Below are 57,671 nucleotides of genomic sequence, written 5' to 3'. Positions count from 1 at the left end.
CGTGCAGCAGTGCCTCGCCGGCTCCCAAGGGTTGGACGCCGGTGCCGGGAGCAAGGAATCTCTGGTCGACCGGCAGCGGCGCGCAACGCCAAGAGTACGCGTACAGCAGGCAGACGTTTGCGGGTCAACTCTCGGATCTCTCCTCGCGAGTGACGATCGACGTATTGCTGAAGACTCGCGGAGCGCGGCTGCGCAGCAGCAATCCACTGGCGCCCTGCCCCGGGGCGGCCGGCCTCGCGACCTTCACCTTGCCCGGCGAGCGCGTGCTGCAAGAGGGCTTCGCCGTCCACGACGGGCAGGCGGTGCGCGCCGCCTACACCCGCCCCGCGAGCGTTCCGGCCGACCCGAACGTCGCCGCCGCGATGCAATCGGCGCTCTGTTAGGCCGCGACGTGGCTCGCTTCGATCTCTCGCCCGTATCGACGGACCAAACCCACCATGGCGTCGACGATCCGCGCTTCGCCTACATTCTTCCCGACGACCAGATGGCGCAGGGAAGCACGATCGGAGCGCCGCGCTGCTGCATGGTCATCAAGCCGACCGGCGCAATTCAGAGGGTGTTCACTCCGGATGCCGGTCTCGATTTTTTCGGGGCCGTCCAAGTGCACTACTGGGATCGACGCAGCCGCATCCGTCTCACTCCGCTTCCCGGCGAGTTTCACATTCATCCCGAGCGGCAAGATCACGTGTATACGCTCGACAACGGCATTCACGTTCACGACGAGCTCTTCGCCTACAACGACCGCTGGCAGGGTGACGACATCCCGCCGCCGGCGGTCTACTTTCGCGTCCGTCTGCACAACCCGTCCAACCAGCCGGTGAGTCTGGATGCCTACGCCTTTGCGCAGCTGCGGGGAAACACACGCCACGATCTCGTCGCGGAGTACGACGCCGAACTCGGCGGAATCGTCGCGTGGAACGAGGAGGCGCCAAACCAGCTTCGGCTCTTTGCATCGCTGGGTGAGATCGCCGGGTGGGAGGTCAACGACGATCCGGGAAAGGCGCGGTCACAGCTCTCGCCGGGCGCGCTCTCGAACCAGGTACAGGCGCAGGACGATCCGATCGGCGCGCTCGCGGTCGCGGTGGATCTCGCCCCCGGAGCCAGCCGCTGGATCGAGTTCCTGTGCGTGCTTTCGACCAAATCGCGCGACGACTTGCGCGCGGCGCGCCGCCGATGCCCTTCGGGAGCGCAAGCGAAACAGCAAACGACGGACTACTACTGGAGTTACCTGCAGCGCTCGGTTTTGCGCACGCCGAATCGGAACGTCAACCACGGCGTTCTCTGGGCGAAGGCCAACATGCTTCGGGTCCAGACCTACGCCCCGACCGGCTGGTGCTTCACGAACGATCCGACTCGCAGCAACAACAGCGTCGGGCGGGATACGGCGTGGATGGCCTTCGGAGCGGATTACGTCAACCATCACTTCGCCCGCGAGTGCCTCGACGCGTATTTCCGGCTGCAGCAGCCCTGCGGGAAGATCGTCGAGTACTACGACGTGCGCAACGACGAAAGCGACGACTACGGGCTCAACGTCAACGACGACACTCCGCTTATCGTTATCGCCCTTTGGCATCACTACGCCGCGACCCGCAACGACGAATATCTCCGCCGGCGGTACCCCAACGCGGTGGCGGCGATGGAGTACATGCTTTCGCAACGCAACGACGACGGCCTGATCTGGTGTACGTCGACCAAGGAGATGGAGTGGGGCATCGTCGGCTGGCGCAACGTCATCCAGAATTACCGGATCAGCGGCGCGTCGACCGAGATCAACTCCGAGTGCTACGCCGCGCTGCTCTCCGTCGCGGAGATGGCTCGAGTTCTCGGAGAGTCCGCGGCCTGCGCGAAGTATCTCGCCGAGGCCCACGCGCTCCAGACGGCGATCAACACCCACCTCGTCAATCCCGAGAACGGGCTCTATCTGCTCGCGATCGACGTCGACGGAACCAAACGGACGGAGGTGACCGCCGATTTGGTCTTCCCGGTGCTCTTCGGCGTCGCGCCGCCGGACCGCGCTGCGCGGATCATCGGTGCGCTGCGCGACGCCGCGTTCTGGACCGACGCCGGGATCCGGACGGTCCCTCGCGACGCGCTCTCGTACGGGCCGGTCCACGGCTTCGGTTTGCTCGGCGGCGTCTGGGTAGCGGTCACCTACTGGTTTGCCTTCGCGGCGGCGAAGTACGAGCCGGGCTCGATGGCCGAGGCGCTCGCCAGCGCCTTCCGGCACTTTTCGATCGATCCGCGGCGCAATAATACCGTGCCGGGCCAGTTTGCCGAGTGGCTGCACGGCGAGATCCTCTCAAACGAAGGGATGATGCTCTCGCCCTGGGACGCGCCGCGCTATCTCTGGGCCGCGATCGAGGGCGCCGGCGGTCTCCATATCATCGGCGCCGAGGCGCGCATCGAGCCGTCGCTCGCCGACGAGTGGCGCTGGCTGGCCGCGGTCAGCGTCCCCTTTCGGGACGGCTTCATCGCCTGGATCGCCTGCCGGATGCCCGACGGCCTCCACCTCTTCACGACCTCAGAGCTCAACTCGAGCTACAAAACGACCAGGTACGCGAAGGACATCTCCAACTCGGCGCGGGTCGCGGAGCCTTCGGCGACGCTGGTTGCCTTCACCGGGGAGCAAGGCTCGATACTCTTTGTCGGCAACTCAACGACCCGTTCGCTGGTCACGTCCGCCTCGCTGGACTCGCTCGAGGGCGATGCCTACGACGTCCGCCTCTTTTCGACCGTTTCCAACGAGTGGGAGAAGCTTGGGCGGCTTAGCAAGCAGGCGATTTCCGATGGCATCGCCATCATCGTCAGCGCGGGCGGCTTCGCTCTGTTGGACATCTCGGCATAGGTCACGGAGGGGCCGAGCGTGAAGGTGGCCAGCAGTTGATCACGGGGCCGGGTTTGCTGTTCGTGGTGTCGGGGCCGTCTGGAGCCGGCAAAGACACCTTGGTAGAGGCGCTGCGCCGGCGGCGGCCCACGCTGAGGTATTCGGTCTCGGCGACGACCCGGGAACCGCGTGCCGACGAGCTCAACGGGGAGCACTACTTCTTCGTTGCGCAAGAAGAGTTCGAGCGGCTTCGTCTCGCGGGTCTCCTGCTGGAGTCGCGCGAGTACAACGGCAACCTTTATGGGACGCCGCGGGATTACATCGAGCAGAGCTTGACCGAGGGATACGACGTCATCATGAAGCCCGAGGTCAACGGCGCGCTCGCCGTGCAATCGGCTTTTCCGGATGCCGTGCTGATCTTTCTCGTTCCGGACCGTTTCTCGAACCTTCGCGAGCGTCTGCTTGCGCGGCGGACCGAGACGAACGAGGAGATTGCCCGGCGGCTCGAAATTGCGACTCGCGAGATGAAGTTCATCCGCAAGTTCGACTACATCGTGGTCAACGAACAGGATCGTTCCGAGCAAGCCGTACGCGACCTCGAGGCGATTTTGCAGGCGGAGCGCTTTCGCATCCACCGCTACCCCGACGACTCGCTGCAGCGCGTCGAGTCGTCATAAGTGTCATCGTTACGAAAGGAATTATGAGCAAAACCGTATTCGGGGATCTCGACGCGCTCTTGGAGCATGCCGATTCGAAGTTCAGCCTGGTCAACATCGTCACCAAACGAGCCCGCCAGTTGAACAACTGGATCCGCATTCAGCAGCTTCCCGCCACCGACCGGCGCGAGTACTTCGCCAGCGAGCCGCTGGTGGACCGCGAGACGATCAATCCCAACAAGCCGGTCTCGATCGCGCTCGACGAGATCGCCGATGGAAAGATCGACTACCGCCGCACGAGGGAAGGAATCAAGTAAACCGGCGTGTGCGGGATAGTCGGGTATATTGGTCAGCGCGATAGTGTCCCCATTATTCTGGACGCCTTGGGGCGTCTGGAGTACCGGGGTTACGACAGCGCTGGGATCGCCGTTATCGATGCCGAGGGGAATCTCTGCGGCTCCAAGGCCGAAGGCAAGCTTTCGCGCTTGGCAGAGCGCCTGCGTAACGGCGAGTCGCTTTCGGGCGCCGTAGGGATCGGCCACACCCGCTGGGCGACGCACGGGCCGCCCTCCGACGCCAACGCCCACCCGCACCTCGACTGCGGCGGAAAGATCGCCGTCGTTCACAACGGCATCATCGAAAACTATGCCGCGCTGCGCGCCCGTTTGATCGAGCTCGGCCACGCCTTCAAAAGCCAGACCGATACCGAAGTGCTGGCACACCTCATCGAGCTGCACTACGACGGCAACCTCGAAGAAGCGCTTCGCCGCACGCTGCGCGAGGTTCGCGGAGCCTACGCGCTCGGCGTTATCTCGAGCGACGATCCGGAGCATCTGGTCTTTGCGCGCAACGGAGCGAGCCCGTTGATTCTGGGGATCGGCGAGGGCGAGATGTACGTCGCGTCCGATACGCCGGCAATCCTGCCCTACACGCGGCGTGAGGTCGTGCTGCACGAAGGAGAGATCGCCGTGGTCGGCCGCGACGGGTTCGCGCTCTCCGATTACTCCGGCGCGCGGGTCTCGCGCGATCCCATCTCGATCACCTGGGACGCCGGGTCGGCGGAGAAGAGCGGCTTCAAACACTTCATGCTCAAGGAGATCTTCGAACAGCCGCAGGTCATCAAGGAGACAATGAGCGGACGGATCGACGGGCTCGCGGACGTCCATCTGGAAGCAGAGCTCGCGAAGCTTGCGCCCGAGCGCCTCCGGCACTTGAGCAAAATCGCGATCACCGGCTGCGGCACCGCGTACCACGCCGGCCTGGTCGGCATGTATCTGCTGCGGTCCTTGGTCCGGTTGCCGGTCGAGATGGAGCTCGCCAGCGAGTTTCGTTACGGCGACCCCGTGATCGACCCGACGACGCTCGTAATTGCAATGTCGCAGTCGGGCGAGACGGCCGACACAATCGAGGCGGTCAAGATCGCGCAGCAGTCGGGGAGCGGCGTGCTCGGGATCTGCAACGTCCTGGGTTCGCACCTCACGCGTCTCGCCGACGGGATGCTCTACACGCGAGGCGGTCCGGAGATCGGCGTGGCGGCGACGAAAACCTACGTGTCACAGGTGATCGTGCTGACGCTCTTCGCGCTCTACCTCGCGCGGCTGCGTGGCACTGCCGACCAGGCGCGCCTGCGGGAAATCGCCGACGGCACGAAACTCTTACCCGCGGCCGTCGACGTCGTGCTCAACACCTCGGATGAGATCCGGCGGGTCGCGCGCGAACTGCGTAAAGCGCAGAGCGTCCTCTTCCTGGGCCGGTTCGTCAACTTTCCGACGGCGCTCGAAGGTGCGCTCAAGCTCAAGGAGATCTCGTACATCCACGCCGAGGGCTACTCGGCCGGCGAGATGAAACACGGGCCGATCGCCCTGCTCGATTCGACCGTGCCCGTTGTCGGAATCGTCACCGAGGATCGCGTCCGTGAGAAGATGCTCTCGAATTTGATGGAATCGAAGGCGCGCGAAGCGCCGGTCGTCGCGGTCGCCAACTACGGAGACGAAGAGGTCCGCAATATCGCCGATCACGTGTTTTGGGTGCCGCGCGTCGACGAGCTCCTCTCCCCGATCGTCAACGTCATTCCGCTGCAGCTGCTGGCGTACCACATCGCCGACATCGAAGGCAAAGACGTCGACCAGCCGCGCAACCTGGCGAAGACCGTCACCGTCGAGTAATGCTTCGCGCCGACCGGCGACGGTCCGACGAACTGCGACCGGTCTCGATCGAGCCCGGCTTCCTAAAGTACGCGGAGGGAAGCGCGCTGATTAGCCTTGGCAACACGCGGGTGCTCTGCGCTGCGTCGGTCGAAGATCGCGTGCCGATGTGGATGAAGGGCCGCGGCGTCGGCTGGGTGACGGCGGAGTACGCAATGCTTCCCCGCGCGACCCAAGAGCGCAACCAGCGCGAGGTCGCCAAGGGCCGCCTCGGCGGGCGAACGCACGAGATCCAGCGGATCATCGGCCGCGCGCTGCGCGCGGTCACCGACACCGCAAAGCTCGGCGAGCGCACGCTCTGGCTTGACTGCGACGTCCTGCAGGCCGATGGCGGAACCCGCACCGCGGCCGTCACCGGCGCGTACGTGGCGCTCGAACTGGCCCTGCGGACGCGCTTCGACCCGGCCGATCGCGCAAAGTGGCCGCTGGAAGGAATGGTCGCCGCGACGAGCGTCGGCATCGTCGGCGGCGCGCCGCTGCTCGACCTCGCGTACGACGAGGATAGTCAGGCATTGGTCGATATGAACGTTTTCATGACCGATGCCGGACGATACGTCGAGCTCCAGGGCACCGCGGAGGCACGGCCCTTCGACCGGCGCGAACTCGACGCGCTGCTCGGGCTTGCCGAGGGTGGAATCCGGCAACTCTTCGACGTGCAGCGCGCGGCGCTGAACGCGCACGTTCATGCCGGTTGACGACGCGCTTCGACGGCTCGTCGCGCAGGTCGGCGCATTCCACATCACCGATCGTGCGATGCGTGACGCGCAGCGTTCGATCGAAGCCGCGCTGGGCGCCGGCGAGCCCGCCGACGATGTGTGCGCAGCTTACTGCCAGGCCGTACGCCGTTATTTCGAAGGCTTCGATCGCGAGGCGCGCGCGCATCTGCGCGACGTCGACCGCCGGCTCGAACGGCTGAACCAAATTCACTTTAACTACAGCGCCGAGCGCGGCGTCGCGGTCAAACGAATCGAGGCGACGCAGGCGCTGCTGCACGCGCTCGCGACGGTGCGGGGCGCCGCCTCGTGAGGCTCCTGGCGCGCGTCGGCCGCGCGACCAACGATTTCTTCGAATATACCGGCGGCCTGACGCTGCTCTCTGCCGAATCTGCCGGCTTTCTAGTCCGCCTGCGCATTCGCGTGGGGGAGACGATCTCGCAGTGCGCCCTGCTCGGCGTGCAGTCGCTGGTGATCGTCGTTCTCACTTCGCTCTTCACCGGCATGGTGATCTCGCTCGAGTCGGCACAGCAAGCGGTCGCGTACGGCTTTTCGAACCTCGTCGGCGGTGCGGTCGCCTACGCCTCGGTGCGCGAGCTGGGGCCGATGCTGACGGCCGTCGTCGTCGCCGGCCGCGTCGGCGCGGCGATTGCCGCGGAGCTCGGCTCGATGGTCGTTACCGAGCAGATCGAGGCGCTGCGCTCGATGGGCCTGGAACCCTCGCGCTTCCTCGTCGTGCCGCGATTGCTCGCGCTGCTGCTGATGCTGCCGCTGCTCACGATCTTCGCCGACGTCGTCTCTATTCTCGGCGGTGCCTGGATCGCGCAGGAGTACGCGCATATCCCCTTCGATTCGTTCATGGCGTCGGTTCGCGAATCGATCGGCTTCGTCGACGTGATCAAAGGCTTGGTAAAAACCTTCGTCTTTGCGACGATCATCGCGATGGTCGGCGCCTATCAGGGGCTTTCGACGCGCGGCGGCGCAGCGGGCGTGGGCAAATCGACAACCTTCTCCGTTGTCCTGGCGATCATCCTGATCTTCGCCTCCAACTTCGTCCTCTCGTTCCTGCTCTTCAACAAATGAACGACGGAGAGCGCAAGCTTCTTGCCCGCATCGACGACGTCGATCTCGCATTTGGCGAACGTATCGTGCTGCGGAACTGCAGCCTCGATATCAAGGAGCGCGCAATCACCTGCATCATCGGCCTATCCGGAGCCGGCAAGTCGACGATTCTGCGTTTGCTCGACGGTTTGATTGCGCCCGACACGGGTCACATCTATCTGCTCGGCCACGACCTCTGCCACATGTCCGAAGAGAAGCTCAATCAACTGCGGCAGAAGATCGGCTTCTCGTTTCAGTTCGCGGCGCTGCTCGATAGCCTAACCGTCGGGGAGAACGTCGCGCTGCCCCTCGAGGAGCATTCAAAGCTCTCGCGTTCGGAGATCCGCCGCACGGTTCTCGATGCCCTCGATAGCGTCGGCCTGCTGCACGCCTACGACGATCTTCCGGCCGAGCTCTCCGGCGGCATGCTCAAGCGTGCCGGTTTCGCGCGCGCGATCGTTACCCGCCCCGAGCTCGTGCTCTACGACGAGCCAACGACGGGGCTCGATCCGATCGTCAGCAAGCTGATCACCGAGACGATTTTGAAGCTTCGGGCAAAACTCAATGGCACGGCGGTCGTCATCTCACACGACCTTCCATCGATCTTTGCGATGGCCGACTATATCGCGATGCTGTTCGAGGGCGCGATCATCGCCTACGACACCGCCGATCGCATCCGTAACTCCTCAAACCCGATCGTGCAGCAGTTTCTCCAGGGTTCCGAAGCCGGCCCGATCCCGATTTAGAGCCGGTCAGCTCCTGAGTTTCCCGCTACCGGCGGCGAAGGCACGCACCGTGGTCGTGCAAGAAGCTGCCCATCGTTGCCGGCGCGATGCGCGCAAAGAGCCGGCGCAAGGAGATCTCGACGACGGAGGATTCGCTGACGCGATGTTTTGCGGCGATGCTGCGCAGTTCTTCGGCGACTTCCGCGGCGATATTGACGGTGAAGCGCTGCGCATCGGCCGGCGTGCCGATGAGCTCTGAGATGCTGCTGCCTGTGCGGCCGTCACGTCTGTTTCGCATAATTGTTGCCCTCTGCGATTTTCGCGTCGCGAAATCCCGTCAAGGGAACGGCGCCATGCTTTCCGGGCAGCGGGCGCTCTTTCGCCGGATTTGCGAGGCTCTGGGGCGCCAAAGAGAAAATAGGTCGGCATGACCAAGCAGGCTCAGGTCGGTGCATTCACGCTCGTGGCTTTGCTCCTACTCTTTGGAGTGTTCTACCTGATCACCGACTTCGGAACGCGGCATACCGGGTACCGGATCGGCGTCCACTTTCAATCGGCGGCCGGGCTGACGACCGGCGCGCAGGTCTATTTCAGCGGCGTCGACGCCGGCTCGGTCGATCAAGTACAACTGCTCCCCGATAATACCGTCGACGTCATCCTGGCGATGAAGAACGACATCGACGTCCCGGCGGCCTCGAAGTTTCTTATCCAGGCGCCGCTAACGGGCAGTCCGGCGCTGGTGATCATTCCGCCGCGTCAGGCCCCGCCGATCGCCCTGCTTCCACGCGAGGTGCTTCCGATCGAGCAGCAGCCCCGCGGCACCAACGGCGTCAGCATTGGCGACCTGCTGCAAGAAGGGCAGGGCGAGATCAAGCGTCTGAACAGCCTCATGGCGCTAATCGAGGCGCGCACGCCGAGGCTTCTCAACACGCTGCAGTCGACGCTCGATAACGCGAACGCCTTGACGATTTCGACGCGCAGCCAGCTGGCCGCGATCGGCGATACGCTGCAGGGCAGCCTCGGCGCCGCGAGCCAGAACATCGTGGAGCTCTCGGCGACGCTCAACGGCGCCGCCACGACGGATTCGAAGAAGGTCGGCGTCCTGCTGGATCAGTTCAACTCGACCGCCGTCGCGCTCAACAAGTCGATGACGGCGCTGCAGTCACTCGCCACCGACCCGCGCCTGAAGCAGAACGTCCTTGCGACGACTCAGAACATTGCCGAGACGACGGCGACCCTCGCCGCGCTTACGAAGGATCTTCGCACGGTAACCGGCGATCCGCAGACGCAAGCTCAAATGCGCAACACGATCGCAAACCTCGACGCGGTACTGCAGCGAGCGAACTCGCTCTTGGGGCAGCTCGGCGGCACGAGCAGCGTCTACGGGGTCGACGAGAACGCGACGCCGGCACCGCTGACGGTACCGAGCATCTCGCCGTATCCGGGCGCGGCGCCGACGTCGCAACCGGTCCAGCCGGGCGCGGCGCCGACGTCGCAACCGGTCCAGCCGGGCGTATCGCCGCGGATGCGCGCGAATCTCCAGGGCAAACTCGCATCGTTGGGGCGCAGCCTGGTCGCGATTCAGGTTCGCTTGAGCGGCCTCTCGCCGCAGCACAATCCGGGACTCAATCCCGTGATGACCAGCAGTCAAGGTCCGCTCGGCGACATCAACCTCCTCCTGCTGCCCCACTCGAGCACCAACGTGATGCTCGGCGCGAACTCGATCGGCAACAACACGACGTGGAACGCCTTGCTGCAGCAGAAGAAGGGTGACTTCGAGTTCGGCGGCGGCGTTTTGTACTCACAGATCGGGGTTCGCGGCGCCTACGCGCCGCTCCACGGCTTCGGGTTCGAAACGCGCATCTACGATCTGACCTACCCGATGATCGACCTGTACGGGAACCTGCACATCGCGCCCGGCGCGGAGTTGTTTTTCGGACAGCGTGACATCACGCACGCCTCGCGACGCAACACGTTCGGCGTGCAGTACCAGTTTTAGAAGGAATTCAAAACGCGTGGCGATGCGCATCGGGATCATCGGCGCGGGCGCAATGGGGACGCTCTTCGGCTACCACTTGGCGGGGTGCTGCGAGGTGACGATGCTCGACGACAACGACGAGGTCGCCCAAGCCGTGGCGCGCAACGGCCTGCGCGTCAACGACGAACCCGCCCGGCAGGTCGCGATTGCGCAGCGGCCCCACGATCTCTACGGTTCGCGCATGCTCTTTCTCTTCGTCAAGGCCGTCGACACGCTGCGCGCGTTGCGCGCCTTCGCCGGCGAGCTCGATCCGGCCTCGCCGGTCATCTCGCTGCAGAACGGCGTCGGCAACGAAGACGCGATCAAAACGGCGCTGGGCGGTGCCGTACCCGTTATTCTGGGAATCACGACGGAATCGTCGCACACGATTGCACCCGGGCAGATCCGCAGTTCGGAGCAAGGCAATACGATCATCGGCTCGACGAGCGCCTCCGCGAACGTCGCGCGCACCGTCGCGGAGCTGCTCAGCAGCAGCGGCCTGCGCGCGGCGGCGGTGTATGACATCCGCCCGCACCTGTGGGGAAAACTCGTCGCCAACGCCTCGGTCAATGCGCTCTCCGCGATCCTCGACTGCGACGCGGGCGAGATTCCGAAAGACGCCAACGCGGCCCGTCTAGCGGAAGCGCTCGCGGAAGAGACTGCGAACGTCGCGGCGGCGCTCAAGATCAACCTGCCGTTCGTCAACCCCTGGCAGTACGTCACGGAGGTCATCGCGCTCGGCGCCGATGCGAAGAGTTCGATGGCCTACGATCTGGAGTCGGGACATCCCAGCGAGATCGACCACATCAACGGCGCGGTCGTCGCGTTTGGCCGGCGCACGTCAACCCCGACGCCCTATAACGAAGCGATGGTTCGCCTTGTCAAAGCGCGCGAGACGCTGTTGGGGCGCTCACGCCTGCGGCTGCAAACGTAACAGCCGAATCGCGCCCGACTTCGTCTCGACGTCGATGTGCTGCGGGCCGCCGCCGTTGACGCTGCCGTCGATCGTCTCCGAAGAGCCGCTCGAGCTGCCCTGCAGCCCGAAATCGGTAAAGAGCGTTCCGCTATCGGTGTGCAGGTGCACCGTAAAGGACGCCTTCGTGACGATCCACAGTTCGACGTCGCCGCGCTGCGAAGAGAACGAGAGGGTTCCGGGCCAATCGGTCGCCCCCATCGTCACCTTGAGATTTCCCTGTTCCGTCGACGCCTGCGCGTACCCCGGTACCATCAGCGTCACGTTGCCGTGAGCCGCTTTGACGCGCACGTTGCCGCTGATGTCGGTAACGGTCACGTCGCCGCGCTGCGAGTCGACGACGAGATCGACCTTTTGCGGCACCCGAACCAGCAGCGCCGCTAGCGGATTGGGCGCCGCGACGACGACGCCGCTGCGCTGCGAACGCAGCTGCGGCGCCGGCGGCGGCGTGCCCTTCGGCAACGCCGTCGCCGAGATCGTGAAGACGCTGTGGCGCTGCGAGATTTCCGGACCGTACGCCGATAAAGGTGCATCGGCAACATGGACGGTCATCGTCGATCCCGGCAGCAGGACGCCGATCGTATTGACGTAGGGCTGCGGCGAACTGCAGCTCGAAGCGAGCAGCGCAAGAAGCGGAAGAAGAAGAAAACGGCGTGTCACCGGAGCCGCTTTCGCTGGGACCGCGGTGGTATACTGGCGCCATGAAATGGTTCCCGGCCGCAGCCTCGATCGCCGCGCTCGCGCTGGCCGCTTGCGGCGGCGCGACCCCAACGCCCGGTTCGATCCCCGCGCCGGGTGCGGCCGCGACCTCCTCGCGCTGGATTCCAACCACCGGGGAGTCGTATCAAATTCAGTACGACGGTAGGCTCGACCTCGGCGTCGACGCGCAGATCTACGACCTCGACATGTTTGAAACCAAGCCCTCGGTCGTAGCGCAGCTGCACGCGATGAACCGCCGTGTAATGTGTTACATCGACGTCGGCACGTGGGAAAACTGGCGTCCGGACGCCGGCAAGTTTCCCAAGAGCGTCCTCGGCCACAAAGACGGCCACTGGAAGGGTGAGCTATGGCTCGACGTGCGCCAGACGGCGATCCTCGAACCCCTGATGAAGCACCGGCTGCAGCTGTGCAAACAGAAGGGCTTCGACGGCGTCGATCCCGACAATCTGGACGGCTATCAGAACCACACCGGCTTTCCGCTCACGTATAGCGGGCAGCTTACCTACGATTCGTGGGTCGCAAAGGAGGCGCATTTGCTCGGCCTCACCGCCGACCAAAAAGGCGACAACGGCCAAGTGAAAGACCTCGTCAAGGTCTACGACTTCGCCGTCGTCGAGCAGTGTTTCCAGCAAGGCTGGTGCAAGCAGTTCACCGTTTACACCAACCAAAATCGCCTCGTAATAGACGTCGAGTACACCAACCAACTGAGCAAAAAACGCTTTCTCAGCCAAACCTGTGCAAGCGACGCCCAGTACGCCGTGACCCCAATCCTCAAACGCCTAGAACTAACCGCCTGGATCGTAACCTGCCCCTCCGGTAAGAAGCCCCGCCAGCCGTAGCCCCGTTGCCCCCTGTGCGCGCCCCCCACCATGGCCCCCAGTTCCTAATCTTTTCATCGCATTCGCTCCACCCAGGCAAAGGGGTTCTTCCCGCCCACGCGAATGCGATGAAAGATTTATTATGTCTTATTCGATTCCAACAGAAGGGTGCGTGAGAGACCTTTGCGCGTACCTGCTGACCGAGCGGAGGCGCAGCCCCCTGACGGCGGCGGCGTACGAGCGGGATCTGCGGGAGTTCGCGGAGTTCCTCAGGCGGTCGCATGAGGCGCAGCCGGACGAGTTTGCCGGCGCGTCGCTGCTCGAGGTAAGGGCGACCCACATCCGGCGCTATATCGCCTATCTGTTCGACGCGCGAAAGTACGACAGCCGGACCGTCTGCCGGAAGCTCTCGTCGATCCGCGCCCTCTACCGATTCCTGAAGATTACGGGGGTGCTAGCCGACGACCCGGCGTTTGCGATCCCGGGGCCCGCCGTCGCCAAGCGCAAGCCCTCGCCCCTGAAGGTCGATGAGGTGATGCGCCTGCTGCGGACGACGCTCGCCGGGCGAACCGATACGGCCCGCCTCCGGGACACGGCGATCCTCGAACTCCTCTACGCCAGCGGCGCGCGCCGCGCCGAGGTGGCGAGCGTCCAGCTTGCCAACGTCGATCTCGCGGAACGTACGATTCGCGTCACCGGAAAAGGCAACAAGGAGCGCACGGTCGTGATCAATCACGCTGCCGCCGAGGCGATCGACGCCTACCTCAGAGTGCGCCCGCACAGCGGCGACCCCGCGCTCTTTCTCGGTCGCGGCGGCAAGGGGCTCACGCCCAAGCACATCTGGCGCATCTTTCGCGATGTCTATCGCGTGAGCGGCATCCAAAAGCGCGCCTCGCCCCATACGCTGCGGCACTCGTTCGCGACGCATCTGGTCGAGAACGGCGTCGACCTCGAGACCGTGCGCGAACTCCTAGGTCACGAAAGCCTCGCGACGACGGGCATCTACCTGCAGCTCGCGATGGGACACAAACGGCGCGCATACGACGAGGCGCACCCGCGCGACCGGATGGAGGGCTAGTCCTCGATCCAGTTGCGCGTCAGAAAGAGCCAGAACGCGAGGCCCGCGTACTCCCCGTAACGGGCGAAGGCGCGGCGAATCGTCGTGTCGGCGGCGCGCTTGCGGCCGCTCAAGCGTAGATAGGTCGGACGCGTCCACGAGTCCAAAACCAGAGGCCGATGGCGCCCCAGCAACTGCATGATGTGGGCGGCGGCATACGGGCCGACGCCCGGGAGCGCCAGCAGGAGCTCCTCGATCGTTTCGTCGTCGTAGCGTTCGCGCTGCGTTAAGGACTCCAGATCGAGCCGTCCGCCGGCAACATCGGCGGCGATCGTTCGAACGTAGGGGCCACGATAACCCATGCGCGCGATGTCGTCATACCATTTTAACGGCGTGCGCGCGAGCAGCGCCGCCTCCGGAAACGCACCGCCGCCGAGCTCGACGAGCGCAGCCGTCATCCGGATCGTTGCCGACCAGGCACAGTTGGTCGTACAGATCGTTTTGACGACGTCTTCGAAGACCGTCGGACTCGCCAAGATGCGTCCGGCGCCGGCGGTGACCCAGCCGAGGCTTTCGTCGCCAGCGATCTGCTTGTAGAACGGCGAGAGGTCGTCGCGCAGGCGGAACATTGCGGCAACGAGGCGCCGCGCCTTCTCGGCATCGCGGCGTCCCAGCTTGAGATCGCTTTCAACCGCGAGTCCGTCGCCGCGCGCCTGCATCGTCAGCGCGACGACGCGTTCGCCGAGGCGCAAACGGCGGCGATACTGCAGCGGCTCGGCGATCACCTCGGCCGGCGGCAGTTGCGCGCAGCCGTGCGAATGGATGGTGCGCGCGAACGAAATCGGCTCTCCGCCTGCGCCGACGAGCGGGACCTCCCAGAGGAGCGCCACGCGATGGTCTGAGGAGCCTGTCCTAGGCTACGTAGGAAACGTTAACGGCGACGCCCGCGGCCTGCGCGCGCATCAGAACGCCGTAAACGGCGTCGAGTTCTTCTTCGATGGAGGCGATCTCGCCGGCGGTGACGGCAAAGCGCGCCGCGTGGATCCAGAGCAGACTGCGCGCTCGTTCCAGGGCACTGTGCAAGCGCTCCGGCGTCGCCTCGAGAACGGGCCAGTCGAGCTCGCCCTGGGCGGGGACGACACGCCAGCCGCGGCCCGACGCGAAGGGCACTTCTTCTTCCGGCCCGAGCGCGTGCGGGATCGCCGAGAGCACGTCCACGGCCTCTTGGTCGGCAAGCGAAAGCGCCAGTCCCAGCTCACCGAGCCGCAGGATATAGCGAAAGAATGAAACGCTCCCGACCGAATAGGCTCCGGCTACCGAGGCCACGTTCACGTGGATAAGATCGAGGTCCGGTTGATTTTTCTGGGGACCGCTCATTGGGGGGCAGTTCGTTCGCGGGTAGGACGAGTCCGTTTCACCTCAGGCAGGTATCAGACCGAGCTCGATGACCGCGTCGCGCTCCTTGCGCAGCTCCTCGAGCGTTGCCTGAAGCTTACCCTGACCGAACTCGTCGTGCGCGACGTCTTCGACGATCCGGGATACGCCGTTCTCGGTTCGCGACGGGAACGAGAAGACCAATCCGGGATCGACGCCGTATTCGCCGTGGGAACGGCGACCGACCGAATACCATTCGTGCGGCGGCGTGTCGTGCGTCAAGTTGTACACGCCGACGACTGCCGCGTTGGCCGCCGAAGCGGCCGACGACGCGCCGCGCGCTTTGATCACCTCGGCGCCGCGGTTCTGGACGGTCGAGAGAAAGTCGTTTTCGAGCCACGGCCGCTCGATTCGTTCGTGCGCCGCTTTTCCGCCGATCGTCGCGTGCGCGAAGTCCGGGAACTGCGTCGTCGAATGGTTGCCCCAGACCACGATGCGCGCCACGTCGGTCGTGTCGACGCCCGCTTTGCGAGCAAGCTGCGCCCGCGCCCGCAGTTCGTCGAGCGTGGTCATTGCGAAGAAACGATCCGGCGAGATCCGCGGCGCGTTCTTCATCGCGATCAAGCAGTTGGTGTTGGCCGGGTTGCCGACGACGAAGACACCGACGTCTTCGGCGGCGTGCTCGTTGATGGCGCGACCCTGCGCGGTAAAGATCTGACCGTTGATGCGCAAAAGATCCGAGCGCTCCATGCCGGCCTTGCGCGGAACCGCTCCGACGAGCAGCGCCCAATCGACGCCGTGCATCGCTTCGTTGACGTCCGAGCCGATCCAAACACGCTTGAGCAGCGGAAACGCGCAGTCTTCCAGCTCCATCGCAACGCCGGCCAGACTGGGGAGCGCCGCCTCCAACTCGAGCAGCTGCAGCTCGACTTCGGTCTGCGGCCCGAACATCTGGCCCGACGCGACGCGAAAGAGCAGCGCGTAGCCGATCTGTCCGGCGGCACCGGTAACCGCAACCTTCATTCGTTTTTTCACGCGACCTCCGTCCTTACTGCGATCGATTGATGGCGGGAAAGCCCGCGCGCTGCGAGCGAAAACCAATCCGGCATGACCGAGCACCCGCTCCGGAGCTTTAGCGGCTCCGACCAGCCGCAGGCATCGATTTACGACTCGTGCATTCGCTGCGGCCTTTGCCTTTCGTCCTGCCCGACCTACCTGGAGACTATGACAGAAACGTCGGGCCCGCGCGGCAGAATTAGTCTGATCAAGGACGTTGCGCAAGCGCGGCTCGACCTGCTCAGCCCGGGCTTCGTCGAGCAGATGTCCCAATGCTTGGATTGCCGCGCGTGCGAGGCCGTCTGTCCCTCCGGGGTTCGCTACGGGCAGCTCGTCGAGTCCGCGCGCGCGCAGATTCGCAGGGCTTCCCAAGAGGCGCAGCCGTCGCCCAGGAGGCGCCGGCGGCTGCGCGATCTGGCGCTGCGGGCGCTCGTCGGCAACCCGCGGCTGATGCAGGCGGCGGCGCGCCTCGTGCGGTTCGCGCAGCAGGCCCATCTGACGTCGCTCGCCGGCCTCTTCGGCCTGCGCCGCGCCGCGCAGCTCGCCCCGCAAATTCCGGGGGCTTTCTTCGTCGCCGCCGATCAGCGGTTCGAGACACCCAATGCAGCGGGGCTCGCCTTTCTTCACACCGGGTGTATCATGCCGGTCGCGTTCGGCCGCGTGCACGAAGCGACGGTACGTATGCTGCGGCGCGCGGGACTTTCGGTCGTCGTGCCGCGCAGCCAAACCTGCTGCGGCGCGCTTGCCACGCACGACGGCGACCCCGATTTTGCACGCGACTTCGCGCGGCGCAATATCGAAAGTTTCGAGCGAAGCGGGGCCGACGTCTACGTCGTCAACGCCGCCGGCTGCGGGAGCACGCTCAAAGAGTATGCCGAGCTGCTAGCGGGCGACGGGCACTGGGCCGCGCGCGCTCGCCGCTTCTCGCAGCGCGTGCGCGACGTCAGCGAGGTGCTCGATGCCATGGACCTGGGGACGCCCGCGCACGCGATCGACGCGACCGCGACTTATCAGGAACCATGCCACTTAGTCCACGCGCAGCGCATCGCGAAAGCGCCGCGCCGCCTGTTAGCCCGTATTCCAGGCCTGCGGGTCGTCGAGCTCGAGGAGAGCGCCGTCTGCTGCGGGAGCGCCGGGCTCTACAACGTCGATCAGCCGGATATGGCCGGGCGTCTGCAGCGCCGGAAGGTCGAAGCGATCGAACGCAGCGGCGCGTCCATCGTGGTTACTGCCAACCCGGGGTGCGCGCTGCAAATTACGGCAGGCCTCGGCGCCAAGAACCGCGCGGTCGTGCGCCATCTCGTCGAACTGCTCGACGAGGCGTACGCTCCCCGCTAGACGGGCGCCCCCAGACGGCCGCGGTCGCGGCGGGCGTCGTCGAGCGAATGGTAGACCGCGAAGACCGCGATCAAGCCGGTGATGTTGAGCAGGCGCGAGATCGGTCCCTCGCGGACGACCAGACGCAGCGAAGCATTGTTTTCGGCGGTTCGGCGGTGCGCGCCGATCAGCACACCGAGACCCGTCGAGTCGAGAAAGTCGAGCCGGCTCAGATCGACGATGAGATCGTTGGCGCCGCCCTCGATTGCCTCCGATATTGCCGCCCGTACGGTCGGAGACGTCGCGATGTCCATGCTTCCACGCACATTGAGAACGACGGTTTCGCCGCCGTCTTCGCGTTTGAGATCGATGCTGAGCTCGTCGTTGGTCATATTCGCGGTCGGGGGTTCGGGCCCGGCGTGCGCTTGGCCTTGCGCTCCAACGCGATCCTCACACGAAGGACGCCGCGTCGTCGTCCCAGCGGTTGGCGCTGCCGGGAAGGAGGTGCACGCCGCCGATCCAGCGATCGACCGGGTGCTCTTCGAGCCAATCTGCATCGCCGGCGAGCACACGGCAGCCCAAGGCCGTCAGCGCAACCGTTGGGCCTTCCCCCTCGTACAGGGCGCCTTCTCCGGCGCGCAGGTCGTCGAGCATCATTGCGAACGCGCGCTTGCTCATAAACGTCGCTTCTTCGCGCGCTTGCGAGCGCGCAAAGAGTTCGTCGTTTGCCGCGGGTCCCTGCGCGATCGCATAGAGCGCCTGGCGCTGCGAGCGCGAGAGGCCGTCCCGCGTCGCGGGATACTCCTCGCACATGCGCCGCAGCGCGGCGCGTAAATAGGGCAATCCGATTGCATCCTCTCCGGCAGCGGCAAGAAGCCCATCGGGCGTCGGAGAGATGAAGCGTTCCCAGCTTCGCCGGGCCGAACGAAAAATCGCTTCGGTCGCCGTCCGCCGCTTCGGCAGGAGCGCGAGCATCTCGTCGACGGTTACACCGGATAAGTAGTGATCGGTTTGCACGACGGCGACCTGACCGGGATGAAGGCGCAGCTCGTCGAGCGCGGTGAGAATCTGCAGCAGCTGCAGCTGATCGAAGAGGTCGTGTTCGAACCACAAGACGACCTCTTCGAACTCCCCGGCTCGCCGAAGCAGCGCGTCGCGCCGCTCGAACTCGTGGATCAGTTTTATCGGGTTGTCGTAGCCGCGCGCCGCCAAGTAGCGAGTTCGCAACGCCGTCGTCTCTTCCAGCGATAAGCCGGCCGGAACCGGGCCGACATTGAGGGGGTCGTGCCATGCGACATGCGTTCCAAGAACGCCGGCTTTCTTCAGGAGATACAGCGCGCCGTCACCGTTGGTTATGTGAAGCGTTGCCGCGGTCTGGGTCACTGCCCGCGCGCCCACCATGTGCCGCCCGGCACGTAGATCGCCGAACCCTCACCCCATACGACGTGGTTCACGCCGTCGCCGTCGACCGCGAGCCCCAAGTAATCGCCGAACGGGAAATTATATCCGCCCGCGTGCTTGTAGCCGGCGCCCGATTCGCGGTCGGAGAGCCGCACCGCCCTGCTCCACGTCCTGCCGGCGTCGCCGCTGTGCGAATACCACGTGTTCCAGGACGAGTCTCCGTTGCGATCGTCCTGCCACACGAGCCGGAAGCTGCCGTCGGGCGCCGCGGCGATCGCGGGGCTCATGGCGTTGCCCGCATTCGAGATGAGCGCCGCGCCGCTCCACGTCGCGCCATCGTCGTTCGACCGGCTGACGTACAGCGCGTTGGGCCCTTGCGAACGGTTATTCTTGGCGAAGACGAAGACGAGATTTCCGCGGCCGTCCGCTGCAACGGCATCCTGCGCGGTGTAGAAATCGGGATAGCAGTTGCGCCGATTGCATTTTGCGCCTTCATGACTGACGACAAACGGGATTTCAGTCCAGGTCAGGCCGGCGTCGGTAGACCTCACGAGACTCACGTGGCCGTCGCCGGTTTCGTCTCGGCCGGTCTCCCCGTCGACCGCGAACCAGACGGCGCCGTCGCGTCCGACGGCACCGGAGAGCGAGTAGTACCAGCGGCGGTGCACCGTCGCACGCACGGGCGCCGCCCACGTGACGCCGTGATCGTGCGACACCGAGACGTACAGGCGATAATAGGAGTTGTAGGCGACGTAAACGTCCCTTCCGTCCGGCGAGATCGCCAGCGTCGGCTTGTCGCTATACTTCAAGGTGCCGCCGAGTCGTATTGCCTTGCTCCAAGTGGCGCCATGATCGCGCGAACGCGCGAACACGGCCCCAGGCCGAAATCCGTCGAGACACACGACGTCGATCGTGCCGCCCGCGGTGACGGCAATCTGGGGATCGTATTGAAACGGAACGCGAACGCCGCGGCGGCACAAGTGCCGCTGCGGAGCCCACGTTCTGCCGCCATCGCTCGAGGCGCGGAAGAGGAGATAATCCGGACGCTGGCCGGTGCTCAGCTGATAGACCCATGGCGCATGAGCGTCGGCGGCGACGACCGGTTCCCAGCGTGTCTCGCCGGGCGCTCCCCAGAGACGTTCGCTCGTAAACCCCGCCGCTGCGCGGGCGGCAGCACGCGATGCCGGAATCGCCGATCGGCCGGTTCCCGGCTGCAAGTCGCACGCCGATACGCAGAGGATCAGCGCCAGAACACAGGCGATTCGCGCGGCAGCTTCGGCCAGTTCACCGGCACGCCGGATCATGGCCTATCGAACCAACTCAATGAGGCAGTTAACGTCCACTGACACTTCCCAAAGCGTTTCGCGCTTCGCGCCCCAGTTCTTTGAGATTCCGCTGCGGCGCTGCGCGGCTTGCGCCACCCTCGACTCGGACGAGGCAATGCTGGGGTGGCTGGATTCGAACCAACGCATGGCGGAGTCAAAGCCCGCTGCCCTTTCCCAAAGCGCTTCGCGCTTCGGGTCCCGGCTCTTTGAGATTCCGCTGCGGCGCTGCGCGCCTGCGCTGCGGTAAGGCAGCGGACTTCGACTCCGCCGGGCAATGCTGGGGTGGCTGGATTCGAACCAACGCATGGCGGAGTCAAAGTCCGCTGCCTTACCGCTTGGCTACACCCCATCGCGCAGGCCTCGGTAACTTAGCTTCCCAGAAGGCCGGGAAAACGGCAAGCCCGATTATCGCTAATCGGGCTGCAGAACCTCTTTGTGCGAAGAACGGGCTAGCGGGTCGCGATCAGCCGTTTCGCGCCGACGTAACGCGCTGCCCAATAAGAATCGGAGAGTTTGCTCACCATGACCCCGTGGCTCGAGCTGGCGTGGACGAACTTCCCATGCCCGAGGTAGATCCCGACGTGCGAGACGCCGCCGTAGGTGTCGAAAAAGACCAAATCGCCCGCCCGGGGCCCGCCCAAGGTCGGTCGCCCGACGTCGTACTGGGCGTCAGCGGTACGCGGCAGCGAGATGCCCATCAAGCCGAAGACGTGCTGCACGAATCCCGAACAGTCGAATCCCGACGTGCTGGTCCCGCCGAAAACGTAGGGGACGCCAAGAAACCGCAGGGCGCTGGTCGTCAGCCCCACCGCGATCCGTGAGGTCCGCGCCAAAATCCCGCCGGCAAAGCGACCGATCCCGGCGCGATGCGGCGTTGGGGCGGAGATCACGAGGCGGGAGGTCCACTCCGCGACATCGGGGCTCAACGCTTGCGCGTCGGAGCCGGCGGAGGCGGCGTATTCGGCTTTGGGGGCAGCGGACGTGTGCGCCGCTGCGACAGAACTAAAACTGGTAACGAATAGGGCACATGCCCCAATGGCTAGCGTTTGACGCAAGAATCGCTCCTCTTTCACGACACTTGCGGGGTTAGTTGACGGGTTCGGGCGGGAAAGATTCGCCCTAGGGCCGACCGGCCCACTCACCCCTACCGGGATATCCCCCGCTCGGGACTTCGGTCCCGACTCAGTGACCTAGATAGGCATCAACGTTTCCCAAGCTGTTTGGGCTCGGGGAAACCTTTGATGACCGGCGCGTTCGGCGCGATATCGCCACGCCCTTCCGCGATACTTCCCGTTTCCGAATTCGGGCGTTAACGCCTAGGGTAGGCGATTAACCTCTAGCTTGATTCGCGCTGCGACGCGGCCCGCGATCTCCTCAATGAACTCCAAATTCTCGCCTTCGGCCATCACCCGAATCAACGGCTCGGTGCCCGACGGGCGGATCAGCAACCGCCCCGTGCTGCCGAGCGCCGCCTGCGCTTGCGCGATCTCGTACTGCACCGAATCCAGCTGCAGTACGCCGCGATCGCGACTGGTGACGTTGACGAGTATCTGCGGGGCGATCTGAACTTCGTTGACGAGTTCGCACAGCGGAGTCTGCCGCGCGGCAACGATCCCGAGCAGCGTCATCGCGGTTCGCGGACCGTCGCCGGTGTTATTGTAACGAAAATCCAGCACGTGTCCGGATTGCTCGCCGCCCAACGCGTAACCGCCCTCGCGCATCGCTTCCAAAACGTAGCGGTCGCCGACCGCCGTACGAACCAACGCGATTTCGTGGCGCGCGAGCGCGCGCTCGAATCCGATGTTGCTCATGACCGTCGCGACGACCGTATCCTTCGCCAGCTCGCCGCGTTCGTGCATGTCGCGTGCCATCGCGTACATCACGTGATCGCCGCTGATGCTTTGCCCGGTCTCGTCGACGAACAGCGCGCGATCCGCGTCGCCGTCGAAGGCGACGCCGACGACGCGCCGGGCACCTTCGGCGATTCGCGAACGCACCGCTTCGCGCAGCTGCCGCAGGTCGGTCGTTCCGCAGGCAACGTTAATTCGCGACCCATCCGCTTCGCAGTTCAGCTCGATGACGCGGGCGCCGAGTTTACGCATCACGTACGGTGCGACCGCATAGGCCGCTCCAAACCCCGCGTCGACGATCACTTCGAGGCCCACGAGGCTCGGGACGCCTTCGTACAACTCCGCGTAGTAGTGACGGCCGAGATTGAACGCCGACCGAACGACGCCGACCTCCGTCCCCGTCGGGCGAGGTAAATCGTCGGCGCCGACGGCGCGTTCGATCTCCAGTTCGAGCTCGTCGGGCAGCTTGAAGCCGTCGCCGCTAAAGAACTTGATACCGTTATCGGCGACCGGATTGTGGGACGCGCTGATCATGACGCCCGCGGCGGCCCCGGTACGCCGGGCAACGCTCGCCACGGCCGGCGTAGGCACGATGCCCAGGAGCAGCGCGTTACGCCCAGCCGAGGTAATGCCCGCGACGATCGCCGCTTCGAGCATGCTGCCGGAGACTCGCGTGTCGCGTCCGACGACGATGGGGCGCTGCGCGTCCGGGCCATCGTGCAGCACGACGGCTCCGGCGCGTCCGATGCGAAACGCAAGCTCGGGTGTAAGCTCCAAGTTTGCCACGCCGCGAACGCCGTCCGTGCCGAAAAGCCGGCTCACTTTGCAGCGCCCGCAACGAAGCGCATCTGTACGCGGACCAGATTCGGCGATATGGAAAGCCCCGTCAGCTCCATTCCGCTCGCGTTGACGGCGACGGGCCGAACCATCTCGTCGACGGCCTTTGGGCCCTCGGGAAGCGCGACGTTGGCGTTGACCGACGCGATCTGCGCCAGCAGCGAGGTCGGGGCGCGCACCGTGGCCACGTTCGGGCGGATCTGCGGCTGGTTCACGACGACGCTCGGCTGCGGCTGGCCCATGTAGTGCAGCACGACCGGAAAACTGCGCTCCTCGACCCGTTCGATCGTCAGCGTTACCGAAGCGGGGCTGAGGCTCTGCACCGCGAGGTCTGGGGCAACGAGCTGCACCGGGACGTTATAAACGCCCGCGCCTTTATTGGAAAGATCGATCACTGCCTTGATCTCATCGGGCTTGACCGCCGGTTCTCCTCGTTTACCCGCCACCGTAACGACGGCCTCGCGGTCGGCGAAGTGCGCGACGTAGCCCAGAGTGAGGTTGGCCGTCGAAATCGGAATCGAGAGCTGCTGCTCGCTCTGGCCATCGTCAAAGATCGGATTCGAGGCGAATCGAAAGTAGGCCCAGCCGACGATGGCTAGGGCGACGGCGAGCAGCTTGAGGGCGAAGTTCTTCCGAATCAGCTCCATTAAGGCAAGAGATCGGTCCACGAAACGCGTGGTTTCGACCCGTCACGCTGCGTTCGCAAGCGGGAACGCAGATGCGCGATGAGATCGTTGGGACGGCGGCGTTCGTGACGCGGCGGCCGCGTCACCGCCAGCAGCATCTTGACCAGCCGCTGCTCGTCGTCGACCGGACGCGAAAGCCGGCCGGCTCGCGCGATGCGAATCGCTCCCGTCTGTTCGGAGACGACCAGCACGACGGCGTCGGTCTGCTCGCTCAAACCGACGGCCGCGCGATGGCGCGTGCCCATGCGCACGCCGGTCAGCGGCCGTTCCGCGAGCGGCAGCAAACATCCGGCGGCCTCGATCTCTCCCTCGCGAACGACGACCGCGCCGTCGTGAAGCGGTGAGGCGGGCGTGAAGATCGTGAGCAGCAGCTCCTCCGAGATGTCGGCGTGCAGCGGCGTACCGCTCTCGCAGATCTCTTTCAATCCGCTCTGCTGTTCGATGACGACCAGCGCGCCGCGGCGGTTCTGACTAAGGAAGAATGCGGTTCTCGCCAGCGTGAGCATCGCGCGGTCTTCCGGGCGCCCCGGTCCGAGCTCGGCGTCGTCGCCGCTCTGCAGCCGGAAGAGACCGCCGCGTCCGATCTGCTCCAGCGCGCGACGCAATTCCGGTTGGAAGACGATCGGAATCGTGACCGCCGCGCCGACGAGCAAGAGGCGCAGAATCGTACCGAGCAGGGTGAGATGAAAGAGCGTCGCAAGGCCGAGCAGTCCAACGAGCACCAAAATGCCGATCAAAATCTGCACGGCGCGCGTTCCGCGAATCAGCAGCAAGACGTAGTAGACCAAGACGCTGGTCGCGATGATGTCGATGACGTCGGAGATACCGACGCTTTGCCAGAGCGCGCTGGGTGTCACCGGTCGATCAGCAACTCCAGCACGCGCTCTGCGGAGAGCTCGGGAGTCTGCAGAGCGTCGCCCGTGATCGTCGCAAGCACCGGCGGCGGGAGGGGTGATAGCAACTCGCTTCTTCTTCCGCTGGCAAAGCGGCGCAGCTCGACGTCGATCACGCCGGAGACAACGCGCACGTCGGAGACCCCAGGGTCCCACTCGACGATCAGGCCGCCGTTACAAGGCCGCACGGCGAGCACGCCCGCCGGCCGTCCCTCGCCGCCGAGCGCATCGAGCAAGTGCGGCAAGGCTTCCGGCACCGTAGGGAAAACTGCCAACGCAATGACCGCTGCGTCGTATATGCTCTCGCCTGGGGCCGCGGCGATGTGCGTTAGATCGAAGGGAGCCTCGGTCTCGAGCAGCGCGTACGAACGATCGGCAATAGGACTCACCCGCCAGGTTGCGCGCCCGCCGCGGGCCCGCATGGCGGCATCGATCGCTTCGCGTCGTGAATCGTCCGGACGCCCTGCCACGCTCAGGGTGAAGTAGATCACGTTACATCAAGCGTTCGTCGTCTCGACCGGAAAGAACTCCGCATGGATATCGATCGACGGCGAAACGCAGCCGCGCATCGCGCAACTTCGCCGCATGAGCGGACGCCGCTATATGCCGGTGCCCGGAGACGTGGTGCAAGCGCGCATCCTCGAGGACGGGCAGGCCCTCGTCGAGCGCATCGAACCGCGAACCGCAACGCTGGAACGGCGCAGCGCCGCCGGCCGAGCGAAAACGATGGCGGCAAACGTCGACCTGCTCGTGGCCGTCACGGCGCTTGCCGATCCGCCGCCTCGCCCGGTCACCCTCGATCAGCTGCTTGCCTTTGCCGAGCTCGAAGAGATCGAAGCAGCCATCGTCTTCACGAAGCCCGACCTCGCCGAACCGCAGCGCAGCGGAGACCTGCTCGATATCTATAGCGCGCTGCGCTACCCCGGCCTCTGCATCAACCCCAAGCTCGGCGAGCGGATAGACGAGCTGCGCGACCTGCTGCGCGGCCGTCATGCGATGCTGGTCGGGAACTCGGGGGTCGGCAAATCGACGATCTTCCGCGCCTTAGGCGGGGAAGGGACGGTCGGAGAGGTCTCCCGGCACGGCCTGGGACGGCAGACCACGACGACGGCGCGCCTTTACCGCCTCGAGGGCGGCTTTTTGATCGACAGCCCCGGGATCAACGAGTTCGGTCTCGGGGAGATCGACGCTCCGACGCTGGCCTACGGCTTTCGGGAAATCCGCCCGCTCGCGCCGGACTGCCGCTTCACCGATTGCACGCATCTCAACGAGCCCGACTGCGCCGTCAAGCGAGCAACGACGGAGGGCCGAATCGCCCAAAGCCGCTACGACAGTTATCGCAGGATCTTGCTCGCCGCCCTGGACACCCGTCGCGCGACCCTGATATGATACACGCCGTCGTTTCCCCATAGAGCATAAGGAGCATTCTTGCCGAACATCAAGGCCGCGCAAAAGTGGGCCAAGCAATCCGAGAAGCGCGAGACGCGTAACAAGAGCACGAAAAACCGTTTGCGGACGCTTTTCAAGCGAGCCGTCGATACAGACGAAAACGCCGCGGCGCAGCTCGCCGAGAGCGCGTACGATAAAGCGGCCAGCAAGGGAATCGTCCATCCGAACAAGGCGGCCCGGAAGAAGTCGCGCCTCGCAAAAGCGCGCAAGCGCGCGGCGGCCGCTCCCGCGAAGACCACGAAGACCCGCGGCGGCAAAGCCAAGAAGTAGACGGGCGCGCCGAGCCGTCAGGGATCGACGTTTATCGCGAGGCGAGTCTTTACGTCCGCTCGCGCGAGCGGCAAGAGCTCCGCTCGAATGAACGCCCGCAGCGGTTTGACGCGCCGCGCCTTGAGCGCGATGCGATATCTCCACTCCTCGTTGACGCGCGCGATCGGGTAGGGCGCCGGCCCTAAGACCTCGGCGAGGCCGGCGTCGCGCAGCATGCGCGCGTACCGTTCTGCGGTGCTCTGCACGCGGGCGCGGTCGCGCCCGATCACGCCGAGGTACACGAGCCGGCTCGCCGGCGGAAAATCGAGCTGCGTCCGCTCCGCCAGCTCCGCGGCAGCAAACCCTTCGTAGTCGTGCGCCGCGGCAAAGCGAATCGCGGGATGATCCGGCGCGTACGTCTGCACCAACGCCCCGCCCCGGCGCGCCCGGCCGCTGCGCCCGCAGACCTGCGCGATCAGCGCGAAGCTGCGCTCCGCCGCGCGAAAATCCGCAACGTTGAGCCCAAGGTCGGCAGCCACCACGGCAGCGAGCGTCACCGTGGGATAATCCAGACCCTTGGCGACCATCTGCGTGCCGACCAATACGTCGCCCTCCGCTTCGAACGCCGCGAGGATTCGCGCGTGATCGCCGATGCGCGTCGTCGTATCGGAGTCCATCCGCAGCACACGAGCATGTGGAAAAAGACGGCTCACTTCGCGTGCGACGCGCTCCGTGCCAATGCCGAGATCCAGCAGACTCTCCGCCCCGCAGTTTGGGCAGCGGGACGGAATCGGCATTTGAAAATCGCAGTAGTGGCAGCGCAGCAGCCGTTCGTTGCGATGCACCGAGAGCGCGATGCTGCAGCGCGGACAATGGATCGCCGCTCCGCACGTGCGGCAGAGCAGCGAGCCCGCGCTGCCGCGCCGATTGACGAAGAGGATGCTCTTCTCCCTACGCTCCAACCGCTCGCCGAGCGCCTGGACGAGGGCGCTGCTGAAGATCGCGCGGTTTCCCGCCTCGAACTCCGCGCGCAGATCGACGACGTTGACTTCGGGCAGCGGCAGCGCCGTCGCTCGACTCGGCAGCGTCAAAAGCGCGATCCTGCCAGATCGCGCGGCGGCGTAGCTCTCGAGTGACGGCGTCGCACTCCCGAGCAGCAGCAGTCCGTTTTCCAAGCGCATCCGCTCGCGCGCGACGGCGACGGCATGATAACGCGGTACGTTCTCTTGCTTATACGATGGGTCGTGCGCTTCGTCCACGACGATCAAGCGGACGTCGCGTAATGGCGCAAAGACCGCGCTGCGCGCGCCGACGAGCACGTCGACCTCACCACGCGCACAGGCTTCCCACGCGTCGAAACGTTCGCGCTCGGAGAGCGCCGAGTGAACGACCGCGACTCGGCTGCCGAACGCCGCCCGGAATCGCGCGGCGGCTTGGGGCGTCAGCGAGATCTCGGGAACCAGGACAATCGCGCGCCCGCCCATTTGCACGACGCGTTGGATCGACTCGATGTAGACGAATGTTTTGCCGCTCCCCGTCACGCCGTGCAGCAGGGCCGTCTCGAAGCGGCCGCGTTCCAACGCGGCGCCGATTTCGGCGATCGCCTTGCGCTGCTCCGGCGTCGCCGCGTGCGGGTCGCGGGTCGGCTGCAGCGACGAGAGACCGTCCGCGCGAACGAGCAGTTCGCGCAGCGCACCGGCGCCTACCGCCCGCGCGACCACCGCGTTGGAGAAACCGGCGAGGACGGCGTCGGCCCGCTCGATGCCGGGATTTTCCCGGACGAAGGTCACGAGCGCTTCGGCCTTGGGGCCTCGAATTGCCACGTCGCCGGGCTCTAAGACACGAACGCGGCGCTCGCGCAGGCGGGCGTCTGCAACGCGCCGGATGCGCCGCAGGCTGCCTTGGCGGGTGAGCGTACGTACGTGTGCGAGCAGCGTGCGGCGGTCCGCGACCCGCCGCGCTTCGGGATGGCGCAACAGCTGCTCCAGCGTGAAGCTCTCGGCGAACTCTTCCCAGATCAAGCGGATAAGGCGAACCGGGACCGATCTGGGCGCGCGGGGGGCATCTTCCGTGCGTGCGAGCACGTCGCGAATTCGCGGCACCGCCCCGCCCAAAACGACCGCGCCGAGCGCCTCGCCGAGCGTGCAGAGGTACTGTTCGGCCACGAACCTGGCCAGCGCGAGCCCCGTCTCGTCGAATGCGCGACCGCAGTCGACCCGCTCCCGGATCGGCCGCAGCGCGCGAGGCTGCTCGAGTTCGTAGACCGGCGATACGACAAAACCGATCGCGTCGCGATTGCCCAGCGGCATGCGTACGACGTCGCCGATCCCCAGTGCGCAATCGCCGGGATCGTAGGTTAAAGGCAGATCGTATCGCGAGGAGCGAATGGCCGGCAGGACATCAACGCCGCGCACGGATTCTCTCGGGCGGCCGTGCGAGCGCGGACAGAACGGCACGCACCGTACGATCGTTGCAGACAACGCCGTACTCAACGTCGCCGATCGCTCGCGGCAGAACGAATCGGGCGCTGCCGGCGCGCCGTTTCTTGTCGCTGTGCATCGCGGCCGCGATGGCTTCGGGCGCAAGCGACGTCTGCAACGGCAGGCCGCCCAGCGCCAGCAGCGTCAGCACGCGCAAGTGCTCGGCTTGGCTGAACCGGCCGGTGCGCAGCGCCAGCAAGCCCGCCGCCCGCAGGCCCAGCGCAACCGCCGCTCCGTGCGAGACCCGATACTTTGAAGCCCGCTCGATCGCGTGTGCAAACGTGTGGCCGAGGTTGAGCGTCGCGCGAGATCCCGCCTCGAGACGATCGTCGGCGACAGCCATCGTCTTCACCTTGATCGCCGCCGCGATGACCTCCAGCCACGGCCAGCTGCGGAGCGGGTGAGGCGAGAGCTCTTCCAAGAGCTCGAACAGCTCGCCGCCTTCGATGATTGCGGCCTTCACGATCTCTGCCAGACCCTCGCGCAGTGCCGCCTCGGGAAGCGTTTGCAGCGCGCCGACGTTGCAGAAAACGCCCACCGGATCGGCAAAGGCGCCGGCGAGATTCTTGCCGCCGCGCAGGTCGACGCCCGTCTTTCCGCCGATTGCTGCGTCGACCATCGCGACGAGCGAAGTCGCGACGTGTGCGTAGCGAACGCCCCGCATGTATGTCGCGCAGGAAAAGCCGAACAAATCGCTCGCGACGCCGCCGCCGACGCCAAGTACGAGCGAACCGCGTTCGACTCCCGCCGCGAGCATCGTATCGAGCACGCGTTCGACCGTCGTCAATCGCTTGCGCGCCTCTCCCAGCACAAACGCGGCAACCGGCGCGTGCCCCAGCGTCGCGGCCAGCTCGTCTGCGAGCGCGTAAACGGCGCGTTGTGCATCGCACAGAACGAGGTTCACCGGGCCGCTCCTGCTCAGAAAGGCCATCTGCTCCAAGCTGGGCTCCGTCGAAACGAAAATCGGATAGCCGAGATCGTCGTTGCGCGAGGCCGCCCCCCCTAGGGCTGGAGCGCTATCTTTTTTTCGCGTAGCCATAACAAAATATCGTCGAGCACTTCGCGGTCGCTCATCCGCCGCGCCTCAACGACGTGGTCGGCGGCGGCATAGTCGGGCAGACGGGCCTCGTAGAGCTCGCGGATTCGATCGATCGTCGGACGTGTGCCCAAGAGCGGCCGGCGCTTGCGGTTCCGTTGCACGCGCGCCAAGATCTGCTCGGGGGAGGCCTTCAAAAAGACGCGGTGTGCGCGTTCTGCCAGCAGCGCGCGGTTCTCGGGGACCGTCAGTGCTCCGCCCCCGAGCGCAACGACGCCGCCTTCACCGCTGGAAAGAGCCTGGGCGATCGCTTCGCGTTCGTAACGGCGAAACGCCGCCTCGCCCTCATCGGCAAAGATCGTTGCGACGGTGCCGTGCGCGCGCGCGATCAGGACGTCGGTGTCGTAGAACGGGCAGCCGAGCTCTCGCGCGAGCCGCCGCCCGATCGTCGACTTGCCTGCCGCCATGAAGCCGACCAGCGCTACGTGGCGCTTCACGGCGCATCCGCAGCGTGCTCTCGCGAAAACAGCGCGGCGGCTGCGGAGGTGCTGCGGGAAAGGTTATCGAGCGTTTCCTCGAGCGAATCGCCGCCGTACTTTTCCAGTACGGGCCTCATCAGCGCGAGCCGCACCATCGCCTCGCCGACGATCGCGGCCGCGGGTACGACGCAGACGTCGCTGCGGACGATCGTCGCGGGCGCGTCGGTCTTCTGATGCAAGTTCACCGAGGGCAGCGCCTTCATCAGCGTAGGAATCGGCTTCACAGATATGCGCAGCAGGATCGGCTCGCCGTTGCTCATTCCGCCTTCGATGCCGCCGGCTCTGTTGCTGCGCCGCACGACGCTTTCACCATCGAGCGCAAACTCGTCGTGAGCGCGCGAGCCCGGAGTAGAGGAGGCCTCGGCGCCGAGCCCGATCTCGACCGCGCGAACGGTCTGCATTCCCATCACGGCGCCCGCGAGAATCCCGTCGAGCCGCTGCTTCGGCTGACGGTTGCTGCCGATTCCGACCGGCAACCCGTCGACCCGCACCAGAAACTGCCCGCCAAGGGTGTCGCCCGCGGCTTTTGCGGCGTCGATCGCCGCGATCATCGCGGCCGCACCTTCCGGGTCGGGACAGCGAACGTCGCTGCTCTCGACGTCGGCCTGCTTCCACTCGTCGAGATCGCCGGCTGCGACGCTGCCGATGCGCGCCACGCAACTGCGCGTCACGATGCCGAGCGCCTCGAGAAACTGCGCGCAGATCGCTCCGAGGCAGACCCGCATCGCCGTTTCGCGCGCGCTGGCGCGCTCCAGCACGTTGCGCAGGTCGTGCTGGCGATATTTTAGGGCCCCCGCGTAATCTGCGTGACCCGGCCGCGGATTGCTCAGCGGATCGCCGCCGCCGGTCAACGGATCCATCAGCGCGCGAACCTTTGGCGTCAGATAATCGCGATTACCCACGATGACGGCAATCGGCGATCCGAGCGTCACCCCGCCGCGGACCCCGGCCAGAAACTCGACCTCGTCGCGTTCGATCTGCATGCGAGCACCACGGCCGTAACCGCCTTGACGGCGCGCAAGCGTCTCGTTGATCGCGCCGGCGTCGAGGCGCAGATGCGCCGGAATTCCGTCGAGAATTCCCACGAGCGCCGGCCCGTGCGACTCGCCGGCCGTCAGATACGAGAACATCCCGCGCCCCTTCGGCGCCTCTGGGCGCCCCTACTTCACGTCACCCCTCGCTCGCCGGGCACGAGCTCTTCAAGCGTTCTAGCGCACTGCGGTGCAGCCGCGTCACGTGCCGGCGCGAATAGCCCAAGCGACGTGCCAGCTCGACGACGCTTACTCCGTCGAGATGAATCGCGCGGACGATCTGGCGCTGCAGCGGAGAAAGGGCCGCGAGTATCCGCTCGACGGTAAGCCGGTCCACGACCTCGTCGATGTCGCTGCGCGCGATGCGTCGCTCGGAGCCGCCGATCGCCTCGAAGGAGATCACTTGACCGCTCGCGCGATACGCGCGGACCTCGCGAACCTGCTCGGCGTCCGCACCGATCCGCGCGGCAACGTCGTTCTCGGTCGGCTCGCGCCCTAAGCAGGGCCATAGCTCCCGTTCTGCGGCGCTCCAGCGCCGTTCGAGATCCCGCGTGCTGCGGGGAGCGCGCACGAAGCGCTCGCTGTCGCGTACGTAGTGCATCAGTTCGCCGAGCACGAGAAGCCACGCATACGCCTCGAACGGGGCTGCCTGCGCGCAGTCGTAACGATCGGCCGCCTTGATGAGGCCGATCGCCGCGATCTGTTCGAGAGCGGCGCGATCGAGCCCGCGCCGCATAAACCGATGCGCGCCGCGACGGCAAAGATACCAATACTCCGCGACGAGCCGCTCGCGATCGCTCGGCTGTCGCGCACTGGAAAAAGACAGAGCCACACCCATCAAGCCCCGTTGGAGAAGCACACCCTGCGGCTGCCGCCCAGGGGCTGCAACCGTTGCCAATCGTTATAGCGTACGTAAAGACAAAGCGCAATACGCTCTCAACGACACGCGCATATATGTCCTCATCACCGGCATCAGCGGGCACTAGTGATGTTCCGTCGAACGCGTGCGCCATCGATGACGGCGCGGAAGATCGTCGCGATCGCTGCGCTCGCCTTGCTCGGCTTCGCGGCGCTCCGCGACATGGGGCGGCTCGGCGACTCCCTGCCCTGGAACCGGCTCTACGACTTTGCCGATTTCTACTGCGCCGGGAGCGCCGTCGACCAGCACGCGAACCCCTATCGCTACGAGCCGCTTCACGGCTGCGAACACGCCGTTAACCGCACGCCTGCCTATCGCGCAGACCCACGTCGCGTCGTTCCGGCGCCGCTTCCGCCCTATGATTTTCCGGCTCTTGCGGCGCTGAGCCGACTGAGCTTCGAACGCGCCCGCACGCTGGCCGCGATCGCGATCGTGCTTGCCGTCGTGGCGTCGATCGCGGGTTTGGCCGCGCTCGGCATCCCGGTCGACGTCGCGGCTTTGGCCTTGTTCTTTCCCGCCGGCTATCTGCTGCTCGACGCAGGCCAAATCGTTCCGTTCGCCCTCGCGGCGCTCGTCTTCTGTGGTGTCGCGCTTGCGCGGGGGCGCGATACGCTCGCCGGAGTGCTTGCGGCGCTCATGCTGATCGAACCGCACTTGGGACTGCCCGTTTTCGTCGCAGTGCTGCTCTTAGCGCCGCGCGCTCGCGCGGGCGCGGCGATCGCGGGGCTGCTCATGCTTGCAATCGGTGTTTTTTCGGTGGGCCTCACCGGCATCCGCGAGTACGTTCTCGGGGTGCTGCCCGCACAAGCCGCGGCGGAGACGAGCTACGTCTACCAATACAGCCTGACCTATCTCCTGTCGCGCGCGGGCACACCGGCAGCGCCGGCGCTCATCGTGGGTCAAATCTCCTACGTCGCGATGCTCGCAGCCGGAGTCTGGCTCGGCGCCCGGGTTGCCAAATCGCTCAAGCGCCGCGAACTCATCGCCTATCTACCCGCCGCCTGCGGCATCGTCGGCGGAACGTACGTGCATATGATCGACGTTGCGATCGCCATACCGGCCGCCTTGGTTTTGGCGGTAGCCGTGCGCGGAGGGGCGAGGCTCGTCGCGTCGCTTGCCGTCACGCTGCTCGCCGTTCCCTGGATTGCGGTATGGATCGGCAAGAAGCTGCTCCTCGCAACGCTCTTCGTCGTCGCGGCGCTGCTGCTCCGGTTGAAGACCGCTCCGCTTTCCGCCGCACTCGCGTTCGTCGCGGTCGCACTCGTCGTTTATGGTTTCGAACTCAATCCGCCCCCCGCATTTCCGAGCACAGCCGCCGCCGCAACGTTTTCACCCACCGACTTCGCGCAAACCGCGTGGGCGGCGTACGTCGGCGCGATCGGCAGCTCCGCGCCGGAATGGTTCCTTATCAAAATCCCCACGTGGGCGGCGCTCCTCGCGCTCGTGGGCGTCGCATGGAACGCGGCGCTCGCGCCTCCTTCGCAAACGTGAAGCCTTCCGCGCGCACGCTCCTTCCCGCATTGCTCGTGCTCGTGCTTGGGCTCTTAGCGCTGCGCGATTTTGCGCGGCTCGGCGAAGGACTGCCGTGGCGCACGATGGACGACTTCCCGGACTTTTATTGTGCCGGCTGGGTGCTCGATCGCGGAGGCGATCCGTATGTGTACGAACCGTTGCGGACCTGCGAGCACCGCGTCAACGCAGGCTCTTCCTTCCGCGGACGGCTCTTCGCGGCCAACCCGGCACTGGCGATTCCAGCCCCTCAGCCTGCCTTTGATTTTCCGCCCTACATGCTGCTGGCGCGGCTGCCATTCTCTGGCGCGCGCTTCGTGCAGGGCATCGCGATCGTTGCGGCGGTGGCGGCTGCGGCGTTCGGGCTTGCCGCGCTCGGGATTCCCTGGAGCGTCGCGGCGGCAGTGCTGCTGCTTTCGACGCTGTACGCATCGCTGCGCACCGGTCAGATCGTGCCGTTTGCGCTGCTCGCGCTCGTTGCGTGCGGTCTTTCGTTGGCGCGCGGGCGCGACGCGTGGGGCGGGCTCTTTGCGGCGCTCACCGCGATCGAACCGACGCTGGGTTTGCCGGTGGCCGTCGCGGCCCTGGCCTTCGTGCCGAAAGCACGCTCGACGCTGCTGGGAGCACTCGTGCTTCTTGCCTGCGTTGCCGTGGCCGCCTCCGGCCCGCACGGCACCATTACGTATCTAACGCGGGTCATCCCCGCGCACGCAGCCTCGGAAACGCACTTTCCCTTTCAGTACAGCTTCACGTACGCAGCGGCGCGGCTCGGCGCATCCGATGACGTCGCCCGCATCGCGGGGACGCTCTCGTATCTCGTGCTGCTCGGAGCCGGCCTTTGGCTCGGATCGGCGACCGCAAGCCGTTTGAAGCGGCGCGAGCTCTTGGTCTTTTTGCCGGCGCTCTGCGCGGTCGCCGGGGGTTCGTTCGTACACCAAGAAGAGCTCTGCTTTGCACTCCCCGCGCTCGCGATTCTGTCGATGAAAACGCGCGGCTGGCCGCGCACGATCTCGATCGCCGCGCTTTGCGTCGTCGCCGTTCCCTGGCTCGCGGCCTGGGGGACGAAGCAGCTCTTTGCGGCAAGCCTCTTCGTCTGTGCGCTGACGCTTTGGCGCATGCGCGTCGAGATGCGGATTGCCGTTCCCATCTTCGTTGCGATTGGAGCGGTACTCTATGGCTTCGAACTGCACCCGCCGCAGCTGCCCGTACCGTCGGGCTCTTCGCTGCCCGTTATTGCGCCTGGAGATCTTGTCCAGCGCGCGTGGCAAGCGTACACCGCCCAACGCAGCACGCCGGACGTTGCCTGGTTCGCCATCAAGGTTCCGGTGTGGGCCGCGTTGATCGCGGCGATCGTCGCGGCCGCCGCCGCCAGTCAGCCGGGTCCAGCCGGAGAGGGGACCTCTGCTTCGATCTCCCGGCGCATCTGAACCCAGCCGCGAAAGTTTGCATAGAAGGCGTCATCGGGCGCGGGCGTCGCGACGTGCTCGAACGGACTCAAGTGCCGGTCTACCTTGAGTCGCTCGTAGAGGTCAAGGTCCTTTTCGATCTCACGCCTGCCTTCGTGCGTAAGATACGAGACGCGCGCACATCGAGCGGCGGAGATCCGCAATCGCGTTTCAATATCGAGCTCGTACTCGTCGTGTTGAAGCAAGGGCGTGTGCCAAGCCTCATATTCGAGCAGCGTCGGCGTGCTGGCTGCGATCGCCGCGCGCATCGCCAGCGCCGCCGCACGGATCTCCGGCTGAGCGTTGGGCGCACAACGTAGTTCGAAGAAGTTTTCCCATTCCGTGGCCGTAACGATCACCGTGTGCCACAAGAACGGCTCGAGCAGCCGATTCAGCTCCTGCTTGTGCACGTGCAAGTCGAGCAGTGCGCGGGCATGTACTACCGCGGCATCTCGAGCCGAAAGCCAAACGCGCCGCGCCTGCTCTGCTTCGTCGCCCCGGAGCACCTCACTGGCGGACATCCCGGCTTTGTTGCGTCCCCATTCGAGCGGGACGGCCGGCTCGCTCTCAACGCGTTCGATCAATTTTGCCGTCGGCACGGCACGAGAACTCGCCGAATTTCGTGAATTATGAACGACAAATCCGTCTGCAATGAAGTTGTGATACGGCCCTTCGACTTCGAGGTCGTACGTGGCGCGCACGCCGACGTATTCAACGCAAGCCAGCGCAACGAAGTGCCTGACCATCGCCCATTTTGGCCGCGCAGCCCAGGGCTTTCGTAGAGAAAGGCCGCCCACGGTGTCCCAAAACGATGCGAACGATTCACCTTTCTGAACGTGATCCAGCAATAACAGCTCGAGGTTCCGGCGATGCAAGTCTCGGTGGCACGCCTTGCAGAGGCTCGTCAGGTTCGTGGGGTCGACTGCGCGCTCTGCATTATGCGCTACAGGATCGACGTAATGCGCGTGCAGCTCTCGGGTAGAAGAGCACAAAACGCATTTGAAGCCATTGGCACGGTGCGTAGAGAAGGCGTGCTGGACCGTCCACGCACCAATCAACTTGCGCTGTGGTGTGATGCCCCCACGCCAAAGATGGGACTCGGACCCTCTCCGGACGCGCGCCTTGCTGGGACGGCCACGCGTCGTAAGGTTCGAGTAACGCCGGCCCTTATTCCAGGGCTCCTCGACGTGCGACAGATGCCATACTGCCTCTGGATTCGTGCTCCGTAACCCATGCTTGCGAAACTGGTACTTGATCTGATCCAGCGTAACGCCCGCGTATGCCGCGATCTGCACCGCCGACAATCCTGCGTCGCGAAGGCCGGCCAGCCATTGCGCATCCCTGTATGCGGCAATCCCATTCACTGCAAACTCAGGAGTATTTTTCCAACTCGCTACGTTGCCTGGACTCAACCGCAGCCCGACGGCATCTTCCAAGCGCTGCCAGCCCGAGCGGGTCAGAAATTGGTGGTCCATGGTCGAAAGGATCTTCTGGCCGTTTGTCAGTGTAACTCGGAAGACCGGCTTGTGGCCGGAGAATACGACGTCGCGAATCGACGTATGATAGATCTCACCACTCTCCTCGTTGCAGGAACGCAGCTTCATCGCGGCAACGCGCCACCGCAGCGGTTGACGATTGAGGCCAGCGGCCTTATGCCAGGCGATGAAGTCGGCCCCGCGTACGCGATATCGCTCTCCGTGGCGGAGGATTCGCGGTATTCCCACGCGGCGGGTCAGCAGATCGATCCCCGAGTAGCCGGCGTATCCAGCGAGGTGCGCTAACTCTTCGGCCGTATAGGCGCGATCCGGATCGATTTTCGAGGCGCTTTTTACTTTTCCACGATTTGCTCGCGGCGTGGCACCGTGGTGCCACTTCTCAAAAAGCTCCGCGATCGTCATCGCGAACCGCCGCGTCTTGCCCTTCCGCTTCGAAGGTAAGTCGAAGTAGAGCTTCGTCTCCGCGTCGAGGCAAAAGCTACGGTGCGTATTAAACTCGGCGAGAACGAAGCGCGGGAACGTTACCTCGAGCGTCGTCAGCCGGACGCCGACCGGGCTGACGGAGTCCAGCAAAACGCGCGCACTATAGGCCACTAGGACCCTGCCGAAAGTCTAGCCGCGATAGCGCAGGAACGCCGGGACGTCGATGTCGTCCATCGTTACCGGCGAGACCGCCTCCAGTTTATTCGGCTCGAAGGCGTAGCCGCTCTGGGCGCCGCGGTAGCCGCGCCGAGCGCCGAATCCCGCGGCCAGTACGGTGACGCGAACGCGCCCAGTCATCGCCGGATCGACCGATGCACCGAAGATGATCGCGGCGTCGGGGTCGACGGCGCGGCTGATCATTTCCGCGGCCTCGTTGACCTCGTACATCGCCATGTCGGGACCGCCCGTGATGTTGAAGATGACGCCCTGCGCGCCCTCGACGGTCGTCTCGAGCAACGGCGATGCAATCGCTTTTTGGGCGGCGTCGGCGGCACGATGCTCGCCGCTGCCTTCGCCGATGCCCATCATCGCGGAGCCGGCGTCGCTCATGATCGCCTTCACATCGGCGAAATCGAGATTGATCAAACCGGGCTGCGTGATCAGGTCGCTGATCCCGGCAATGCCCTGGCGCAAGACGTCGTCGGCGAACGAAAACGCCTCGTTCAGCGGCGTCTTCTTCTCGATGATTTGCAGGATGCGCTCGTTAGGAATCGTGATCAGCGTGTCGACCTTGCTCTCCAGCTCGGCGATGCCGTTCTCGGCGACCTGCATGCGCTTCTTCCCTTCGAAAGCGAAGGGCTTCGTAACCACGGCGATCGTCAACGCGCCGGACTCGCGCGCGATCTCGGCGATCACGGGCGCCGCGCCGGTACCGGTGCCGCCGCCCATGCCGGCCGTCAGAAAGACGAGATCGGCACCGTCGAGGATCATCGCTAGGTCTTCGCGCGAAGTCTCCGCCGCCTCGCGCCCGAGCGTGGGATTCGCTCCCGCACCAAGGCCTCGCGTCTGGCTTCCGCCGATGTGAACGCGGTTCTCGGTCAGCGCGCCGCGCAGCGCCTGCACGTCGGAGTTCACCGCAAAAAAGTCGACGCCGGCCAGGCCGGCCGCCACCATGCGGTTGACGGCATTGCAACCGCCGCCGCCGATTCCGATCACCTTGATCGTCGCTGCATGCACCGGCTCTTGAACGGAACGTCGTACGTCGGTCATCTCTTGCGGTTCCTCCGTCGAAAAAAGGTTAGGGAGCGAGGGATCGGGTCTCTCTAGGTCCATAGATCTGCGAGCCAGCGCTGGATTCGCCCTCCGATGCCGTTACGCCGCCTTCCGTGGACCGCATCTTCGCCGTGGCCATTTGCGCCGAAGACGACGAGTCCGAGGGCCGTCGCATACTGCGGCGAGGCCATCGCATCGGTCAATCCGCCGATCGAGTTCGCCGTTCCCACCCGAATCGGCAGATTGAAGACTTCCTCGGCGATCGGTTCGATGCCGGGCAGCAACGCGCCGCCGCCCGTCAGCACGACCTCTCCGAGCACGAGGTCGCGCGGCACGTTTTCGACGATCTTCTGGCGGGCCATGCGCAGCGTCTCCAAAACTCGCGGCACGACGATCTGGCGCAGCTCGGCGGTCGAGTGCTCTCTTTTAGCCCGACCGTCCAGGGTGCGCACGGAGAAGGGCTCGCCTCGCTCGCTGGCGCCATGGCGTTTCTTCACGTCTTCGGCCTCCGACAGCGTCGTCTTCAAGCCCAAGGAGATATCGCTGGTCAGGATGTTTCCGCCGACCGGAATCGTCGCCGTATAAATCGCGCTGCCCAGCGAATAGACGGCGATGTCGGTCGTGCCGCCGCCGATGTCGAGCATGACGACTCCAACCTGCTTCTCTTCGGCGAGCAGCGTCGCCGCCGAACTCGCCAGGGGCTCGAAAACGACGCCGCTGGTTTCAAGCCCGGCTCGCTCGACGCACTTCAGCACGTTGGTGATGAAGCTGGTGCTGCCGGTTACGATGTGCGTGTCTACCTCGAGGCGCCCGCCGGACATCCCGATCGGGTCGCTGACGCCCTCCTGGCCGTCCACGGTAAAATACCGGGGCAGCGCGTGGATGATCTGCCGGTCGCTGGGAAGATTGATGATCTTGCTCGCGTCGATGACGCGCCGCACGTCCCCCGAGGTTACCTCGCGATCCTCGCTGGAGACCGCGACGACGGCACGGTTATTCGTGCTGCGAATGTGCTCGCCGGTGATGCCGACGAGCGTTTCGTTGAAGTGCACCCCGGCCATCCGTTCGGCCCTCTCCGTCGCGGCCTCGATCGACTTGATTGTCTCGTCCAAATCGACGACGACCCCTTTGCGCATTCCCAGGGTCGGAGCCTCACCGAAGCCGACGATTTCGAGGCCCGTCGGGCCGGCCGTCGCGACGACCATACAGGTCTTGGTCGTACCGATATCGAGCCCGCAAAGGGTCTCGTGCTTCATGCGCTCCGTCACCTATCTGTTTTCGAGTTGCTCCGGGGGGAGTTTAACCACGATATATTGTGGTTATTTCGCTCGACTCCTACTACGTATAGACGGAGCCGCGCGGATTGCCAAGCCTTAGCGCACGCAGGCTCATCTCCTTGAGGACAAATCGCCTACTTGTGTGGAGAACTTGTGCACAAATCCCAACGATAAAAAATCGCTCCGCCTCTGGCAGCAAGTCTCGACATCGGGTATGATCCATTGTTAATCGCACTCCTTTTTATCATCGGGAGTCTTTAGTGAATCGCACGTTTGCTTTGCTCGCCCTGACGCTCGGACCGCTTGCTCCGCTTTGCGCGCACGCCGCGACGGTCGCCGCGACCACGCTGCCGGACGGGACGTACACCGTGAAAGTCGAGAAAATCGTCGATCCGAAACACGTGCAAGTCCAGATGGATAACGGCAACGACGTGACGCTCGCGGCGGGGCGCGCTTCGGTCGACTTTTCGAAGCTCCAGCCGAACGACCAGATCAAGCTGTCGCTGATCAGCGGCACGGTCATGGTCTACTTGGACCTCACTACCCACTAGACGGCTGTCGCTCCTAGCGATAGACGATCACCGGCGTGTTCGGCGCGCGAAGGTCGAGCGCCGAGATTTTTCGCTGCGTGCCGCCGGTTTGCGAGATGATCGCGCCGGCAAGCGCAATCTTTTTCTCTAGATTTTCGGGCGCGCCCAGCAACAGGCGCATGCCCCCCGGAAGCTCCGCCGCCAAGTCCCCGTAACGATCCAGCGAGAGCGCCGTCACCTTCGTGCCTTTGCCCGATAAGGTTTCGTAGGCGTCTCGCAGCTCCAGCGCGTCCTTCGATGTAACGAACTCGCCGGGTGTCAACGTAAGCGTTGTGCCAAGCGACAAAACCGGAAGGGTTTGCGTGCTGGCCGGTTCTTCTAACACGCGAAGCGAGCGGTCGACGACCGCGGTATCGTCGTCCACTTGCAGTACGGCGACCGGCACGCGCTCGCGCACGACGATCTTGAGCGTGGCCGGCGGGAGCCGGTGGATCGACACCGACTCAACGTACGGAATTCGCCCGATGCGCGCGGCGATGGCCCCGGTGTTCTCGAGCCAGATGCTCCGGTTGGGCGAGATCCGTGCGGCTTGCAGAATCTCGCTGGTCGTTACCTTGCGGTTTCCCGACACGGCGACGTGCGCGAGATCGAAGCCGGGCCAGGTTGCGAAGAACCCGAGGGCGCCGGCGACCACAATCCCCGCGAGGGTAAAAAGGATCCAAAACGGGCGCACTCGCGACGCCGGCGAGCGTTTTGTCCGGCGCGTCCTCGCGTAGCTCACGCGAGCACGAACCGTTCGATCGCCTCGGCCACTCCGTCGTGTTCGAGATCGGCGACGATGGCGTCGGCGGTTTCGCGCAGCTCCGGCGGCGACGAGCCCATCGCAATCCCGAGCCCGGCAACGCGCAACAGCGGCGCGTCGTTCCAGGAGTCGCCGATCGCTGCGGTCTGCTCGAGCGGTACGCCAAGGCGCTCGGCAACGAAACGCAGCGCAGCCCCTTTGTCGACCTGCGGATCGAGTATCTCGACGAACTCCGGTAAACTGCGCGTCACGTACGCGCGTCCTCCGAGCGTGTCGCGCAGCTTTACGGCGTAGGCCGCGGCCTCCGGCGCGTCGGCCACGACGACTCCCTTCGTCGCGGGACTATCGGCAAACGCCTCGCGCAGGGAAGGTACGACGATGGATTCGCTCTGGGCCAGCGACGCGTAGAGTTCCGAAAAGCGATTGCGCGACTCGCAGTAATACTCGTCGTTCCGATAGAGCTGCAAGTGCATGCGGTCCCGCTCGGCCAGCGATGCAAGCTCGCGCACGACGTCGTTTTCCAGGGCTCGATGATCCAGCACCGCGTCGCTCTCCGGGTCGATGATCGCCGCGCCTTGATAGCAGATTATCGGCGCATTGAAGCCAAGCTCGCGCGCGAAGGGCAGCGTTGCACGGTACATCCGGCCGGTCACCAGACACCCCGAGACGCCGGCAGCCTTCATTCGTTCGATCGCTGCCCGGACGGCGCTCGAGATCGAAAGGTTTCGGCCGACGAGCGTTCCGTCAACGTCGAAGGCCACCAGCCGAATCATCGGTCTTGGCGCATTCGTGCGGTTTGGGCGTGGTGCAGGAAACCGTCGCGCTCGGCGAGTGCAGCCAAAACGCCGGCATCCGCGGCGAGCCGCTCGGCGCTGTTTTCAACCGCGCTGAAGCTGCGGGTGAAGTCCGCCAGCGAGAGGCAAGAAGCGAAACGGGCGGTTCCCCCGGCCGGGGCGATAGCGTTGGTCCCCGCCAGGTACTCCCCGCTGACCAACGGCGTCGAGTCACCGATCAGAATCGTGCCCGCCGTCGTAATCCGTTCGAGGTACGACCACGCGTCGCGCACCTGCAGGCAGAGATACGCCGGCGCAAACCGGTTGATCAGGTTGAAAAGCTCGTCTCGCGACCCGACGGCAACGAGCCGGGCGTTGGTCGCGATTACCTTGCGAACGGCCTCGCTGCGCTCCAGGGATTCCAGGTCGAGCGTGTCGATCAGTTGAGCGACGGCCTCGAGCAGCGAGCGCGACTCCGAGATCACGACCGCTCGCGCGACGCCGGGCCGTTCCGCGGCTGCCAGCAGCTCTCCGACGACGTATTCGCTGCTCGCTCCCTCGTCGGCGACGATCAGGGCTTCCGGCGGACCGGATAAGCCGTCGATGCCGCAACGCCCGTAGATCTGGCGCTTCGCCTCGGTCGTCCACGTACCGCCGCGGCCAACGATCTTATCGACCGCGCGCAGCGAGTGCGTGCCGAACGCGGCCGCGGCGATCGCCTGCGCGCCGCCGACGGCGTAGAGCTCGTCGACGCCGCAGAGAGCGCACGCAAAGAGCAGTGCGGCATCGAAGCCGTCTGCGCCGGGCGGCGACAAGACCGCGATCCGCGCCACCCCCGCTATCTTCGCCGGCACCGCACCCATGAGGATCGAGCTCAATGCCCCCGAGCGCGCCGCGTATACCGCGACGGATCTCAAAGGACGGCGCGCTACGGCATAGCGCGATCCGTCTTCTTCGACGTAGGAGATATCGGGCAGGCGCTGACGCTGATGAAAGCGCGTCAGGCGTTCCCGTTCCAAATCGAGGGCCGCGGCGATCTCGCGCGGTACGTGCGGCCGCAGGTTGTCGAGCATCGGAATCGCGACGCGCAGCGACGTGTCGAACGGCGCGTCGTCGAAGCGGCGCGCGTACTCGATCACGGCTGCGTCGCCGCGCGCCTCGACCGCAGCGAGAATACCGGCGACTTCGGTGCGCACCGCTTCGGGCGCGCTCCAGCCGGTGAAGACGACGCCGGTCAACGAACTCGGATCGCCGGCGGCGATGACCCTCATCCGTACGCGTCCAGCGTGCCTTCGCGCACTCCGTGCGGTGCGAAGATACGTTCGAGCTCGCCGCGCACGCGCGCATCGCCGGCGATCGCGCGGGCAACGCGCTGCGAACGGCCCGCAACGTGCAGGACGACGGGAACCTCTCCCGGCCACTCGTCGATCAGGAGCGCGAGCCGGTCGATCTGCTCGCGGTCCGTTACGTCGACGTGCCAGCCGCGGGAGCCTGGCCTGACCAGCGCAACGGGCGGTGGAACAAAGTTCGAGACTTCGTTGGCAGCCACCGAGAGCTCGACGCGCGGTTCGTCTCCCGGTGCGCCCCCCGGGCGCTCGCGAAATCGCAGCCGGCCTTTCACGATCAGGACGGCGTCATCTTCGAACAGCTGCGCGTAGCTTGCGTACATCTTCGAAAAGAGCACCACGTCGCAGAACCCCGTCGTATCGGCGAGCTGTGCCAGCAAAAGCTGCTGTCCCGACTTCGTCAGCGTCCGGCGGACCGACGTAACCGCACCCGCGATCGTAACCGGCGCGTCGTCTTGCAGATCGGGAAGCTCTTTCATCGGGACCGCGCCGCCGCGTCGCAATGCCGGCTCGATCTCGGCGAGCGGGTGGCCCGAGACGAAGATGCCGAGCGTTTCGCGCTCCCACGTCAGCATCTCGCGGGTCGTCGGCGCGACGACGCTGGGGAGTTTCGGCGCGAGGACGGGCCCATCGGCGGCGCCGCTTCCGAAGAGCGAGGCTTGTCCAAGTTCTGCGTCGCGTGTCGTCCGCGCGGCGAGCTCGAGAGCCGTGTCGAGCGCCGCCAGTTTCTGCGCGCGGTTTCCGCTCGTGGAGTCGAGGGCACCGCACTTGATCAGCGCCTCCAAAACGCGTCGGTTGACGTGCCTGGCATCGACGCGCGACGCAAGGTCGAAGAGATCGCCGAACCGGCCGTCCCGATCCCGGGCCTCGATGATCGCCCGCACCGCCGCCTCGCCGACGCCTTTGATCGCGGCCAAACCAAAGCGTATCGAAGCACCGACGACGGCAAAGTCGACCAGCGATTCGTTGACATCCGGCGGCAGCACCTCGATGCCGATCTTCTTCGCTTCGTCGATGTACTCGACGAGCTTGTCGGTCTTGTCCTTCACCGAGGTCATCAGCGCCGCGAGATACTGCAGCGGGTGATTGGCCTTCAGATAGGCGGTCTGCAAAGCGATCCAGGCATACGCGGCGGCGTGCGACTTGTTGAAGCCGTAGCCCGCGAAGGGCTCGACGAAATGGAAGATTTTCTCCGCGAGCGCGCGATCGATTCCCGAGGTTCGCATCGCGCCGGTTACGAACTTCTCTTGATAGAGCGGGATCTTCTCCTTTTGCTTTTTCCCGATGACCTTACGGAGTTCGTCGGCTTCGCTCATCGTGAAGCCGGCGATCTCGCGCGCCAGCTGCATCGCCTGCTCCTGGTAGACGGCGGTGCCGTAGGTCTCGGCCAGTATCGGCTCGAGCTTGGGATGCAGGTAGTGCGGCTTCGACCGGCCGTGTTTGTTGGCGATGTACTGGGGAATCCAGTCCATCGGGCCGGGACGGTAGAGCGCGACGAGCGCGACGATGTCCTCGAAGCGTGATGGCTGAAGCTCGGCGCAGACTCGCTTCATCCCCTCCGACTCGAGCTGAAAGACGCCCATCGTCTCGCCGCGCCCGAGCATTTCGAAGGTCTTGGCGTCGTCGAGCGGGATCGTTGCGAGGTCGAACTCGGCATCGATCGTGCGCCGGATCTCGCGCACCGCGTTCTCCATGACGGTAAGGTTGCGAAGGCCGAGAAAATCCATTTTCAGCAGGCCGATGCGCTCGATCCAGTTCATGTCGTACTGCGTGTTGACGCCGCCGTCGCCGAAGCGCACGAGCGGCGTGTACTCCGTGAGCGGACCGGCCGAAATGACGACGCCGGCGGCGTGCGTCCCCGCGTTGCGCGCCAGCCCTTCGATCTCTTTGGCCGTGTCGAGCAGCTTGCGTATCTGCGGCTGCATCGCGTAGATCGAGCGCAGCTCGGGGATCTGCTCGATCGCCTTGGAGATCGTCAAGCCGCCGGGGCCGGCCGGAATCAGCTTCGCGATGCGGTCGACGTCGGGCAGCGGCACGGCGAGCGCCCGGCCCGCGTCTCGCACGGCCGCCCGCGCGGCCATCGTGCCGAAGGTCACGATCTGCGCGACGCGATCCTTGCCGTATTTTTCGGTAACGTACGCGATCACTTCATCGCGCCGCTCGACGCAGAAATCCGTGTCGATATCCGGCATCGAGATTCGCTCGGGGTTGAGAAAGCGCTCGAAGAGCAGATTGAAGCGCAGCGGATCGAGGTCGGTAATCTTTAGGCAGTACGCGACGAGCGAGCCGACCGCCGAGCCGCGCCCCGGCCCCACCGGAATCCCGCAGTCGCGTGCGTATTTGATGAAATCCCAGACGATCAAGAAGTACGAAGAGAAGCCCATCTTCGTGATCACGTCGAGCTCGTAGTCCAGGCGGGTACGCAGGCTCGGGTCGCTGGAGACGCGGTCGTCGCCGTACCGTTCGCACAGCCCGAGCTCGCAAAGCTCGCGCAGGTATTCCGCATCGCTTCGCGCCGCGTCGTCCGCTTCGCCCGGTACGGGATACTGCGGCAGGTGGAAGATCTTTTCGGGAATACGGATGTCGACCCGATCGGCGATGCGCGCCGTATTCTCGCAGGCCTCCGGATAGTCGCTCCACAGCTCGTACATCTCGGCGCCGCTCTTGAGATAGAACTGGTCGGAGTAGAACCTCATCCGGTTCGTATCGGAGACGGTCTTGCCCGTGCCGATGCACAGCAGCACGTCGTGCGCCGCCGCGTCTTTTTGTTCGAGGTAGTGCGAATCATTGGTCGCGACGATTGGAATCTCGAGCTCGCGCGCCAGGCGGACGAGGCCTTCGTTGATCGCGTCCTGCTCGGGCATCCCGTGGCGCATCACTTCGATGTAGAACCGGTCGCCGAAAATTTCGCGGTACGTCTTGGCGTTCTGTCGCGCCGTCGCCTCGTCGCCGCGCAGCATCGGAGCGGCGACGAGCCCCGACATGCAGCCGGAAAGAACGATCAAGCCGTCGTTGTGCTGTGCGAGCAAGTCGAGGTCGATGCGCGGCTTGTAGTAGTAGCCCTCGAGGAAGCCTTTGGATACGAGCGCGACCAGATTGCGGTAGCCGACCAGATCGGCGGCCAGCAGCGTAACGTGCGCCTCTTCTCTGGCGCTGCGGTCGAGGCGCCCGCGCGGCGCGAGGTAGGCCTCACACCCGAGAATAGGAGTAAGCCCCATTTCTCTCGCGGTGTAGTAAAACTCCATCGCGCCGTACATTACGCCGTGATCGGTCAGGGCGACGGCGGTCGCTCCTTCCTCCGCGGCTCTCCGGCAGAGGCGGTCGATGCGGCAAGCGCCGTCAAGAAGCGAGTATTCCGAATGGACGTGAAGGTGGACGAACCGGTTCAAGCGCGCTTTCCCACGAGGTTAACATGTACCGTATGCGCGGCGCGCGACCCTGCGAAAAGGCGCCTGCGCACGGACGGAGCTCCGCTTCGCGAGCGCGAAGCAGCGCGTCCGAAAGGAGCCAGCTTGACATGCAGCTCGAACCCTATCTCTTTTTTCATGGCCGTTGCGAGGAGGCGCTGAACTTCTACAAAGAGTGCCTGCGCGGCGAAATTTCCGGCCTCAATCGTTTCGCGGGATCGCCGATGGAATCGCAAGTCGACGCGAGTTACAAAGACAAAGTCATGCACGCGAAGTTCCAGGCCGACGGCGTGAGGTTCATGGCCTCGGACGGCCGGCCCGGACCCGGACCCGACGGCGAGGACGACGTCGCTCTCTGCCTCTCGACCACCGACGACGCCGAGGGCGAACGCGTCTTTAACGCGCTGGCGGAGGCGGGCAAGGTCGACATGCCCTTGGAGCAAGCGTTTTGGGGCGGGAAGTTCGGAGCGCTTACCGACCGGTTCGGCGTGCAGTGGATGGTCAGCGTAGACCAGGCCGAGGGATAACCGGCCGGCTCGACCGCGATCTGCTCGAACTCCGCGGGGGAGCGAGGCGCTCGACGTCGCTCCCGATCGCCCGCAAGATCGAGCTGCTGACCGCGTGCCGAGCGTCGACCGCCGCGGCTGCGCCGCGCTGGGCGGATCTCGCTGCCGAGGCAAAGGGTACGGCGGGCACCTCCCTCGCCGGGGAGGAGGCCATCACTGGTCCCTGGGCGGTGCTCAACGCGCTGAGCGCCTTCATCGCCACCCTTCGCCGAATCGAAGCGCGAGAACGGTCGAACCTCAAGTCACGACCGGTCGGGCGGGGAGGGTCCCAGATCGCCGTCGAGGTCTATCCGGCGGGGCTGCGTGAGCGGCTGCTTCAGCCCGGCCTGCGCGCCGAAGTCTGGATGCGGCCGGGCGTCACCGCGGAGAATCTTGGCGAAAGCGTCGCCGGCTGGTACCGGCAACGCCGTGCGGCGCCGGCGGTCGTAGCGGTCCTCGGCGCGGGAAATATCAGTTCGATTGGGCTGCTCGACGTGCTGTATAAGCTGGTCGCCGAGGGCGCGGTCTGCGTGCTGAAGGTGCACCCGTTGCTCGGCTACCTCGCTTCGATCTTCGAGGGCGCGCTCGCACCCCTCGTCGACGACGGGTACCTTCGTTTCGCGTACGGCGACGCCGCCGTCGGGCGCTACCTCTGCACGCATCCGCTGGTGGACGCGATCCACGTTACCGGTAGCGAGGCGACCTATTGCGACATCGCGGCTGAAAACGCCGCCGGCAAGCCGATCACGAGCGAGCTTGGCAACGTCAGCCCGGTAATCGTTCTCCCCGGACGGTGGAGCGAGCGCGCGCTGCGTTTCCACGCCGAACAGCTCGCCTCAGCGAAGCTGCACAACAACGGCTTCAACTGCATCGCGCTGCAGGTGCTCGTGCTCTGCGCGCGTTGGCGCCAGCGAGAAGCATTCATCGGCGAGCTGCGCCGCACGTTCGCGGCCGCGCCCGACCGGATTGCCTACTATCCCGCCTCGCGCGAGCGTTGCGCTGCACTCGCCGCCGGGCGCCCGGGAGCCGTGACGTTCGGCGGCGCCGGAGACGAACGGAGCGCACGCGCGATCCTCCCCGCCGATCCGAACGACATGCGAGAGCCGCTCTTTTCGCGCGAAGCGTTCGGGCCGCTCCTCGCCGTCGTCTCGCTCGACGCCGGCGACGCCGAGAGTTACCTTCGCGCCGCGGTAGACTTCTGCAACCAGCGGCTGCGCGGGGATCTGGCCGCCACCCTGATCGTCGATCCGCAAACGCAGCGAAAGAGTCGCCGGGCGATCGACGAGGCACTGGCGTCACTGCAGTATGGGTGCCTCGGAGTCAACATCTGGAGCGGCGTCGGCTTTCTGCTGCCCGCCGTTCCGTGGGGCGCCTACCGCGGCCAAACCGGCACGGCGAGCCCGAGCGGCCAAGGCGTCGTCCATAACTCGCTGCTGCTCTCCAATACCCAAAAGGCCGTCCTGCGCGCGCCTTTCCTTCCGGCGATTCGCGCGCTACGGCCGCCCTGGTTTATCGCCCATCGCAACCAGGCGGCATCGGAGCGGCGCTCTGTGCGCTCGAAGTCAAGCCGTCGCCGTTGCGGCTCGCCACGATCGCCTGGCTAACGCTGACCGGCTAGCGCTCCGCCGTACTGAACGGAAAGCTCCCAACGATAGCCGTCGGGATCGTGAAACCACAACCCCATGTGCGGCGAGCCGGGCGTCTCCGGCCCGATCTCGTCGCCGGGGTCTTCGACGTCGATGTGATGCTGTTTGAGAAGCTCGAGCGCCCCGCGCAAACGCGCCATGCTCGGCAGATGGAACGACATATGGCCGAGCGTCGCCGGATGCGGCACGCCCGCGTGCAGGACGATCGTGACGTGTTCGTTCGATAGGCCCACGTAGTCGTCGCCTTCGAAGATCGTCTCGAGATCGAAGAGTCGCCGCCACCACCGCGCGCTCGCTTTCGGATCGCGCACGGCGAGTCCGAAGTGTCCGACCACGCCAAGCTCTATTTTCATATCGCGCGCGCCGTCTGCAGCATCTCCAGCACTCGCTGGGCTGGGAGCGCGTAGACGGTCGCACCGTTACGTCCCGTCATCGTCTTGGCTTCGAAGAGCGCGTCGTAGATCGCGGCCTGGGTCGCTTCTGCGGTCGCCGTATAGAGCGCATCGAGCGCGTCGTCGTCCTCGAGAATCGGCTGTTTCGGCGCCTCGACGGTATAGTTTGCAACCCGCTCGAAGACGTGCGATGTCGAGAACCCGATAATCAGATCGCCGCTGCCCGTTGAGGACGTCAATCCCGTCCTCGCCATTCCCATCGCCGCGCGCAGCGTCAACGCACGCAGCTGGCGGCCGTTCAGCGGAGCGTCGGTCGCAATAACGATCACGATGCTTCCTTCGGCAAGTCGCCCGTGCAGCGCGGTTCGCTTGGGATAGATCGGACGATACTCGCTTTCGAGACGCTCGCCGACGGGTACGCCGACGATGTTGAGCTGACGCCGGCGGCTTCCGGTGTTGTCATTGACCAGCACGCCGACGCGATAGCCGCCTTCGCCGGCCGGCAACACGCGCGACGCGGAGCCGATTCCCGCGCGGAAGCCGAACGCGTTCATTCCGGTACCGGCGCCGACGCTGCCTCGTGCGAACTGGCCCGGCGCGGCGGAGTTGAGCAAGCCGACCACGTCGCTCGGCGTGACCGCTCGCGCCTGAATGTCGTTCAGTAGCCCGTCATCGCATTCCGCGACCACCGGCAGGGGAACGTCGTCGCCGCGACCGACCGCCGGGTGGTGCTGGATAACCCAGCTGACGACGCCGTCGGCCGCGCGTCCAACGTCCAGCGTGTCGGTCAACACGATCGGCTCTTCGAGATAGCCGGACTCGTCGATCCAGTGTGTGCCCGTCATCTCGCCGTTGCCGTTGAAAGCGAAGAATGCAGCCGACACCTTGTGGTCCCAGGGGTCCGGGTTGGGAAGAACGGCCGTCGCACCGGTACGAGCGTCACTTCCTTCGACTTTGGTCACATGCCCGACGCGGACGCCGGTGACGTCGGTTATCGCATCCAGCGGACCGGTCGCAAAGAACCCGAAGTGGAAAGGGAGAACGGCAAGGGTGGGCAGGAGAAGCATCCAGCGCATGCTTCCTGCATTGGACTCAATGGAAGTACCGCCTGCAGGCTCGTTCATGCAGCGTGGGAAAGCACTATTAGAGAAGCCGTTTTAGCAGGATATACAGGAGGAGTCACCATTCTTTCGCTTCCCGAAAAACTCAAGGTCGTTAAACTGTGGGAGAACCTCTCCGCACCGGCGCTGATCGAGCACGCGATCGCGCGAGGCGAAGGCGTGCTCGGCCCGAGCGGACAGCTGATCGTCGACACGCGTCCGCACACCGGCCGCTCTCCCAAAGACAAATTCTTCGTTCGCGAACCCTCGAGCGAAGCGCACATCGATTGGAGCGAAGCGAATCAAGCGATCGCCCCGGAGCAATTCGACGCGTTGTGGGACCGTGTCGCCGCCTATCTCTCGGAGCGTGAAGTCTATTCGCTCGATTGTTACGCCGGCGCCGACGAACGCTATCGAGTTCCGATCCGGGTCTATACGGAGCTTGCCTGGCATAATCTGTTCGCGCGCCATCTCTTCATCACGCCGGAACGCCCGGTCGCCGATTTTGTTCCGGAGTTCACGGTCGTCGATGCGGCGCTTTTCCAAGCCGATCCGCAGCGTGACGGAACTCGTTCGGGAACCTTCATTCTCGTAAACTTTGCACGGCGCATGATCCTCATCGGCGGAACGCGTTACGCCGGCGAAATCAAGAAGTCGGTATTTACGGTCATGAACTACCTGCTGCCGCTGCGCGAGACGCTGCCGATGCACTGCTCGGCTAATCAAGGCCGGCAGGGCGACGTTGCGATTCTTTTCGGCCTCTCGGGCACCGGAAAGACGACGCTCTCGTCCGATTCTCGCCGGCCGCTGATCGGCGACGACGAGCACGGTTGGTCTGCCGACGGCGTCTTCAACTTCGAAGGCGGCTGCTACGCGAAGGTGATTCGTCTCTCCCCGACGGCCGAGCCCGAGATTTGGGCGGCCACCAATCGCTTCTCCACCGTTATCGAGAACGTCGTGTACGACGAGCAGACGCGTCAACTCGACGTCGACTCGGATGCGAAAACGGAGAACACGCGCTCGGCCTATCCGCTCGAATTCATTCTCAATATCGTCCCGTCGAGCCAGGCGGGACACCCAAGAACGATCATCATGCTCACGGCCGACGCATTCGGCGTTCTGCCGCCGATCTCGAAGCTGACGCCCGAACAGGCGATGTACCACTTCCTTTCGGGCTACACCGCGAAGGTTGCCGGTACGGAGCGTGGGATCAGCGAGCCGCAGGCAACGTTCTCGACCTGCTTCGGCGCACCGTTCATGGTCCACCATCCGACGGTGTACGCGCGTCTGCTCGGGCGAAAGATCGACGAGCACAAGGTGACGTGCTGGCTGGTGAACACGGGCTGGACCGGCGGTCCGTACGGAGTCGGCCACCGTATGTCGATCGCGCACACCCGCGCGATGGTCAACGCCGCGATCGAGGGCCGGATTCCCGATTCGTACGAAACCGAGCCGTTCTTTGGCTTAGCGGTTCCGACCGCCGTTCCGGAGGTCCCGACGGAGGTTTTGAATCCGCGTAACGCCTGGGCCGACAAGGACGCTTACGACGCGCAGGCGCGCAAGCTATCGCAGCTCTTCTTCGACAATTTCAAGCGTTTCGAAGGGCACGTCTCGGACGCGGTCAATGCGGTTGCGATTAAACCGCTTGCCCGGTCCTAATCGCAGGTTCAGGCGGCTAGCCGGGGCCACCGCTAAGATCATCCCATGAAGATCAACCTCCTTACCGCGGGCGCCTTAGCGGTGGCGCTTGCCGTACCGGTCTCTGCCTTGGCCCAGCAAAGCCAGCAGCCGGGTGCACAAACACGCCATCAACACACGACGCCGAGCGCCGCAAAGATCCAGCACCGCTGGATGAAGCGATTTGGCCACCTGAACCTCTCCGGGGATCAGCAGCAGCGAATTCAGTCGATGGTCGATCAGTATTCGCAGTCTCACCCGGCGGGCAGCCCCGTCGATCGTAACGCCACCAAGGAGCTGCACCGTCAGATCATGGGCGTGCTCAGTTCGGATCAGCAGGGCCAATACCAGCAGGAGCGTCAAGCGCATCGCGCTCAGATGCAGCGCCGCGGCCAAGGTCAAGGCGCCAACTACCAAGGTCAGAACCCCCAGCAGCAACCGCAAGGTTATCAAGGGCAGCCGGATCAGGGCCAGCCCGATCAAGGCCAGCAGTACCAGGGACAACCCAATCAGGGGCCGCCCGAGCAGGGGCCGCCAGAGCAGGGGCCGCCCGAGCAGGGCCCGCCTCCGAATCAAGGCCCGCCTCAGGGCCAAGCGCCGCCGGATCAGCAACCCCCGGCGTAGTTTGCGCGGCGCCGGCATGCGCGCCGGCCGTCAAGGGTAAGTAAGGCTCCCGTGAGAGTTAATTCGAGACGAGCGGGAGTCTTTTGTTGTGTCGCGCTGCCGGCAACCCTCATCTCGGCCTGCGCCGCGCTGGCGAGCCCGAAGTTAGACGTACCTCCGGGTTTTACGATCGAGTCGATCGCCTCGGTCGGCGGCGCGCGAGAACTCGCTGCGCTGCCAAACGGCGATTTGGTCGTCGCCACCAACGGCCGCGACCTCTATCTCGTCCCCAACGCGGAATCGAACCCCGGCCAGGCGCGGGTCCTCGCGTCGTTGCCCGACGACCTGGCTGCGGGCGTCACCTTCGTTGCGCAGCGATCGGAGCTGCTCGTCGCGACGACGCATCACGTCTGGGCCATCGCGGATCCCACCTCGGGGCGCCCTCTCCAGCCGCGCCGGATTGCCGACGTTCGTAGCGGACCGGTGGCGCCGGGTACGGACGGCGACGTGCACAATACGACATCGCTCGCATTTTCGAAGGGGCTCGTCTATGTCTCCGCCGGCTCGTCGTGCAACGCGCGTATGAACGGCGGAGCGAGCCCATGCGTCGAACCCGATCCGACACGCGCCGCGGTCTCCGTCATGGAAGCGTCGGGCAGCGAATTTCATCAGCGCGCGAAGCGGCTTCGAAACGGCATCGCGCTTGCCGTGAACCCACAGAGCAACGCGGTATGGGTCGGCGGGGCCGGGCAAGACGATCTCGCCTTCGGGCATCCGTACGAGTTTCTCGACGATCTCTCGGCGCACGCCGGCGTTGCCGATTATGGCTGGCCGCTATGCGAGGAGAACCATCATGCGTATTGGCCCGGTGCGGATTGTTCGCACACGGTGGCTCCGCTCATCGTCCTTCCCGCGTACTCGACGATCATCGGCGCGACGTTCTATCCGCTTTCGCCGGCCGGCCCCTACGCGTTTCCCGCGCGCTATCGCGGCGGGCTCTTCGCGACCGCGCACGGTTCCTGGCATCGCGACCGCACCGGTTGTTACGTCGCGCCGCCGCGCGTCGTCTTCATTCCGATGAAGGGCGACGTGCCGGTCAAGCCGGTCGACTGGACGAACCCGGCGACGCAATGGACGGACTTCGTTACGGGTTTCCAAAGCGGTTGTCTTACGCGAGCCGGGCGGCCTACGGGAATCGCGGTCGGCTCGCGCGGGAGCCTCTTCGTTGCCGACGACGCGAGCGGCGCGATCTATCGCATTCGCCCGACGCGCAGCCGGTGAGCGTGCATGGCTGAAACGTTGGCAATTCTCGTCGGCGGCGGACCCGCGCCGGGCATCAACGGCGTCATCGCTTCGGCCGCGATGGAAGCGTTCAAATGCGGCCTGCGCCCCGTCGGCATCTACGACGGCTATCGCGATCTCGCCGCAGGCGCGCCCCCGAAGACGGTCGAGCTCAACTTCGATCGCGTCTCGCGCATTCACACCAGCGGCGGATCGATCTTACGCACGTCGCGCACCAATCCGGCACGAGACGAGGCGACGCTGCAGCGCTGCGTCAGCTCGCTCGCGGCGTTGGGCGCGCGCTATCTCGTCTGCATCGGCGGCGACGATACGACGTACGGTGCCGCCAAGATTGCCGAGCGCATGCACGGCCGAATCGGCGTCGCAACGGTACCGAAGACGATCGACAACGACTTGCCGCTTCCCGACAATGCACCGACCTTTGGATTCGAAACCGCGCGTTCGGTCGGCGCGGGAATTCTCGAAAGCCTGATGGAGGACGCGCGCACGACCGCGCGCTGGTACATCGTCATCTGCATGGGGCGCAAGTCCGGCTCCCTGGCACTGGGCATGTGCAAAGCCTCCGGCTCGACCGTCGCGGTTTTGCCCGAGGAGTTCGCGGAACGCGCCACCCTGGCATCGGTCGTCGACGTCATCGTCGGCTCGATCGTCAAGCGGCGCTCCTTTGGGCGCGAGCACGGCATCGCCGTCGTCGCCGAAGGAATCGCGGAGCACGTTTGGGACGACCTTCGCGACGCGGTCGAGCATCTCGGGCGCGACTCCTTCGGCAACATTCGGCTCGCCGACGTTCCACTGGGCATCGTCCTGCGCGATGCCGTGCGGGACCGCCTCACCGAGATCGGCGTCGACTCCCTGCCGCATACCAAAGACATCGGCTACGAGCTGCGCTGCGCCAAGCCCGTCGCGTTCGACGTCGACTACACGCGAACGCTGGGTTTCGGCGCGGTGCGCTACCTGCTCGACGGCGGCAGCGGCGCGCTGATCGCCCTCTCGGGCGGACACGTGACGCCGCTCGACCTGAGGGATCTCCTCGATCCCGAAACCGGGCGCATCCGTACCCGTCAGGTCGACCTGACGACCGAAGCCTATCGCGTCGCTCGCGACTACATGGTCTACCTCGACCCCTCGGATCTCTCCGACGATCGGAAGCTCGCGACGCTCGCCGCGCAGACGAACCTGAGCGCCGAAGCCTTCCGCGCGCAGTTCGAGTACGTCGCTCGCCCGTAGAAACGCAGCCCGAAGCCCGCGGTCGCTACTACTAGATGTGCGGCGGCTGCGGTGAAGGGGTTGGGCCGTTGAGCCCGGTGAGGAGCGCCTGTGCTTTCGCGGCACCGCTTTGATCGTTGTCGATCATGTAGTGTTTGAGCGCGTTGCTCGCCGAGAGCCGCGCTTCGGATGAGTTTCCCAGCTTGGCTTCGATCGTCGCCCTGGTCAAATAGCCGTCGCCGTCGTCGGCGTCCGACTGGATGTAGGCATCGATCGAGGTGAGCGCCTCAGGGTAGGAACCTTTCCCCATAAAAGCCAGCGCGAGCCAATAATCGGCGTTCGTCTCTTCGGAATTGAGCTGGCGCGATTTCTCTAAGTCCGCAATTGCTTTGTCCCACTCCGCCAGGTTGAGCTCGGCCTCGCCGCGGTAGAAGTAGGCGATGTCGCTGCTCGGATCGATTGCCAAGGCGGCGTTGCAGTCGTTGCTCGCTTGGGTGTATTTTTGCAGCGCGACGTACGTGTGGCAGCGGATGCTCAGCGCGAACGGGCTGTTGGGCGTCAGCTCGACGGCGCGATTTGCGTCGGGCAGCGCCGCTTGCGGATTAGCGGCGGAAAGCTGCACCAGCGCGCGCACGCGATAGGCGTACGACATCTTCGGATCCAGCTCGATCGCCTTGTTGCAGTCGCTCAACGCGCGCGCCGTTTGGTCGATCGCCCGATACGAATCGCAGCGCGACGCCCAGGCATACGCATATTGCCCGTTGACCGCGAGTGCCCCGCTGTAGTCGTTGATCGCCGCCTGTTCGTTTCCCAGCGCTTGATAGTCGTCACCGCGCGCGGCGAGCGCCGACGCGTCCGCCGGGTGCGCGCTCAAGTAGGTAGTGAGCAGCGCGACCGACTCTTTGTATTTCCCGTCGTCGTAGAGCTGCTTGGCGCGCGTCAGGTCGTCGCTTGCCTGCGCGAGCGCCACGCCGTTCGAGCTAAAAACGAGGAAAGCGGCCAAACAAAGGCCGGACGCGATGCGCAGCATGGTTACCTCCCAACGATGAAGCGGCCCGCGTGGGGCAGCCTCTCGACAGCGCCGAGATCGAGCCCGAAGTTGTCGGCGAGCAGGCGCGGCGGGTTCGACGCCAGCCACGACGACAGCGAGATCTCCTGATAGTCGGGGCTGTTGAAGGCGACGAGGACCTGCGTCTCTTCGTTGCCGATCTGCCGAATGTAGTGGCCGAAGCCGCGGTTGATAAAGGCGACGTCGCCCGGTCCGAACTCGTCCTGGCGGTACTTTCCGTTCGCGCCGAAAACGCCGATCTCGGAGCGTCCTGCGATGTAGTACTGCCACTCGTCGGCGTTCGGGTGCCAGTGCAGTTCGCGTAAGCCGCCGGGTGCAAGCGTGAGCAGCACGCCCGTAATGGTGGTGGCAATCGGGAACTGCTTCTGTGAGACCAGACGTTCGCTTCCACCTGGAAACGGCATCAGCGGCGCGACGCCGAGCCGGAACTTATGCTTGAGCTGACTCGGCGCGAGATCGGGGTTGAGCGCCGGCGGCGGCGCAGCCGGCGGAACCTCGCCGGCGGCGATGTAGACTTCTTCTTTGGGAAGCTTTGCGATCGCCTCGGGCGACAGGCTCAGATTCTGGGCCAGCACGTCGGGCGGCGTCCGCGACATCCAATCGGTAATGCTGAACGTCCCGAACTCCGAGAAGCGGCCGTCGTCGAAGATCAGAAGAAAGTGACATTCGCCGGGGCCAAGCCCTTGAATCGAGTGCCCGTGTCCTTTCGGAAAATACCAGACATCCCCCGGGCCGAAGTCGGAGATCTCCGCGTCCCCCGAGGGCGCGATCACCGTAACGCGGCAGCGCCCCGAAATGACGTACGCCCACTCCGCCGCGATCGCGTGCCAATGCAGCTCGCGCAGCGCGCCGGGTTCCAGCCGCATCGAGACGGCGGCGAAACTCTGCGAAATCGGAAACTCGTTGACGGTGTGCTGACGTGCCGAGCCGGCGGCGCCGCTCCATCCCTTCGCATTTTCGAGATCGAACTTAAAATTCGGAAGGTCGCTCATGAAGATCTACGGTCTCCCAAAAGAGAAAGGCTCGCTGTATCCAGCGAGCCTTTCGTTCATTAATCTGGCACCGTCCTACTTTCGAGGGGCCCTGCGGCCCGACTATCATCGGCGCTGGCGGGCTTAACTGCCGTGTTCGGGATGGGAACGGGTGGGACCCCGCCGCCATGGGCGCCAGAAACCTTTCACTTGATCCCCGCCGCGATGGCGAGCCGGAGCTCTAGCCAATCGCGTCGGGAAACCTTGTAAAGCTGTACAGAGAAGAACTTCCAGTGCCTCGAGAGCGGTGCGTAGTTTAATCAAAATTTCCGAGCGATTAGTACCGGTCAGCTCCACGTCTTGCGACGCTTCCACCTCCGGCCTATCAACGTGGTAGTCTACCACGACTCTTCACCCTTACGGGATTGAGATCTCATCTTGGAGTCAGTTTCACGCTTATATGCTTTCAGCGTTTATCTGATCCGAACATAGCTACCCGGCTATGCTCCTGGCGGAACAACCGGTTCACCAGAGGTTCGTTCGACCCGGTCCTCTCGTACTAGGGTCCAATCTCCTCAAATCTCCTACGCCCACAGCGGATAGGGACCGAACTGTCTCACGACGTTCTGA

General features: G+C 65.1%; 53 protein-coding genes, 1 tRNA gene, 2 rRNA genes, 1 pseudogene and 1 riboswitch (1 of these 58 running past the window's edge). Of the genes and pseudogenes, 25 read left to right on the top strand and 32 right to left on the bottom strand.

What is annotated here, in order from left to right; all coding sequences use genetic code 11:
* The 9 genes from VGG51_06405 to VGG51_06365 form a co-directional block, all read left to right on the top strand.
* Positions 1-383, top strand: partial view of a hypothetical protein gene (locus tag VGG51_06405; protein HEY1882655.1) — the 3' portion only. Its footprint begins 40 nt before the window's first position; the window shows 383 of its 423 coding nt (coding positions 41-423); its start codon lies off the left edge, out of view; its stop codon occupies positions 381-383.
* An 8-nt stretch (positions 384-391) separates the two neighbouring features.
* A complete protein-coding gene (locus VGG51_06400) occupies positions 392-2,845 on the top strand; it encodes a GH116 family glycosyl hydrolase (GenBank protein HEY1882654.1) in 2,454 nt (817 codons plus the stop codon).
* Between the two features lie 62 nt (positions 2,846-2,907).
* Positions 2,908-3,501 carry a guanylate kinase gene (gene gmk, locus VGG51_06395; protein ID HEY1882653.1) on the top strand — a complete coding sequence of 198 codons (594 nt, stop codon included), beginning with the start codon at positions 2,908-2,910 and terminating at the stop codon, positions 3,499-3,501.
* Positions 3,502-3,524: 23 nt separating this feature from the next.
* Positions 3,525-3,797 carry a DNA-directed RNA polymerase subunit omega gene (rpoZ, locus tag VGG51_06390; protein HEY1882652.1) on the top strand — a complete coding sequence of 91 codons (273 nt, stop codon included), beginning with the start codon at positions 3,525-3,527 and terminating at the stop codon, positions 3,795-3,797.
* A 6-nt stretch (positions 3,798-3,803) separates the two neighbouring features.
* Positions 3,804-5,645 (top strand): glutamine--fructose-6-phosphate transaminase (isomerizing), encoded by a 1,842-nt coding sequence (gene glmS / locus VGG51_06385; protein ID HEY1882651.1) that lies wholly within the window; start codon positions 3,804-3,806, stop codon positions 5,643-5,645.
* Positions 5,645-6,379 (top strand): ribonuclease PH, encoded by a 735-nt coding sequence (rph, locus tag VGG51_06380; GenBank protein ID HEY1882650.1) that lies wholly within the window; start codon positions 5,645-5,647, stop codon positions 6,377-6,379. The genes glmS and rph overlap by 1 nt, the downstream gene beginning before the upstream one ends.
* Positions 6,369-6,710 (top strand): hypothetical protein, encoded by a 342-nt coding sequence (locus tag VGG51_06375; GenBank protein ID HEY1882649.1) that lies wholly within the window; start codon positions 6,369-6,371, stop codon positions 6,708-6,710. The genes rph and VGG51_06375 overlap by 11 nt, the downstream gene beginning before the upstream one ends.
* Positions 6,707-7,480 (top strand): ABC transporter permease, encoded by a 774-nt coding sequence (locus VGG51_06370; protein HEY1882648.1) that lies wholly within the window; start codon positions 6,707-6,709, stop codon positions 7,478-7,480. The genes VGG51_06375 and VGG51_06370 overlap by 4 nt, the downstream gene beginning before the upstream one ends.
* Positions 7,477-8,244, top strand: a complete 768-nt coding sequence (locus VGG51_06365) for an ATP-binding cassette domain-containing protein (protein HEY1882647.1) — start codon at positions 7,477-7,479, stop codon at positions 8,242-8,244. The genes VGG51_06370 and VGG51_06365 overlap by 4 nt, the downstream gene beginning before the upstream one ends.
* A gap of 25 nt (positions 8,245-8,269) precedes the next feature.
* Here the strand turns inward: VGG51_06365 and VGG51_06360 are convergent, their stop codons facing one another.
* On the bottom strand, positions 8,270-8,521 hold the full coding sequence (locus tag VGG51_06360; GenBank protein HEY1882646.1) for a hypothetical protein: 252 nt from the start codon (positions 8,519-8,521) through the stop codon (positions 8,270-8,272).
* A gap of 129 nt (positions 8,522-8,650) precedes the next feature.
* Between VGG51_06360 and VGG51_06355 the strand changes: the two genes are divergently transcribed.
* Entirely contained in the window at positions 8,651-10,222 is a 1,572-nt protein-coding gene (locus tag VGG51_06355) for an MlaD family protein (GenBank protein HEY1882645.1), read from the top strand.
* Positions 10,223-10,244: 22 nt separating this feature from the next.
* Positions 10,245-11,174 carry a 2-dehydropantoate 2-reductase gene (locus VGG51_06350; protein ID HEY1882644.1) on the top strand — a complete coding sequence of 310 codons (930 nt, stop codon included), beginning with the start codon at positions 10,245-10,247 and terminating at the stop codon, positions 11,172-11,174.
* On the opposite strand, the gene VGG51_06345 is transcribed toward VGG51_06350, so the two are convergent.
* Positions 11,151-11,873 (bottom strand): DUF4097 family beta strand repeat-containing protein, encoded by a 723-nt coding sequence (locus VGG51_06345; GenBank protein HEY1882643.1) that lies wholly within the window; start codon positions 11,871-11,873, stop codon positions 11,151-11,153. The genes VGG51_06350 and VGG51_06345 overlap by 24 nt on opposite strands.
* Before the next feature lie 41 nt (positions 11,874-11,914).
* Here VGG51_06345 and VGG51_06340 point away from each other — a divergent pair, with 41 nt between their 5' ends.
* Together VGG51_06340 and VGG51_06335 are read left to right on the top strand one after the other, a co-directional pair.
* Complete coding sequence (locus VGG51_06340; protein ID HEY1882642.1) at positions 11,915-12,772, top strand: endo alpha-1,4 polygalactosaminidase; 858 nt, start codon at positions 11,915-11,917, stop codon at positions 12,770-12,772.
* Positions 12,773-12,947: 175 nt separating this feature from the next.
* A pseudogene (locus VGG51_06335) lies at positions 12,948-13,829 on the top strand (tyrosine-type recombinase/integrase).
* Here VGG51_06335 and VGG51_06330 read toward each other — a convergent pair.
* The 3 genes from VGG51_06330 to VGG51_06320 are packed head-to-tail and all read right to left on the bottom strand — an operon-like array spanning position 13,826 to position 16,217.
* Entirely contained in the window at positions 13,826-14,698 is an 873-nt protein-coding gene (locus VGG51_06330; protein HEY1882641.1) for a hypothetical protein, read from the bottom strand. The pseudogene VGG51_06335 and the gene VGG51_06330 sit on opposite strands and share 4 nt — an antisense overlap.
* A gap of 22 nt (positions 14,699-14,720) precedes the next feature.
* Entirely contained in the window at positions 14,721-15,185 is a 465-nt protein-coding gene (locus VGG51_06325) for a hypothetical protein (GenBank protein HEY1882640.1), read from the bottom strand.
* Positions 15,186-15,227: 42 nt separating this feature from the next.
* On the bottom strand, positions 15,228-16,217 hold the full coding sequence (locus VGG51_06320; GenBank protein HEY1882639.1) for a malate dehydrogenase: 990 nt from the start codon (positions 16,215-16,217) through the stop codon (positions 15,228-15,230).
* Positions 16,218-16,289: 72 nt separating this feature from the next.
* Here VGG51_06320 and VGG51_06315 point away from each other — a divergent pair, with 72 nt between their 5' ends.
* Entirely contained in the window at positions 16,290-17,576 is a 1,287-nt protein-coding gene (locus VGG51_06315; protein ID HEY1882638.1) for a heterodisulfide reductase-related iron-sulfur binding cluster, read from the top strand.
* Here VGG51_06315 and VGG51_06310 read toward each other — a convergent pair.
* From VGG51_06310 to VGG51_06270, 9 genes are all read right to left on the bottom strand, one after another.
* A complete protein-coding gene (locus VGG51_06310) occupies positions 17,573-17,947 on the bottom strand; it encodes an STAS domain-containing protein (GenBank protein HEY1882637.1) in 375 nt (124 codons plus the stop codon). The genes VGG51_06315 and VGG51_06310 overlap by 4 nt on opposite strands.
* A 58-nt stretch (positions 17,948-18,005) precedes the next feature.
* A complete protein-coding gene (locus tag VGG51_06305) occupies positions 18,006-18,938 on the bottom strand; it encodes a DUF1835 domain-containing protein (GenBank protein ID HEY1882636.1) in 933 nt (310 codons plus the stop codon).
* On the bottom strand, positions 18,935-20,260 hold the full coding sequence (locus VGG51_06300) for a sialidase family protein (protein ID HEY1882635.1): 1,326 nt from the start codon (positions 20,258-20,260) through the stop codon (positions 18,935-18,937). Before VGG51_06300 ends, VGG51_06305 begins: the two co-directional genes overlap by 4 nt.
* 298 nt (positions 20,261-20,558) lie before the next feature.
* Positions 20,559-20,630 (bottom strand) — tRNA-Gln (locus VGG51_06295).
* A gap of 100 nt (positions 20,631-20,730) precedes the next feature.
* Complete coding sequence (locus tag VGG51_06290) at positions 20,731-21,207, bottom strand: C40 family peptidase (protein HEY1882634.1); 477 nt, start codon at positions 21,205-21,207, stop codon at positions 20,731-20,733.
* Positions 21,208-21,340: 133 nt separating this feature from the next.
* A riboswitch (cyclic di-AMP (ydaO/yuaA leader) is annotated at positions 21,341-21,479 on the bottom strand.
* A gap of 118 nt (positions 21,480-21,597) precedes the next feature.
* Positions 21,598-22,953, bottom strand: a complete 1,356-nt coding sequence (gene glmM / locus VGG51_06285; protein HEY1882633.1) for a phosphoglucosamine mutase — start codon at positions 22,951-22,953, stop codon at positions 21,598-21,600.
* Positions 22,950-23,636 carry a CdaR family protein gene (locus VGG51_06280; GenBank protein ID HEY1882632.1) on the bottom strand — a complete coding sequence of 229 codons (687 nt, stop codon included), beginning with the start codon at positions 23,634-23,636 and terminating at the stop codon, positions 22,950-22,952. Before VGG51_06280 ends, glmM begins: the two co-directional genes overlap by 4 nt.
* A complete protein-coding gene (cdaA, locus tag VGG51_06275; protein ID HEY1882631.1) occupies positions 23,615-24,511 on the bottom strand; it encodes a diadenylate cyclase CdaA in 897 nt (298 codons plus the stop codon). Before cdaA ends, VGG51_06280 begins: the two co-directional genes overlap by 22 nt.
* Positions 24,508-25,038, bottom strand: a complete 531-nt coding sequence (locus VGG51_06270; protein HEY1882630.1) for a hypothetical protein — start codon at positions 25,036-25,038, stop codon at positions 24,508-24,510. The genes cdaA and VGG51_06270 overlap by 4 nt, the downstream gene beginning before the upstream one ends.
* 94 nt (positions 25,039-25,132) lie before the next feature.
* Between VGG51_06270 and rsgA the strand changes: the two genes are divergently transcribed.
* Together rsgA and rpsT are read left to right on the top strand one after the other, a co-directional pair.
* On the top strand, positions 25,133-25,936 hold the full coding sequence (rsgA, locus tag VGG51_06265) for a ribosome small subunit-dependent GTPase A (protein ID HEY1882629.1): 804 nt from the start codon (positions 25,133-25,135) through the stop codon (positions 25,934-25,936).
* Positions 25,937-25,975: 39 nt separating this feature from the next.
* On the top strand, positions 25,976-26,266 hold the full coding sequence (gene rpsT / locus VGG51_06260; GenBank protein HEY1882628.1) for a 30S ribosomal protein S20: 291 nt from the start codon (positions 25,976-25,978) through the stop codon (positions 26,264-26,266).
* A 17-nt stretch (positions 26,267-26,283) separates the two neighbouring features.
* Here rpsT and priA read toward each other — a convergent pair whose 3' ends face one another.
* The 5 genes from priA to VGG51_06235 all read right to left on the bottom strand — a co-directional run bounded on the left by priA (position 26,284) and on the right by VGG51_06235 (position 32,163).
* On the bottom strand, positions 26,284-28,659 hold the full coding sequence (gene priA, locus VGG51_06255; protein ID HEY1882627.1) for a primosomal protein N': 2,376 nt from the start codon (positions 28,657-28,659) through the stop codon (positions 26,284-26,286).
* A complete protein-coding gene (locus VGG51_06250) occupies positions 28,646-29,629 on the bottom strand; it encodes a 3-dehydroquinate synthase family protein (protein HEY1882626.1) in 984 nt (327 codons plus the stop codon). Before VGG51_06250 ends, priA begins: the two co-directional genes overlap by 14 nt.
* 98 nt (positions 29,630-29,727) lie before the next feature.
* Positions 29,728-30,258: a shikimate kinase gene (locus tag VGG51_06245; GenBank protein HEY1882625.1), complete on the bottom strand. Its 531-nt coding sequence runs from the start codon at positions 30,256-30,258 to the stop codon at positions 29,728-29,730.
* Positions 30,255-31,430, bottom strand: coding sequence for a chorismate synthase (gene aroC, locus VGG51_06240; GenBank protein ID HEY1882624.1), 1,176 nt, complete (start codon positions 31,428-31,430; stop codon positions 30,255-30,257). The genes VGG51_06245 and aroC overlap by 4 nt, the downstream gene beginning before the upstream one ends.
* Positions 31,431-31,470: 40 nt before the next feature.
* On the bottom strand, positions 31,471-32,163 hold the full coding sequence (locus tag VGG51_06235; protein ID HEY1882623.1) for a sigma-70 family RNA polymerase sigma factor: 693 nt from the start codon (positions 32,161-32,163) through the stop codon (positions 31,471-31,473).
* A gap of 183 nt (positions 32,164-32,346) precedes the next feature.
* Here VGG51_06235 and VGG51_06230 point away from each other — a divergent pair, with 183 nt between their 5' ends.
* Both VGG51_06230 and VGG51_06225 read left to right on the top strand, forming a co-directional pair.
* Entirely contained in the window at positions 32,347-33,741 is a 1,395-nt protein-coding gene (locus VGG51_06230) for a hypothetical protein (protein ID HEY1882622.1), read from the top strand.
* A complete protein-coding gene (locus VGG51_06225) occupies positions 33,738-35,186 on the top strand; it encodes a glycosyltransferase family 87 protein (protein HEY1882621.1) in 1,449 nt (482 codons plus the stop codon). Before VGG51_06230 ends, VGG51_06225 begins: the two co-directional genes overlap by 4 nt.
* On the opposite strand, the gene VGG51_06220 is transcribed toward VGG51_06225, so the two are convergent.
* Genes VGG51_06220 through ftsA form a run of 3 tightly spaced genes read right to left on the bottom strand, consistent with a single transcriptional unit; the run spans position 35,132 to position 39,651 of the window.
* The gene (locus tag VGG51_06220) at positions 35,132-37,273 is read right to left on the bottom strand and encodes an FAD-dependent thymidylate synthase (protein HEY1882620.1); all 2,142 of its coding nucleotides are present in this window, start codon (positions 37,271-37,273) and stop codon (positions 35,132-35,134) included. The genes VGG51_06225 and VGG51_06220 overlap by 55 nt on opposite strands.
* 39 nt (positions 37,274-37,312) lie before the next feature.
* Positions 37,313-38,392, bottom strand: a complete 1,080-nt coding sequence (gene ftsZ, locus VGG51_06215) for a cell division protein FtsZ (GenBank protein HEY1882619.1) — start codon at positions 38,390-38,392, stop codon at positions 37,313-37,315.
* A gap of 53 nt (positions 38,393-38,445) precedes the next feature.
* Positions 38,446-39,651 carry a cell division protein FtsA gene (ftsA, locus tag VGG51_06210; GenBank protein HEY1882618.1) on the bottom strand — a complete coding sequence of 402 codons (1,206 nt, stop codon included), beginning with the start codon at positions 39,649-39,651 and terminating at the stop codon, positions 38,446-38,448.
* 281 nt (positions 39,652-39,932) lie between these two features.
* On the opposite strand from ftsA, the gene VGG51_06205 reads away from it, so the two are divergent.
* Positions 39,933-40,223, top strand: a complete 291-nt coding sequence (locus VGG51_06205; protein HEY1882617.1) for a hypothetical protein — start codon at positions 39,933-39,935, stop codon at positions 40,221-40,223.
* Positions 40,224-40,236: 13 nt separating this feature from the next.
* Here VGG51_06205 and VGG51_06200 read toward each other — a convergent pair whose 3' ends face one another.
* The 4 genes from VGG51_06200 to VGG51_06185 are packed head-to-tail and all read right to left on the bottom strand — an operon-like array spanning position 40,237 to position 46,512.
* Positions 40,237-40,983 (bottom strand): FtsQ-type POTRA domain-containing protein, encoded by a 747-nt coding sequence (locus tag VGG51_06200; protein ID HEY1882616.1) that lies wholly within the window; start codon positions 40,981-40,983, stop codon positions 40,237-40,239.
* On the bottom strand, positions 40,980-41,777 hold the full coding sequence (locus VGG51_06195; protein HEY1882615.1) for a Cof-type HAD-IIB family hydrolase: 798 nt from the start codon (positions 41,775-41,777) through the stop codon (positions 40,980-40,982). Before VGG51_06195 ends, VGG51_06200 begins: the two co-directional genes overlap by 4 nt.
* Positions 41,774-43,048 (bottom strand): histidinol dehydrogenase, encoded by a 1,275-nt coding sequence (gene hisD / locus VGG51_06190; protein HEY1882614.1) that lies wholly within the window; start codon positions 43,046-43,048, stop codon positions 41,774-41,776. Before hisD ends, VGG51_06195 begins: the two co-directional genes overlap by 4 nt.
* A complete protein-coding gene (locus VGG51_06185; GenBank protein HEY1882613.1) occupies positions 43,045-46,512 on the bottom strand; it encodes a DNA polymerase III subunit alpha in 3,468 nt (1,155 codons plus the stop codon). The genes hisD and VGG51_06185 overlap by 4 nt, the downstream gene beginning before the upstream one ends.
* A gap of 128 nt (positions 46,513-46,640) precedes the next feature.
* Here VGG51_06185 and VGG51_06180 point away from each other — a divergent pair, with 128 nt between their 5' ends.
* Positions 46,641-47,057, top strand: a complete 417-nt coding sequence (locus VGG51_06180; GenBank protein HEY1882612.1) for a VOC family protein — start codon at positions 46,641-46,643, stop codon at positions 47,055-47,057.
* Positions 47,024-48,679 carry an aldehyde dehydrogenase family protein gene (locus tag VGG51_06175; protein ID HEY1882611.1) on the top strand — a complete coding sequence of 552 codons (1,656 nt, stop codon included), beginning with the start codon at positions 47,024-47,026 and terminating at the stop codon, positions 48,677-48,679. The genes VGG51_06180 and VGG51_06175 overlap by 34 nt, the downstream gene beginning before the upstream one ends.
* Here VGG51_06175 and VGG51_06170 read toward each other — a convergent pair.
* Both VGG51_06170 and VGG51_06165 read right to left on the bottom strand, forming a co-directional pair.
* The gene (locus VGG51_06170; GenBank protein HEY1882610.1) at positions 48,676-49,074 is read right to left on the bottom strand and encodes a VOC family protein; all 399 of its coding nucleotides are present in this window, start codon (positions 49,072-49,074) and stop codon (positions 48,676-48,678) included. The genes VGG51_06175 and VGG51_06170 overlap by 4 nt on opposite strands.
* Complete coding sequence (locus VGG51_06165) at positions 49,071-50,180, bottom strand: P1 family peptidase (GenBank protein ID HEY1882609.1); 1,110 nt, start codon at positions 50,178-50,180, stop codon at positions 49,071-49,073. Before VGG51_06165 ends, VGG51_06170 begins: the two co-directional genes overlap by 4 nt.
* Here VGG51_06165 and pckA point away from each other — a divergent pair.
* From pckA to VGG51_06145, 4 genes are read left to right on the top strand one after another with little or no spacing between them, the layout of a single operon-like run.
* Complete coding sequence (gene pckA / locus VGG51_06160; protein ID HEY1882608.1) at positions 50,076-51,872, top strand: phosphoenolpyruvate carboxykinase (ATP); 1,797 nt, start codon at positions 50,076-50,078, stop codon at positions 51,870-51,872. The two genes, VGG51_06165 and pckA, sit on opposite strands and share 105 nt — an antisense overlap.
* 45 nt (positions 51,873-51,917) lie before the next feature.
* On the top strand, positions 51,918-52,514 hold the full coding sequence (locus tag VGG51_06155) for a hypothetical protein (protein HEY1882607.1): 597 nt from the start codon (positions 51,918-51,920) through the stop codon (positions 52,512-52,514).
* A gap of 51 nt (positions 52,515-52,565) precedes the next feature.
* Entirely contained in the window at positions 52,566-53,774 is a 1,209-nt protein-coding gene (locus tag VGG51_06150) for a hypothetical protein (protein HEY1882606.1), read from the top strand.
* Between the two features lie 6 nt (positions 53,775-53,780).
* A complete protein-coding gene (locus VGG51_06145; GenBank protein HEY1882605.1) occupies positions 53,781-55,022 on the top strand; it encodes a 6-phosphofructokinase in 1,242 nt (413 codons plus the stop codon).
* 31 nt (positions 55,023-55,053) lie between these two features.
* On the opposite strand, the gene VGG51_06140 is transcribed toward VGG51_06145, so the two are convergent.
* From VGG51_06140 to VGG51_06125, 4 genes are all read right to left on the bottom strand, one after another.
* Complete coding sequence (locus VGG51_06140; GenBank protein HEY1882604.1) at positions 55,054-56,031, bottom strand: tetratricopeptide repeat protein; 978 nt, start codon at positions 56,029-56,031, stop codon at positions 55,054-55,056.
* Positions 56,032-56,033: 2 nt separating this feature from the next.
* On the bottom strand, positions 56,034-57,062 hold the full coding sequence (locus VGG51_06135; protein ID HEY1882603.1) for a cupin domain-containing protein: 1,029 nt from the start codon (positions 57,060-57,062) through the stop codon (positions 56,034-56,036).
* Positions 57,063-57,124: 62 nt separating this feature from the next.
* Positions 57,125-57,241: ribosomal RNA gene (gene rrf, locus VGG51_06130) — 5S ribosomal RNA — on the bottom strand.
* 116 nt (positions 57,242-57,357) lie between these two features.
* Positions 57,358-57,671 (bottom strand): 23S ribosomal RNA (locus VGG51_06125); the annotation flags it as partial.

The sequence above is a fragment of the Candidatus Cybelea sp. genome, from assembly GCA_036489315.1.
In the GTDB taxonomy this organism is placed as follows: domain Bacteria; phylum Vulcanimicrobiota; class Vulcanimicrobiia; order Vulcanimicrobiales; family Vulcanimicrobiaceae; genus Cybelea.
Note: the sequence above shows the minus strand (reverse complement) of the source record. Positions and strands in the feature narration are given on the sequence as shown.

What these genes read in the sequence shown, in the direction of transcription:
- rpoZ (HEY1882652.1), top strand. Translation starts at nt 3,525, where the DNA reads ATGAGCAAAACCGTATTCGGGGATCTCGACGCGCTCTTGGAGCATGCC.
- rph (HEY1882650.1), top strand. Translation starts at nt 5,645, where the DNA reads ATGCTTCGCGCCGACCGGCGACGGTCCGACGAACTGCGACCGGTCTCG.
- VGG51_06375 (HEY1882649.1), top strand. Translation starts at nt 6,369, where the DNA reads ATGCCGGTTGACGACGCGCTTCGACGGCTCGTCGCGCAGGTCGGCGCA.
- VGG51_06365 (HEY1882647.1), top strand. Translation starts at nt 7,477, where the DNA reads ATGAACGACGGAGAGCGCAAGCTTCTTGCCCGCATCGACGACGTCGAT.
- VGG51_06360 (HEY1882646.1), bottom strand. Translation starts at nt 8,521, where the DNA reads ATGCGAAACAGACGTGACGGCCGCACAGGCAGCAGCATCTCAGAGCTC.
- VGG51_06355 (HEY1882645.1), top strand. Translation starts at nt 8,651, where the DNA reads ATGACCAAGCAGGCTCAGGTCGGTGCATTCACGCTCGTGGCTTTGCTC.
- VGG51_06350 (HEY1882644.1), top strand. Translation starts at nt 10,245, where the DNA reads ATGCGCATCGGGATCATCGGCGCGGGCGCAATGGGGACGCTCTTCGGC.
- VGG51_06340 (HEY1882642.1), top strand. Translation starts at nt 11,915, where the DNA reads ATGAAATGGTTCCCGGCCGCAGCCTCGATCGCCGCGCTCGCGCTGGCC.
- VGG51_06325 (HEY1882640.1), bottom strand. Translation starts at nt 15,185, where the DNA reads ATGAGCGGTCCCCAGAAAAATCAACCGGACCTCGATCTTATCCACGTG.
- VGG51_06315 (HEY1882638.1), top strand. Translation starts at nt 16,290, where the DNA reads ATGACCGAGCACCCGCTCCGGAGCTTTAGCGGCTCCGACCAGCCGCAG.
- VGG51_06310 (HEY1882637.1), bottom strand. Translation starts at nt 17,947, where the DNA reads ATGACCAACGACGAGCTCAGCATCGATCTCAAACGCGAAGACGGCGGC.
- VGG51_06300 (HEY1882635.1), bottom strand. Translation starts at nt 20,260, where the DNA reads ATGATCCGGCGTGCCGGTGAACTGGCCGAAGCTGCCGCGCGAATCGCC.
- rsgA (HEY1882629.1), top strand. Translation starts at nt 25,133, where the DNA reads ATGAGCGGACGCCGCTATATGCCGGTGCCCGGAGACGTGGTGCAAGCG.
- aroC (HEY1882624.1), bottom strand. Translation starts at nt 31,430, where the DNA reads ATGTTCTCGTATCTGACGGCCGGCGAGTCGCACGGGCCGGCGCTCGTG.
- VGG51_06230 (HEY1882622.1), top strand. Translation starts at nt 32,347, where the DNA reads ATGACGGCGCGGAAGATCGTCGCGATCGCTGCGCTCGCCTTGCTCGGC.
- ftsZ (HEY1882619.1), bottom strand. Translation starts at nt 38,392, where the DNA reads ATGACCGACGTACGACGTTCCGTTCAAGAGCCGGTGCATGCAGCGACG.
- ftsA (HEY1882618.1), bottom strand. Translation starts at nt 39,651, where the DNA reads ATGAAGCACGAGACCCTTTGCGGGCTCGATATCGGTACGACCAAGACC.
- VGG51_06195 (HEY1882615.1), bottom strand. Translation starts at nt 41,777, where the DNA reads ATGATTCGGCTGGTGGCCTTCGACGTTGACGGAACGCTCGTCGGCCGA.
- hisD (HEY1882614.1), bottom strand. Translation starts at nt 43,048, where the DNA reads ATGAGGGTCATCGCCGCCGGCGATCCGAGTTCGTTGACCGGCGTCGTC.
- VGG51_06180 (HEY1882612.1), top strand. Translation starts at nt 46,641, where the DNA reads ATGCAGCTCGAACCCTATCTCTTTTTTCATGGCCGTTGCGAGGAGGCG.
- VGG51_06170 (HEY1882610.1), bottom strand. Translation starts at nt 49,074, where the DNA reads ATGAAAATAGAGCTTGGCGTGGTCGGACACTTCGGACTCGCCGTGCGC.
- pckA (HEY1882608.1), top strand. Translation starts at nt 50,076, where the DNA reads ATGCCCGACGCGGACGCCGGTGACGTCGGTTATCGCATCCAGCGGACC.
- VGG51_06165 (HEY1882609.1), bottom strand. Translation starts at nt 50,180, where the DNA reads ATGCTTCTCCTGCCCACCCTTGCCGTTCTCCCTTTCCACTTCGGGTTC.
- VGG51_06155 (HEY1882607.1), top strand. Translation starts at nt 51,918, where the DNA reads ATGAAGATCAACCTCCTTACCGCGGGCGCCTTAGCGGTGGCGCTTGCC.
- VGG51_06145 (HEY1882605.1), top strand. Translation starts at nt 53,781, where the DNA reads ATGGCTGAAACGTTGGCAATTCTCGTCGGCGGCGGACCCGCGCCGGGC.
- VGG51_06140 (HEY1882604.1), bottom strand. Translation starts at nt 56,031, where the DNA reads ATGCTGCGCATCGCGTCCGGCCTTTGTTTGGCCGCTTTCCTCGTTTTT.
- VGG51_06135 (HEY1882603.1), bottom strand. Translation starts at nt 57,062, where the DNA reads ATGAGCGACCTTCCGAATTTTAAGTTCGATCTCGAAAATGCGAAGGGA.